This is a genomic window from Paeniglutamicibacter sp. MACA_103 (assembly GCF_045798555.1).
Classification (GTDB): domain Bacteria; phylum Actinomycetota; class Actinomycetes; order Actinomycetales; family Micrococcaceae; genus Paeniglutamicibacter.
In genome coordinates, this window is sequence record NZ_JBIXLN010000013.1 from 55,302 (window position 1) to 106,951 (window position 51,650).

At 67.5% G+C, this 51,650-nt stretch carries 49 protein-coding genes (1 of these 49 only partly in view); 29 read left to right on the forward strand and 20 right to left on the reverse strand.

Annotated elements, in window-relative coordinates; translation table 11 throughout:
• The 4 genes from ACIPVK_RS08295 to ACIPVK_RS08310 all read left to right on the forward strand — a co-directional run.
• A protein-coding gene (locus tag ACIPVK_RS08295; RefSeq protein ID WP_407611492.1) for a TrmH family RNA methyltransferase crosses the window boundary here: on the forward strand, positions 1-603 show its 3' portion. Its footprint begins 306 nt before the window's first position; 603 of the gene's 909 nt are visible here — the last part of the coding sequence; the start codon falls outside the window, past its left edge; it ends in the stop codon at positions 601-603.
• 165 nt (positions 604-768) lie between these two features.
• On the forward strand, positions 769-1,704 hold the full coding sequence (locus tag ACIPVK_RS08300; RefSeq protein ID WP_407611493.1) for a cation diffusion facilitator family transporter: 936 nt from the start codon (positions 769-771) through the stop codon (positions 1,702-1,704).
• Between the two features lie 5 nt (positions 1,705-1,709).
• Entirely contained in the window at positions 1,710-2,144 is a 435-nt protein-coding gene (locus tag ACIPVK_RS08305; protein WP_407611494.1) for a (deoxy)nucleoside triphosphate pyrophosphohydrolase, read from the forward strand.
• The gene (locus ACIPVK_RS08310) at positions 2,141-2,773 is read left to right on the forward strand and encodes a pyroglutamyl-peptidase I (protein WP_407611495.1); all 633 of its coding nucleotides are present in this window, start codon (positions 2,141-2,143) and stop codon (positions 2,771-2,773) included. Before ACIPVK_RS08305 ends, ACIPVK_RS08310 begins: the two co-directional genes overlap by 4 nt.
• Here ACIPVK_RS08310 and ACIPVK_RS08315 read toward each other — a convergent pair.
• Together ACIPVK_RS08315 and ACIPVK_RS08320 are read right to left on the reverse strand one after the other, a co-directional pair.
• A complete protein-coding gene (locus ACIPVK_RS08315; protein WP_407611496.1) occupies positions 2,770-3,426 on the reverse strand; it encodes an SIMPL domain-containing protein in 657 nt (218 codons plus the stop codon). The genes ACIPVK_RS08310 and ACIPVK_RS08315 overlap by 4 nt on opposite strands.
• Complete coding sequence (locus tag ACIPVK_RS08320) at positions 3,423-3,899, reverse strand: hypothetical protein (RefSeq protein WP_407611497.1); 477 nt, start codon at positions 3,897-3,899, stop codon at positions 3,423-3,425. Before ACIPVK_RS08320 ends, ACIPVK_RS08315 begins: the two co-directional genes overlap by 4 nt.
• Before the next feature lie 146 nt (positions 3,900-4,045).
• Here ACIPVK_RS08320 and ACIPVK_RS08325 point away from each other — a divergent pair, with 146 nt between their 5' ends.
• Entirely contained in the window at positions 4,046-4,702 is a 657-nt protein-coding gene (locus tag ACIPVK_RS08325; protein ID WP_407611498.1) for an LppM family (lipo)protein, read from the forward strand.
• Positions 4,703-4,818: 116 nt separating this feature from the next.
• Here ACIPVK_RS08325 and ACIPVK_RS08330 read toward each other — a convergent pair whose 3' ends face one another.
• The gene (locus ACIPVK_RS08330) at positions 4,819-6,723 is read right to left on the reverse strand and encodes a penicillin-binding transpeptidase domain-containing protein (RefSeq protein WP_407611499.1); all 1,905 of its coding nucleotides are present in this window, start codon (positions 6,721-6,723) and stop codon (positions 4,819-4,821) included.
• 155 nt (positions 6,724-6,878) lie between these two features.
• Here ACIPVK_RS08330 and pheS point away from each other — a divergent pair, with 155 nt between their 5' ends.
• Both pheS and pheT read left to right on the forward strand, forming a co-directional pair.
• Entirely contained in the window at positions 6,879-7,967 is a 1,089-nt protein-coding gene (gene pheS / locus ACIPVK_RS08335) for a phenylalanine--tRNA ligase subunit alpha (protein ID WP_407611500.1), read from the forward strand.
• Positions 7,968-7,970: 3 nt separating this feature from the next.
• A complete protein-coding gene (pheT, locus tag ACIPVK_RS08340; RefSeq protein ID WP_407611501.1) occupies positions 7,971-10,511 on the forward strand; it encodes a phenylalanine--tRNA ligase subunit beta in 2,541 nt (846 codons plus the stop codon).
• Between the two features lie 19 nt (positions 10,512-10,530).
• Here the strand turns inward: pheT and ACIPVK_RS08345 are convergent, their stop codons facing one another.
• Complete coding sequence (locus ACIPVK_RS08345; RefSeq protein WP_407611502.1) at positions 10,531-11,730, reverse strand: hypothetical protein; 1,200 nt, start codon at positions 11,728-11,730, stop codon at positions 10,531-10,533.
• Between the two features lie 174 nt (positions 11,731-11,904).
• On the reverse strand, positions 11,905-12,321 hold the full coding sequence (locus ACIPVK_RS08350) for a hypothetical protein (RefSeq protein ID WP_407611503.1): 417 nt from the start codon (positions 12,319-12,321) through the stop codon (positions 11,905-11,907).
• Between the two features lie 83 nt (positions 12,322-12,404).
• Here ACIPVK_RS08350 and ACIPVK_RS08355 point away from each other — a divergent pair, with 83 nt between their 5' ends.
• On the forward strand, positions 12,405-13,037 hold the full coding sequence (locus tag ACIPVK_RS08355; protein ID WP_407611504.1) for a MerR family transcriptional regulator: 633 nt from the start codon (positions 12,405-12,407) through the stop codon (positions 13,035-13,037).
• 52 nt (positions 13,038-13,089) lie between these two features.
• Positions 13,090-13,356 (forward strand): hypothetical protein, encoded by a 267-nt coding sequence (locus ACIPVK_RS08360; RefSeq protein WP_407611505.1) that lies wholly within the window; start codon positions 13,090-13,092, stop codon positions 13,354-13,356.
• Positions 13,357-13,548: 192 nt separating this feature from the next.
• Here ACIPVK_RS08360 and ACIPVK_RS08365 read toward each other — a convergent pair whose 3' ends face one another.
• Positions 13,549-13,950 (reverse strand): VOC family protein, encoded by a 402-nt coding sequence (locus tag ACIPVK_RS08365; protein WP_407611506.1) that lies wholly within the window; start codon positions 13,948-13,950, stop codon positions 13,549-13,551.
• Positions 13,951-14,835: 885 nt separating this feature from the next.
• Between ACIPVK_RS08365 and ACIPVK_RS08370 the strand changes: the two genes are divergently transcribed.
• Entirely contained in the window at positions 14,836-15,891 is a 1,056-nt protein-coding gene (locus tag ACIPVK_RS08370; protein ID WP_407611507.1) for a YncE family protein, read from the forward strand.
• A gap of 197 nt (positions 15,892-16,088) precedes the next feature.
• On the opposite strand, the gene ACIPVK_RS08375 is transcribed toward ACIPVK_RS08370, so the two are convergent.
• From ACIPVK_RS08375 to ACIPVK_RS08385, 3 genes are all read right to left on the reverse strand, one after another.
• Positions 16,089-17,285 (reverse strand): MFS transporter, encoded by a 1,197-nt coding sequence (locus ACIPVK_RS08375; protein WP_407611541.1) that lies wholly within the window; start codon positions 17,283-17,285, stop codon positions 16,089-16,091.
• An 83-nt stretch (positions 17,286-17,368) separates the two neighbouring features.
• Positions 17,369-18,733: a rhodanese-like domain-containing protein gene (locus tag ACIPVK_RS08380; RefSeq protein WP_407611508.1), complete on the reverse strand. Its 1,365-nt coding sequence runs from the start codon at positions 18,731-18,733 to the stop codon at positions 17,369-17,371.
• Positions 18,720-19,475: an ArsR/SmtB family transcription factor gene (locus tag ACIPVK_RS08385; RefSeq protein ID WP_407611509.1), complete on the reverse strand. Its 756-nt coding sequence runs from the start codon at positions 19,473-19,475 to the stop codon at positions 18,720-18,722. Before ACIPVK_RS08385 ends, ACIPVK_RS08380 begins: the two co-directional genes overlap by 14 nt.
• Positions 19,476-19,618: 143 nt before the next feature.
• Between ACIPVK_RS08385 and ACIPVK_RS08390 the strand changes: the two genes are divergently transcribed.
• Together ACIPVK_RS08390 and ACIPVK_RS08395 are read left to right on the forward strand one after the other, a co-directional pair.
• Positions 19,619-20,185, forward strand: a complete 567-nt coding sequence (locus tag ACIPVK_RS08390; RefSeq protein WP_407611510.1) for an OsmC family protein — start codon at positions 19,619-19,621, stop codon at positions 20,183-20,185.
• 15 nt (positions 20,186-20,200) lie between these two features.
• On the forward strand, positions 20,201-20,983 hold the full coding sequence (locus ACIPVK_RS08395) for a methyltransferase domain-containing protein (protein ID WP_407611511.1): 783 nt from the start codon (positions 20,201-20,203) through the stop codon (positions 20,981-20,983).
• A gap of 30 nt (positions 20,984-21,013) precedes the next feature.
• Here ACIPVK_RS08395 and ppk2 read toward each other — a convergent pair whose 3' ends face one another.
• From ppk2 to ACIPVK_RS08415, 4 genes are all read right to left on the reverse strand, one after another.
• Complete coding sequence (gene ppk2 / locus ACIPVK_RS08400; protein ID WP_407611512.1) at positions 21,014-21,940, reverse strand: polyphosphate kinase 2; 927 nt, start codon at positions 21,938-21,940, stop codon at positions 21,014-21,016.
• 87 nt (positions 21,941-22,027) lie between these two features.
• Positions 22,028-23,443, reverse strand: coding sequence for a M1 family metallopeptidase (locus ACIPVK_RS08405; RefSeq protein WP_407611513.1), 1,416 nt, complete (start codon positions 23,441-23,443; stop codon positions 22,028-22,030).
• A complete protein-coding gene (locus tag ACIPVK_RS08410) occupies positions 23,440-27,342 on the reverse strand; it encodes a Pls/PosA family non-ribosomal peptide synthetase (protein ID WP_407611514.1) in 3,903 nt (1,300 codons plus the stop codon). Before ACIPVK_RS08410 ends, ACIPVK_RS08405 begins: the two co-directional genes overlap by 4 nt.
• A gap of 258 nt (positions 27,343-27,600) precedes the next feature.
• Positions 27,601-27,915 (reverse strand): hypothetical protein, encoded by a 315-nt coding sequence (locus tag ACIPVK_RS08415; protein ID WP_407611515.1) that lies wholly within the window; start codon positions 27,913-27,915, stop codon positions 27,601-27,603.
• 122 nt (positions 27,916-28,037) lie between these two features.
• Between ACIPVK_RS08415 and ACIPVK_RS08420 the strand changes: the two genes are divergently transcribed.
• Complete coding sequence (locus ACIPVK_RS08420) at positions 28,038-28,793, forward strand: 4'-phosphopantetheinyl transferase family protein (protein ID WP_407611516.1); 756 nt, start codon at positions 28,038-28,040, stop codon at positions 28,791-28,793.
• A gap of 68 nt (positions 28,794-28,861) precedes the next feature.
• Here ACIPVK_RS08420 and ACIPVK_RS08425 read toward each other — a convergent pair whose 3' ends face one another.
• From ACIPVK_RS08425 to ACIPVK_RS08440, 4 genes are all read right to left on the reverse strand, one after another.
• Positions 28,862-29,749, reverse strand: coding sequence for a carbohydrate ABC transporter permease (locus ACIPVK_RS08425; RefSeq protein WP_407611517.1), 888 nt, complete (start codon positions 29,747-29,749; stop codon positions 28,862-28,864).
• Positions 29,749-30,654: a carbohydrate ABC transporter permease gene (locus ACIPVK_RS08430; RefSeq protein WP_407611518.1), complete on the reverse strand. Its 906-nt coding sequence runs from the start codon at positions 30,652-30,654 to the stop codon at positions 29,749-29,751. The genes ACIPVK_RS08425 and ACIPVK_RS08430 overlap by 1 nt, the downstream gene beginning before the upstream one ends.
• 97 nt (positions 30,655-30,751) lie before the next feature.
• Entirely contained in the window at positions 30,752-32,044 is a 1,293-nt protein-coding gene (locus ACIPVK_RS08435; RefSeq protein WP_407611519.1) for an ABC transporter substrate-binding protein, read from the reverse strand.
• A gap of 98 nt (positions 32,045-32,142) precedes the next feature.
• Positions 32,143-33,372: an ROK family protein gene (locus ACIPVK_RS08440; protein ID WP_407611520.1), complete on the reverse strand. Its 1,230-nt coding sequence runs from the start codon at positions 33,370-33,372 to the stop codon at positions 32,143-32,145.
• A gap of 273 nt (positions 33,373-33,645) precedes the next feature.
• Here ACIPVK_RS08440 and ACIPVK_RS08445 point away from each other — a divergent pair, with 273 nt between their 5' ends.
• A complete protein-coding gene (locus tag ACIPVK_RS08445; RefSeq protein ID WP_407611521.1) occupies positions 33,646-34,119 on the forward strand; it encodes a DUF1990 family protein in 474 nt (157 codons plus the stop codon).
• A 135-nt stretch (positions 34,120-34,254) separates the two neighbouring features.
• On the opposite strand, the gene ACIPVK_RS08450 is transcribed toward ACIPVK_RS08445, so the two are convergent.
• A complete protein-coding gene (locus tag ACIPVK_RS08450; RefSeq protein ID WP_407611522.1) occupies positions 34,255-35,223 on the reverse strand; it encodes a quinone oxidoreductase family protein in 969 nt (322 codons plus the stop codon).
• Positions 35,224-35,377: 154 nt separating this feature from the next.
• Here ACIPVK_RS08450 and argC point away from each other — a divergent pair, with 154 nt between their 5' ends.
• From argC to ACIPVK_RS08495, 9 genes are all read left to right on the forward strand, one after another.
• Complete coding sequence (gene argC, locus ACIPVK_RS08455; RefSeq protein WP_407611523.1) at positions 35,378-36,409, forward strand: N-acetyl-gamma-glutamyl-phosphate reductase; 1,032 nt, start codon at positions 35,378-35,380, stop codon at positions 36,407-36,409.
• A gap of 11 nt (positions 36,410-36,420) precedes the next feature.
• The gene (argJ, locus tag ACIPVK_RS08460) at positions 36,421-37,584 is read left to right on the forward strand and encodes a bifunctional glutamate N-acetyltransferase/amino-acid acetyltransferase ArgJ (protein WP_407611542.1); all 1,164 of its coding nucleotides are present in this window, start codon (positions 36,421-36,423) and stop codon (positions 37,582-37,584) included.
• Between the two features lie 98 nt (positions 37,585-37,682).
• A complete protein-coding gene (gene argB / locus ACIPVK_RS08465; protein WP_407611524.1) occupies positions 37,683-38,603 on the forward strand; it encodes an acetylglutamate kinase in 921 nt (306 codons plus the stop codon).
• Positions 38,600-39,844: an acetylornithine transaminase gene (locus ACIPVK_RS08470; RefSeq protein WP_407611525.1), complete on the forward strand. Its 1,245-nt coding sequence runs from the start codon at positions 38,600-38,602 to the stop codon at positions 39,842-39,844. The genes argB and ACIPVK_RS08470 overlap by 4 nt, the downstream gene beginning before the upstream one ends.
• 10 nt (positions 39,845-39,854) lie before the next feature.
• On the forward strand, positions 39,855-40,823 hold the full coding sequence (gene argF, locus ACIPVK_RS08475; RefSeq protein ID WP_407611526.1) for an ornithine carbamoyltransferase: 969 nt from the start codon (positions 39,855-39,857) through the stop codon (positions 40,821-40,823).
• Complete coding sequence (locus ACIPVK_RS08480) at positions 40,820-41,335, forward strand: arginine repressor (RefSeq protein WP_407611527.1); 516 nt, start codon at positions 40,820-40,822, stop codon at positions 41,333-41,335. The genes argF and ACIPVK_RS08480 overlap by 4 nt, the downstream gene beginning before the upstream one ends.
• A gap of 44 nt (positions 41,336-41,379) precedes the next feature.
• A complete protein-coding gene (locus tag ACIPVK_RS08485; protein ID WP_407611528.1) occupies positions 41,380-41,559 on the forward strand; it encodes a hypothetical protein in 180 nt (59 codons plus the stop codon).
• Positions 41,560-41,629: 70 nt separating this feature from the next.
• Positions 41,630-42,070, forward strand: a complete 441-nt coding sequence (locus ACIPVK_RS08490) for an ATPase (protein WP_407611529.1) — start codon at positions 41,630-41,632, stop codon at positions 42,068-42,070.
• A complete protein-coding gene (locus ACIPVK_RS08495; protein ID WP_407611530.1) occupies positions 42,067-42,387 on the forward strand; it encodes an ArsR/SmtB family transcription factor in 321 nt (106 codons plus the stop codon). The genes ACIPVK_RS08490 and ACIPVK_RS08495 overlap by 4 nt, the downstream gene beginning before the upstream one ends.
• 124 nt (positions 42,388-42,511) lie before the next feature.
• Here ACIPVK_RS08495 and ACIPVK_RS08500 read toward each other — a convergent pair whose 3' ends face one another.
• On the reverse strand, positions 42,512-43,072 hold the full coding sequence (locus ACIPVK_RS08500) for an O-acetyl-ADP-ribose deacetylase (RefSeq protein ID WP_407611531.1): 561 nt from the start codon (positions 43,070-43,072) through the stop codon (positions 42,512-42,514).
• A gap of 277 nt (positions 43,073-43,349) precedes the next feature.
• Positions 43,350-43,760 carry an ankyrin repeat domain-containing protein gene (locus ACIPVK_RS08505; RefSeq protein WP_407611532.1) on the reverse strand — a complete coding sequence of 137 codons (411 nt, stop codon included), beginning with the start codon at positions 43,758-43,760 and terminating at the stop codon, positions 43,350-43,352.
• Between the two features lie 192 nt (positions 43,761-43,952).
• Between ACIPVK_RS08505 and argH the strand changes: the two genes are divergently transcribed.
• The 6 genes from argH (at position 43,953) to tyrS (ending at position 51,173) form a co-directional block, all read left to right on the forward strand.
• Positions 43,953-45,368 carry an argininosuccinate lyase gene (argH, locus tag ACIPVK_RS08510; protein WP_407611533.1) on the forward strand — a complete coding sequence of 472 codons (1,416 nt, stop codon included), beginning with the start codon at positions 43,953-43,955 and terminating at the stop codon, positions 45,366-45,368.
• Between the two features lie 94 nt (positions 45,369-45,462).
• The gene (locus ACIPVK_RS08515; RefSeq protein WP_407611534.1) at positions 45,463-46,200 is read left to right on the forward strand and encodes a maleylpyruvate isomerase family mycothiol-dependent enzyme; all 738 of its coding nucleotides are present in this window, start codon (positions 45,463-45,465) and stop codon (positions 46,198-46,200) included.
• Positions 46,201-46,226: 26 nt separating this feature from the next.
• Positions 46,227-46,880 (forward strand): DNA-3-methyladenine glycosylase, encoded by a 654-nt coding sequence (locus ACIPVK_RS08520; RefSeq protein WP_407611535.1) that lies wholly within the window; start codon positions 46,227-46,229, stop codon positions 46,878-46,880.
• Positions 46,881-46,889: 9 nt separating this feature from the next.
• Positions 46,890-47,426: an adenine phosphoribosyltransferase gene (locus tag ACIPVK_RS08525; RefSeq protein WP_407611536.1), complete on the forward strand. Its 537-nt coding sequence runs from the start codon at positions 46,890-46,892 to the stop codon at positions 47,424-47,426.
• A 112-nt stretch (positions 47,427-47,538) separates the two neighbouring features.
• On the forward strand, positions 47,539-49,827 hold the full coding sequence (locus ACIPVK_RS08530; protein WP_407611537.1) for a HelD family protein: 2,289 nt from the start codon (positions 47,539-47,541) through the stop codon (positions 49,825-49,827).
• Between the two features lie 29 nt (positions 49,828-49,856).
• Positions 49,857-51,173, forward strand: coding sequence for a tyrosine--tRNA ligase (gene tyrS / locus ACIPVK_RS08535; protein ID WP_407611538.1), 1,317 nt, complete (start codon positions 49,857-49,859; stop codon positions 51,171-51,173).
• Positions 51,174-51,650: the final 477 nt, after the last annotated feature.

Below are 51,650 nucleotides of genomic sequence, written 5' to 3' on the forward strand. Positions count from 1 at the left end.
ATGGCCGACACGGTGACCCCGCAGGGGATCGTGGCCGTGTGCGTCATCCCCGAAACCGGCCTGCAGGACGTGGCCGCAACCAAGCCGCGCCTCGTGGTGGTGTTGTGCCGCGTGCAGGACCCGGGTAACGCGGGGACCATTATCAGGGCCGCGGATGCCGCCGGCGCCGACGCAGTGGTGCTCACCGCGGGCAGCGTGGACATCTACAATCCGAAGGCCGTGCGCTCCACCGTGGGCTCCGTCTTCCACCTTCCCATCGTCACCAACGTCGATTTCGGTGAAACCATGGCCACATTCAAGGCCCAGGGCAGCAAGGTCCTGGCCGCGGACGGATACGGCGCAGCCGACCTCGATGTGCTCCAAGACGCCAGCGCCGCGCGCCGCGCCGGAATCCCCGACGAAGCCGCCCAGGGGCAGCCGGCACTGGAGGATCCGACGGTGTGGCTCTTCGGAAACGAGGGCCAGGGCCTGAACGAGGACGAACTGGCCGGTGCCGACCACCGTGTCGCGGTGCCGCTGTACGGAATCGCCGAATCGCTGAACGTGGGCACGGCCGCCACGGTGTGCCTCTACGCCTCGGCACGCGCGCAACGACGCGCCTGAGGCAAGCGCCGCGCAACTGCGCAATGGCGAAAAGTCGGTGGCATAGGATGAGGAAATAGTGCTCAGGCACCATGCCAATACCTCCTGCACGCGAATTCGTCCCTTGCCGGGCCGGCAAGGGACGCGGGAGTCGATTAACCACAAGCGAAAGAAGGTAGGGGCGCCATGGCTGCATCCGGCGGTACGAAGGCGGTGGTCGCAGCGCTTGCGGCCAACCTGACCATTGCGGTATTCAAGTTCGTGGCCTGGGCCGTGACGGCCTCCTCCTCCATGCTTGCCGAGGCCATCCACTCGGTGGCCGACTCCGGAAACCAGGTTCTCCTGCTTGTCGGTGGAAAGAAGGCCGCGAAGGAGGCCGATGCGAAGCACCCCTTCGGCTACGGGCGCGAACGCTACGTCTATTCGTTCATTGTCTCCATCGTGCTCTTCAGCGTCGGCGGGCTTTTCGCCCTCTACGAGGCCTGGCAGAAGTTCCAGCACCCCCACGGCATCGAAGGCAAATGGTGGTGGGTTCCGCTGGCCGTGCTCATCGGCGCGATCATCGCCGAGGGCTTCTCGTTCCGCACCGCCATCATCGAATCGAACCTGGTGCGCGGCACCCAATCGTGGGCCAAGTTCATCCGCACCGCCAAGGCCCCGGAACTGCCGGTCATCCTGCTGGAGGACTTTGGCGCGCTCGTCGGCCTGGTCCTGGCCCTGTGCGGCGTCAGCCTCACCCTGCTGACCGGCAACGGCATCTGGGACGCGGCCGGCACCGCCTGCATCGGCCTGCTGCTGGTGGTCATCGCCATCGTGCTGGCCATGGAAACCAAGTCCCTGCTGCTGGGCGAAGCCGCCGGCGTCGAGCATGTCGAGCTGATCTCGGACGCCATCACCGCCAACGGCGCCAAACTGATCCACCTCAAGACCCTGCACCTGGGACCCGAGGAGCTTCTTGTCGCCGCCAAGGTTTCGGTGCCGGAAAACTCCACGGGGGCGCAGATCGCCACCGCCATCGACGACGCCGAAACACGGATTCGTGCCGCCGTGCCGCTCAAATGCGTGATCTACATCGAACCGGACATCATGGGGGCAACCAAAGCGCTGCCCAACGAAGGATAGGGACGATGGCCTACAAACAGATAGTCGCCGCCGCGATCCTGGACTCGCTCGCATCCCCGCGCCGGCTGCTTGCGGCACGGCGCACCGCCCCGCCGGAACTGGCGGGCCTGTGGGAATTCCCCGGAGGGAAGCTCGAGCCCGGCGAGAGCTGTGAAGAGGGCGTGAGGCGCGAACTGGCCGAGGAGCTCGGCGTCGAGGTGGCCCTGGGCAGCGAGGTCTTCGGGCCCGTGCCCGAAGGCTGGGTGCTCAACGAGCGTGCGGCGATGCGCGTCTGGTTTGCCGAGATCACCGCAGGCACCCCGGACACCCTCGAGGACCACGACCAGCTCGCCTGGGTGGACCTGGAAGACGGGGCACTTCAGGCCCTGGACTGGATCCCGGCCGACCTGCCCATCGTCCGCGCGGTGCTGGCGGAGACGCTGGCCGGTGCCACCCGGTGATCCTGCTGACCGGGTTTGAACCGTTCGGAGGCGCCGATTCCAATCCCTCCCTCGCGGTTGCCCGGCAGGCCGCGCTGCTCCTCGAGGGGCGCGGCATCCGGGCCACGGCCGCGGAACTGCCCTGCGTCTTCGCCACCGCCCCTGCGGTGCTCGAAGGCCTCCTGGCCACCTGGCAGCCACGCGTGGTGATCAGTCTCGGGGTCGCCGCCGGCCGCAGCGCCCTGGGCCTGGAAAAGGTGGCGATCAACCACCTGGACGCCCGCATCGCGGACAACGCCGGGGATCAACCGATCGACCTGCCGGTGATCGCCGGCGGACCGGCCGCGTACTTCTCCGGCCTTCCGCTGAAGTCGGCACTGCAGTCGTTGCGGGACCGTTCGGCCGGACACGGCAACGTCGCGGCCGAGATCTCCTTTTCCGCCGGGACCTTCGTCTGCAACCAGGTGTTCTACGCCCTGATGCACCACACCCACCGGGTGCCGGGGGTCAGCGCCGGGTTCGTCCACGTTCCGTGGATGGACGCCGCCGACCCGGGTATCGCGGACCACGCGCGCGCGGTGGCCGCCGTGGCGGAACTGGCGCTGGACCCGGGCCCCGAACCGCTCCTGGCCGCGGGCACCGAACACTAGGATCCCGCCGCGGGACCCCGCCCGTCGGCCAGCAGTTCCCACTGCACCTCGAGCGTCACCGCAAGCTCCAGCTGGCCGGCAACCACCGGCATCGACTCGGCGGCCAACGAGACGGCCTTGGCGCGTTGGAGCGGCAGCACGGGCGCCTCGGGCACTTCGCGGATCAGCAGCGCCGGCCCGAGGTCCGCGCCGGCAAGCGCGGCCAGGTGCCCGGCCTTGGAACGCGCATCGGCGAAGGCCGATTCCCTGGCCGCCTTCAGCGCGGCACCCGGATCCGACACCTGTGCGTGCAGCGAATGGATCCGCAGCGCGTCCCCGCCGGCGGCAACGGCGGCCGCCAACACCCAGGTGACCGCGTCCACCGCCAGGTCCCGGGCCTCGATGGTGGTTTCGGCGTCGTAGCCGTCGGTGACCGATTCGTCATTGCGCCAGGCGGTCTTGGCCATGAGCCCGATTCCCGTGGTCGCCAGGTTTGCCCCGGGCGCCGCGACCAGCACCGCGTCGATGACCTCCCGTGCACGCACGGCCGCGAGATCGAAGGCCTCCGCCGCCTGGGCGTGGTGGATATGGACGGTCAGGGAGATTGCCATGACGTCGGGGACCGCCGGGGCGGATGCCGTCCCGCGCACCGTAATGGCCGGCGGGCGGTTCATGCCGCGGGCCCCTCGGCCCGGCGAAGTCCCCGGCGCACCCCGGCAGCGAGCACGGGCATCAGCCTGCGGACGGGCCGTTCACGGTATCCGCCGGCCTGCAGGTTTGCTGCACGTTCAAAGAGGTTCCTGGAGGCAGGATCGGAAGTGCGCAGCCAGGAGTAGCCGGCCGCCGCAAAATACAGGGGCAGGAAGGGCAGCCCCAGGCACAGGGCATATTGGGTGCAGTGCGTTTCCTCGTGCGACAGCAGTGCCGGGCGCGGTTCCGGGCCGCTGAGCCACGGGCGAAAAAACACGACGTTGCCCACGGCGAAAGCCCCTGCCTTGGGCAGCGCCGGAGTGTAGTTGCGTGCGTGGATGATGCCGCGTTCGCCGCGCGCGATGCTGCAACCTGCGGCCGTCGCCAGCACCAGGCCGCCGATCGTGCTCAGGTTCAGCCAGTTGGCGACCTCGCGGGTGCGTTCCCAGGTGTCCATGCTTCCACAGTGTAATCCCGAATTCACGGCGTGTGGGGGTGCGGGGCAAGGGGGCAATTCTTGGCCGAAGCAACCGAGCCACTAGAGTTGCTTGTTGAACCGGGAGCACCGTTGCCGATCAAAGCCGCGAACGTGGAGGAGAATTCATGAAGAAGATCGTATCCGTCATTGGTGTCATGGTGGCGCTGGCATTGAGCCTGACCGGTTGCCTGAAGATGGATGTGGATCTGGTCGTCTCGAGCCCGGAGCAGGCAACCATGGAGATGGTCGTGGCGGTCGACAAGAACGTCGTCGGAGACGCCACCGTCGAGGAATTGCTGGGTTACATGGGGATCACCGAGGAGCAGCTCGTCCAGAGGCTCCCGGCGGACATGCTGAAGGCGCCGTACGACGAGGGAAACTTCAAGGGCTACACGTTCACCCTCGAGGACAAGCCGCTGAGCGAGATCAGCGACTTCTCCCAAAAGCTTGGCCCGAAGATCGACCTCGAATACCGCGACGAGATGTACCACTTCTCCGCCCAGGGACTTGCCGGCACCGACACCTCGACGCTGAGCGAGTCCACGATGACCGTCACCTTCCCGGGCAAGGTCACGACCGCCAGCCCCGGGGCGCACATCGACGGCAAGACCGTGACCTTCGACATGCGCGAGTCCAGCGGCGAGATCACCGCGGTGGCCAAGCCGCACGACAACATGCCGATGTACCTTTCCCTCGGCTTCGGGGTGCTGGCCCTGCTCGGTGCCGTCATCGCCGTTGCCACGATGCGCCGCACCGAGGAAACCGAGAACGTGCACGCCTAAGGCCGCAGCGCAGCCGCAGCAGGCGGCTTGCCGCGCGAATGCCAAGAGGGACCGACAAGTCCGGGAATTCCCGGAGTTGTCGGTCCCTCTTGGCATTTCCGCAGGGGAGGGCGCGCCTATTGGGCGTCGGTCAGGAAATCGGCAAGGATCGGGCCGGCCGTCTGCGCACCGCCGCTGCCGTCGAACACGAACACCGCCACGGCGAGGTCGCCCTGGGCGGCGATGGTCCACGCGTGGGCGTTGCGTTCGGCATCGTATTCGGCCGTGCCGCTCTTGCCGATGATCGCGGGGCCCGGGACGTTCTTCAGGTCCTTCAGCGTGCCATGGTCAACGACCTGGGCCATCATGCCCGAGAGCGACTTGGCCTCCGCCGCGGTCAGCGGGTTCTTGGGCTTGGGCGCGGCCTCGGGCTTGGGGTCCGCCACCAGGTGGGGGCTGACGGTGGCACCGTTCTTGACCGAGGCCGCCACCGTGGCCATGCCCAGCGCGGAGGCCTCCACGATGCCCTGGCCGATGCCGTTGGCCGCCAGCTCGGTGCCGGTGGAGTCATCCGGGACCGAACCCAGGAACGAGCCGGCACCCGTCGAGGGGCTCAGGTTCAGCCCCAGGGAGGCCGCGGCGTCCGCGATTGCGGGTGCCTTGACCTTGGAGGCGCCTTCCAGGAAGACCGTGTTGCACGATTGCGCGACCGCCTCGGAGAGCGGGATGCTTCCCAACGCGCTGGAGGGGTAGCCGTCGTAGTTCTTGAACGCCTTGCCGTCCACCGTCATGGTGGCCGGGCAGTCGACGGTCGTCTTGGGGGTGTCCCCGGAACGGAGCATGGCCAGCGCGGTGATGACCTTGAACGTGGAGCCGGGGGCGTACTTGCCCAGCAGCGCGGTGTTCTGCGCGTTGTCCGTGGGCCCGGTGGCTGCGGCGAGGATGGCCCCGTCGGAGGGGCGCACCGCGACCAGGGCACTGTCGCTGGCCGAATCGGCGAGCAGCGACTCGGCCAGCTTTTGCAGGTCGCGGTCCAGCGTGGTCTTCAGGTCCTTGCCGTCCACGGCTTCGCGGGACACCAGGGTCGAGACCTCGGCCCGCTCCTTGTTGTAGATGTTGATGCTGTAGCCCTTGGTGCCGGACAACTCGTCCTGGTAGGCCTTCTGCAGGCCCGACAGGCCGACCTGGTCCCCGGCCGCGATGCTCCCCTTGGACTCGGCTACGATTTCCGCGGTGGCCTCGCCCACCGACCCCAGGATGGGGCGGGCGAAACTCCTGCTGGGGGCCAGCGGCTGGGAGCCGGGCTGGGCCAGGACCCCGGGGATGGCCTCGAGCTGCTCGTCGGTGACGGTGCGGTCGGCGTCGTCGCGCAACGTGATGGCCTGGACGAAGGCGCGGGGGCCGGCGGCGGCAACGCTCTTGGCATACGGCTCTGCATCGATTTCCAGCACCTTGGCCAGCTTGGTGGCCGAGCCCTCCCAGTCCGCCTCGTCGATCGCTTCCTTGTTGATCCCGATGCGCAGCACCGGCCGGTCGGTCACCAGGGTCTGGGCCTTGTTGCCCAGGATCTCCCCGCGCTTGGCCGGGGTGCTGCGCTTGGCCACGTACTGGCCGGCTTCCAGTCCCGGCACGGCAAGGGCGGGGGAGTAGCGCACGGCCCAGGTCTTGGTCTGGTCATCGAGTTCCAGCGTTGCCTGGGTCTGGTAGGTCCAGTCGGTGTCGGTTGAATCGATGTCCCACACCGTGTCGTACACGGCGGTGGCGGTCTTCGGGTTCTCCGATCCCTCGTCCTCGGTGACCGAGGCCAGGGTGACGGTGCGGGGGACCGATTCCAGCGGCTTGAGCGCCTCGGCCAATTCGGCACCCGCCGCGGCCGCATCGGCCCCGACCAGCGGGACGGAGGCAAGGTCCAGGCCCTGCAGCGAACCGGCCAGCAGCTCGGCCGTCGCATTCGGCGAGGGCGGCGCGGAGCAGGCGCCCAGGGAGCCGATCATCAACAAGGCGGCGGCAGGCAGGGCAAAGGTTCGAATAACTCGCGACATGGGACTAACTATTGCCCAACCCGCCCTCGGATGTCCACAATCTTCTGCCTTTGGCGGGCCCCGGGTCGCGATTCGAGGCCCGCCGCACCAAGCACCTAGAATGGAGGGGAGAACCAGAGAGACACAATCAACAGTGAAAAGGGCCGTAGAACCCCATGTCTGAACCCACGAGCCCGGAAGTGGATGTCATCGACAGCCACGCGCCGGTTGTCCCGCATCCCACCGACGAGGCCGGCATCGACATTGCGGTGCAGGCGGCCCTGGCCGCCTTTGCCGCTGCGCAGAACCTGGAAGGGCTGAAGGCAGCACGCCTGGCCCACACCGGGGAGAAGTCCCCGCTGTCGCTGGCCAACCGCGAAATCGGCCGCCTCGACAAGAGCGAGAAGGCCGTCGCCGGCAAGCTCCTGGGCGCCTCCCGGGGACGCGTCAACAAGGCGCTCGCCGAGCGCACCGCCGTGCTGGAGGCCGAGGACGCCGCCCGCATCCTCATCGAGGAAACCGTCGACGTCACCGCGGCCCCGCGCCGCCGCCGGGCAGGTGCACGCCACCCGCTCTCCACGCTGCAGGACCGCGTCTCGGACATCTTCGTGGGCATGGGCTGGGAAATCGCCGAGGGCCCGGAGATCGAATCCGAGTGGTTCAACTTCGACGCGCTGAACTTCGCCCCGGACCACCCGGCGCGCGAAATGCAGGACACCTTCTTCATCGAGCCGGTGGATTCGCACCTCCTGCTGCGCACCCACACCTCCCCGGTGCAGGTGCGTTCGATGCTCGAGCGCGAGCTGCCGATCTACGTGCTGTGCCCGGGCCGTGTCTACCGCACCGATGAGCTGGATGCCACGCACACCCCGGTCTTCCACCAGTTCGAGGGCCTGGCCATCGACAAGAACCTGACCATGGCCGATTTGCGCGGCACCCTGGAGCACTTCGCCCGGCAGATGTTCGGCGACGACGCCTCCATCCGCCTGCGCCCCAACTTCTTCCCGTTCACCGAGCCCAGCGCCGAGCTGGACATCTGGCACCCGGGCGCCAAGGGCGGCCCGCGCTGGATCGAGTGGGGCGGCTGCGGCATGGTCAACCCCAATGTGTTGCGCGCCGCGGGCATCGACCCGGAGGAATACTCCGGGTTCGCCTTCGGCATGGGCGTGGAGCGCACGCTCATGTTCCGCAACGAGGTCCCCGACATGCACGACATGATCGAGGGCGATATCCGCTTCAGCGAGCACTTCGGGATGGAGATCTAAGACATGCGTATTCCACTTTCATGGCTGCGCGAATACGCGCAGGTACCTGCAGATGCCTCGGCCGAGGACGTCATGGCCGAACTGGTCAAGGTCGGCCTCGAGGAAGAGGACGTGCACCGTCCCGCCGACGAGATCTCCGGCCCCATCGTGGTGGGCCAGGTGCTCTCCATCGTCAAGGAGGAGCAGACCAACGGCAAGACCATCAACTGGTGCCAGGTCCGCGTGGTGCCCGAGGGCGCCGAACAGGCCCTGACGAACGAGGGCATCGACCCGAGCGGGGTGCAGGGCATCATCTGCGGCGCCCACAACTTCGTCGAGGGCGACAAGGTCGTGGTGACCCTGCCCGGCGCCGTGCTGCCGGGCGACTTCCGGATCACCCCGCGCAAGACCTACGGCCACGTCTCGGCCGGCATGATCGCCTCCTCCCGCGAGCTGGGCATCGGCGACGACCACGACGGCATCATCGTGCTCTCGCGCCTGGGCCTGGACCCGGAGATCGGCACCGACGCGATGGAACTGCTGGGTCTCTACGACCAGGCCGCGGAAATCAACGTCACCCCGGACCGCTCCTACGCGTTCTCCATCCGCGGCGTGGCCCGCGAATACGCGCACGCCACCAACACCCCCTACACCGACCCGGCCTCCCTGGTCACGGTGGACGCGGCCACCGCGCCGGGCCACCCGGTCAAGCTTGCCGACGCCGCGGGCATCTACGGCGTCCACGGCTGCGACAGGTTCCTCACCCGCAAGGTCACCAACGTGAACCCCGCACTGCCCACTCCGCCGTGGATGGCCAGCCGGCTGAACCTGGCGGGCATGCGCTCGATCTCTCTGGTCGTGGACATCTCCAACTACGTGATGCTGGAACTCGGCCAGCCGCTGCACTTCTACGACGCGGACAAGCTGACCGGTGCCATCACGGTGCGCCGCGCCAACCCGGACGAGACGCTGAAGACCCTCGACGGCAAGGAACGCAAGCTGCACGCCGAGGACCTCTTGATCACCGACGAGTCCGGTGCCATCGGCATTGCCGGGGTCATGGGCGGATCCACCACCGAGGTTTCGGACGCGACCACCACGGTGCTCATCGAGGCCGCGCACTTCGAACCGATCTCCATTGCCCGCTCGCGCCGCCGCCACAAGCTGCCTTCCGAGGCCTCGAAGCGCTTCGAGCGCGGCGTGGACTGGAACGTTGCCGACGTGGCCGCCCAGCGCGCCGTGGACCTGCTGGTCCAGCTGGCCGGCGGCACCGCCACCACCGAGACCACCGACGAGGGCACCAAGCCCGAGGCCGTGATCATCGACCTGCCCGCCGGCTTCGCCTCGGCACTGATCGGCATCGACTACACCGAGGAGCAGATCACCTGGGCCCTGGGCGAGATCGGCGCCGACATCGAAACCGTCGCCGGCGGCTACAGGGTCACCGCGCCGTCCTGGCGCCCCGACCTGGCCACCAAGCAGGACCTGGTCGAGGAAATCGCCCGCCTGGTGGGCTACCACCTGATCCCGGCGACCCTGCCCACGGCCCCTCCGGGCCGCGGCTTCTCCCGCGTGCAGGGCCAGCGCCGCCGTGTCGTCGCCGCCCTGGCGGATGCCGGGCTGACCGAGGTGCTGTCCTACCCGTTCGTCACCAAGGTGCAGAACAACACCTTCGGTGCGCCGGAGGCCGGCGAGGTGAAGGCCGTCAAGCTGAACAACCCGATGTCCAGCGAGTTCGGGTTCATGCGCACCTCGATCCTGCCGGGCCTGCTGGGCATTGCCCGCCGCAACCACGGCCGCGGCTTCCGCGACCTGGCCCTGTACGAGGCCGGACAGGTCTTCCTGCCGGGCGAGACCCTGGGCACCGCCACGATCCCGCCGCTGGGGGCGCGTCCCTCCGAGGAAGAGCTCGAGGCGCTGTACAACGGACTGCCGCACCAGCCGACGCACATTGCAGCGGTGCTGACCGGGCACGATTCGCCGGTTGCCGCCGCGCACACCCCGCGTGTCTACGACTGGGCCGATGCCCTGGACGTCGCCAAGTTGGTCGGCGACGTGCTGGGCGTCGAGGTCGTCGTCTCGCAAGGTTCCCACCAGGCGTTCCACCCGGGCCGCACCGCGGCCCTGGCGCTGCGCGATGGCTCGCACGTCGGCTACGCCGGCGAGCTGCACCCGAAGCTGCTGGCCGAGCTGGACCTGCCGGAGCGCACCGTCGCGATGGAAATCAACGCGGACGAGCTCTTCGAGGCCGCAGCGGACGTGATCGTGGCCAAGGAGATCTCCACCTTCCCGATCTCCACCCAGGACGTGGCCCTCGTGGTCGATGCCCACGTGGTGGCCTCGGACGTGCTCGAGACCCTGCGCGAGGGTGCCGGCGAACTTCTCGAGGACCTCGCGCTCTTCGACGTGTACTCCGGCACCGGCATCGAGGACGGCAAGAAGTCGCTGGCCTTCGGCCTGCGCTTCCGCGCCAACGACCGCACGCTGACCGCCGACGAGGCCTCCGAGGCGCGTGCCGCCGCGGTGGCCCTGGCGGCCGAGCGTTTCGGCGCCGTGCAGCGCTAAGGCCTATAGGCAACGCCGACTACGAAGGCCGGCCGCCTCCCGCGAAACCGCGGGCGGTGGCCGGCCTTCGGCGTTCGTTGTACTCGTCGTGCAAATCCTTGATGGCCTCACGGACAATGGGCTGCGCGACGAGGGTTCCATCGGTATATTCCAAGACTCCGGCTTCCAGGCAAGCGAGCACGGAGGCGGACAACTCGCCATACCGTTCCGCCAGCCGGTCCTGGATGTCGTCACCGAGACTCAGCATGTTGGTTTCCCCGAGGAGCTCTGCCGTGGAGGATGCGGTGGCCGCATCAACGAGCAGGGTTAAGAATCCTTCGGCCCGGCGCAGCCCTGACATGCCGGATTTGGGTGTGGCATGCGCCATGGCCAGGATTCGCAGGTAGGCCGTGAGTAGGCTGCGGATGACATCGTGGTTTCGCGGATGGTCGTCCTCCAGCAATGCCATCCCCGAATGCGTGGGATAGAGCTCGCCGTTGTCCTCCGGCACGTGCTCGGCATATTCGTCCTCGTCCCAAGCGCTTTCGGCTCCTGCGGTTTCGAAGAGATCCGCTTCGTCCATGGCGGTGAAAAGGTCCAGGAAGATCGTGACCGGAAGCGGGTAGAGTCCCGGCGCCAGCAGGATGGGTCCCGCAGGAGCCGTGACCGGAAGTGCCAGCGATTCGGTGGAATTCGGGATGAACTTGCCCTCAATCATCTCGTCCAGGAGGTAGGCGGCCCACTGCACGAGCGCTACGCCGTGGCCGTGCCGGGCGGGGATGTCGATCGGGCATTCGCGGGGAGTGCGTCGATGGGCGGGCCCGGGGATGCGCATCAGCACCATCATGTGCAACAGGTCGAAGTCCTCGCTTCCGCCAGTCCAACGGCCGTTGTCCTGCAGGAAATGCAGGTAGCCATCCAGCCGGTTCAGGGCCTGGCAGGCGGCGTCACACCGCAGCCGGCGGATGGACTTGATTATTATGGCGAATGGTCGCGGGGCCAACGCGTCGGGTGCGTTGAAGGGCGCAAATCCGGCGTAGGACTCCAGCAGGTCAAGCAGCCCGGCCCAGTCGGCGCGCGCCTGGCTCTGCGCGACGGTGCGGGACCTCCAAACGATGTAGGCGGGTTCCAGCCCACGGAGCCGTTCGAGTCCCGAGACGCGCGACGGGTGGTGGCCTTGCCTCCGGGGCTTCGGGGACTTGCGGTGCTTGCGGCGCAATTGCTTGCTCGTCGTGGTCATGGCCGTCCTTGGATGGGTCGATGCGGGAATCCCAGCATGGACAGATCCGCGGGCCTATGGGTCCGAAGTCCGCAGGACTGTGGAAAAGTCGTCGCACCCGCCCAGTCGATTGCCCGGGAACAAACCGTGCGCAATCCCGTGGCAACGGGGGAGCAGCCGGCGTTTCGAGTTTTCTCAGGCGCCCCCGGCCCCGGTGGCGATCGCCCCGATCCCGGCGGCCAGCAGACCCGCGGTGAGCGACGCCGCTCCGAGGCCGATCAGTAGCGAGAGCCGATTGGGTTTCTCCGGGTTTTTCCCGATCACCGAGAGGAAGAAGCCTGCGGGCATGAGGATCGCGGCCACGGGGACTCCCGAGCGGGCAATCCAGCCGACCCAGCCCGGGACATCGAGCTGGTCCGCGAAGGCGAGGATCGCCAGGGACAGAACCAGCAGGACCGCGGCGTGGGCGTGCCCCGCCCGGTACCAGGACTTCTGCAGGTCGTTGGCGGGCACCCCGCCGGCGGCAACGCGGACGAGGAAGGCGCCGCCGGATTCGACGGTGATGAGGGCCAGAAGCAGGATTCCTGCGAGGACCAGTGTGCTCGGTTCCATGGGAGTGGTTCCTTTCGAACCCTATTGGATAGCTGTACTATCCAAGGTAGGTACCTTAACTATCCAATGCAAGGGGTTGCAACATGAAGATGTCGGAACTTCTCCAGCGCTCCGGAGTGCCGCTGGCGACGGTCAAGTACTACCTGCGCGAGGGGCTGCTTCCCCCGGGGGAGTCGATCGGGGCAACCAGGGCCGACTACGGCGAGGAGCATGTTCGCCGGCTGGCGCTGATCCGCGCGTTGACCGAGGTGGTGGGCCTGCCGCTGGCGTCGGTGCGCACCATCCTGGGACTCATCGACGAGCCGGAGGCTGACACGTTTGCCGCGTTGGGCCGGGCCATCGCCGTGCTGCCGCCGGCCGTGGAGGCCGACCCTGACGGCGACTATCCACGGGCCCGGGCGGCACTGGAGGAAATCGGCCAGCTCTACGATCCCGGCTACGCGGCGGTGGCGCAGCTCGAACAGGCATTGGCCGCCGCCGAGGCGGCCGGCCTGCCCATGGGCCGCGAACGGCTGCACGGCTACGCGCGGCACGTCATGGCGATCGCGGAGCTGGACCTGGCCCAGCTGCCCGGCACCGAGACGTCCCGGGCGGTGGAGTATTCGGTTCTCGGCACGGCCCTCTATGAACCGATCCTGGCCGCAATGCGCCGGCTGGCGCACCAAGACCTGGCAAGCCGGTTGCTGGGCGGGGCTGCGGGGGAGCCGGGCCTGTAGGCAACCGCGTCCTGGCACGTTGGAGCGCTTCGGTTCGTGCCAAGATGGAGTCATGAGTGCAGAAATCCCGGTTGCCGTCCGTGCCACCTCCGTGTGGGCCACTAGCCGCTGGCTGCGACGTCCTTATCGCCACTTTCGATTCGATGTGAGATTCGCCGACGGGCGCGAGGAGCCTGTCGAGAGCCTGGATGCGGTGCTCCAGGGTTCAAGGTATCCCGCGGATGCATCGAGCACCCGGAAAGGTGCCGAACAGGCATGCCCGAAGGAGGGTATCGGCGAATGGGTCGATTACCCGTATGGGCAGCCGCTGGGGCGTTGAATGGCTGATGCCGGGCGTCTAGCCTCTCAGGGTCACGGCAGGGGACGACGCAACGCGGGGCCAACAAAGGCTTCGAGCCGCGAATGGCACGGAAGTCGCATCGGGCGTGCCGCTGGGATCAAGGCCGCAGCTGGATCGATGCGGGGCAGGGCCATCCACCGCACCGCGGATGCGCGGCCCTATGAGGGAGGCTCACGCCTCCGGCTCGTAACCGATGAGCCAGTGAAGTCCATGACGATCGACAACCTGGCCATCGGAAGCTCCCCATGGTTTTGGTGATAGAGGGTCCATCACGACGCCGCCAACGGCGAGTTTGTCGAACCACTCATGGAGGATGGCTGGTTCGGCGGTCCCGAGCAACGACAGCATGATTCCTTCGATCCGGACGCTTTTTCCTCCCTCGGGGGCATCCGATCCGGCCACGGCAACTATTCCGTCGAGTTGGCCATGGGCAATGGCTTCCGCGGGGCCGTCATTGCGGCCGAATTCCGCGTAGGTGTACAGGGAGAGCTTCCCACCGAAAACTTCCTCATAGAAACCAAGCGCTTCACGCGCCGTGCCGGGGAAACTGATGTAGATCAGGGGAGCTGTCATGCGGTTCATCATACAAAGTCGGGTGATCCCTGCAAACAACCGCCAAAATCCCTGCGGTTGAACGGGTGGAAATGTTTGATTCGGGCGAGCATCCGGCGCGGGACACCGTGATCGTCATTTTCGCGGGCGTGCCGCACGGCGTATCCGAAATCCTCGGCTCGGCCCTTGCCTGTTTCCGGGAGGATCGCACACCCGCCGAAAACCGCACTGTCCGCTCGGGAGTCGTGTACCTCCGTTACCGTGAGGTGCGACGAGTAGCCGTCGGCCAGCCTTGAGCCCCGAACCATCTGCACGAACGCGTCAAGGAGGGTTCGATGCACCTTTGGTTCAGTTCCCTGCGACGGTCCGTGACCGTTCCCTCTCCCATTCGCCGAAGGCGCAGGCACTTGGCGCCTCAAGCCGTGAAAAGTCGGTAGCCGTGGAAGCCATTGCCCTGGGGCCGCGCACGGCCCCGATTCCGCGAATGCACCCTGTCGCGAACAGGCGATGGGCGGTGGGTCGAGGATATGGACCCTTTCGGCGGGCACCCAGGGCATTGGACGGCGCCCGATGGGTCGGGCACGGCGGGAGGGTCTGCTAGTGAGTGAACTATTCGACCCAATTCCTCGTCTTAGTTGCTGGAGCCGGTCTTTGGCGCCGCGATAGTCACTTCAATCTCCAAACCGAGTCGAGGATGAATCCTGATGAAAATGCGCAAGCGTCCAATCACCGCCGATGTTGGTACTGCGGGGCTGCTGGGAACGATGGTCAGGCTCCTTGGCTGGGCACGGACATGAACGGATGCCCTCCGCAACCGGTGAAAACCATCAGCCGAATCTTCCGACGTGTCTCAGGCATCACGCGGATCCCGATCTCACGAACAGACCCCCAGAGGAGCCACTTTTCATGAACAAGCGAATGGGTACGACCTTGGCGGCACTATCCCTGATTGCGCTGGCCCTTGCCGGCTGCGACTCGGCATCGGTTACCGCCAGCGGCGCCGAATCCCAGACCGCCGGCGTCGCGCCCAGTTCGAAGCCGGCGGCCGTCGAAGAGGATGGAACCGGATTTGACGCCGACATCACCAACAACTCCCTTGCGGTGAGCCCGGATGAGAAGACAGCGGTGGTCTCGGACAGCCGCGAAAAATCACTTCTGGTCTATGACCTGGTCGACGGTGGGCTGCGCAAGAAGATCGACGGCTTTGGCACGCCGCGAAACATCGTGTTTATTAATGACGGCTCGCAATTTGTCGTCTCGGACAGCACCCTCGGCACTCTCCGTTTTTACGGAACGGAGGACTGTGAACTGAAGGATGAAGTCGTGGTCGGACCGGGGGCATTCGGAACGGCGGTGAGTCCGAATGGCAAAACCATGTATGTGAACAACCAGGCGCACAGCTCTGTCACGGTGGTCGATCTTCAGGCGCGGAAACCGACCGACGTCATCACCGGTTTTTCCCGGCCAAGGCAAGGCCTCAAAGTGTCTCAGGACGGGAAGCAAGTATTTGTGACGAACTTCGAGGGCGACAAGGTCACCGTTTTCGACGCCGTCAGCAAGAAAATACTCCGCGAACTGACCGGATTCTCCAAGATCCGGGGAATCTCCGTTGCCGCTGACGGGAACACCATGTATGCCGCCAACAGCGGGCGCAACAGTATCTCCGTGGTCGACTTGCAGAAGCGAAGCATCACGAAGGAAATCGCAGTCGGTCGCGAACCGTATGGTGCCGCCCTGTCGCCGGACGGCAAACTGCTTTTTGCCAGCAACAAGGCCGACAACGCGATTGACGTCATCGACGTCTCCGACAACACCGTCGTGAAGACACTGGATGGATTCAAGGAGCCTCGCCAGGCAATCGTCTTCAGCCGTGACCAAGAACGGGCGTACGTGTTGAATCGGGACCTATCCATTGCCCGGGTGAATGTCGAAGAACTCTCCTTATCAGACACGGTCCGTTAGCAAACCGGCGAAGGCAGGCCGCGAATATCCGAAGAAGGGCTCATCAAACTCTTGCGGGGAACGAAATGCCGCGCGCGGGCATCTCCTCCCGGTGAGACATGGCTCCGACCCCGGACAGTGGCCGAGTCGTGAGCGCTTCACGTCCCATGGCCTCGGCACGGCAGCCAGCCGGGAAACCCGCGCCAGGTGGCTTGGCTTCACCCTGGCAGGTGGTCGGTGCCGCGCATCCGAACCGCAACGAGTAGTCCGGAGCCGGCGGTGAGACCCGCGACGGCGGCCAAGGCCACCGGGATGCCATAGGCGTCGGCGAGCAGGCCCGACAGCAGGGCGCCGACGGCGAATCCGCCGTCGCGCCAGAGTCGATACACCCCGACGGCGCGGGCACGCCATGCCGGGTGGGCGACGTCGCCGACGGCGGCCAGCAAGGTCGGATAAACCATTGCGGTCCCGGCACCAAGCAGGACCGCCGCAAACAGCCAGAGGGTGAAGCCGTGCCCCCACGCGGTCAGGGCCAACGCCACGGCCTGGATGAGCATGCCAACCACGATCAGCATCTTGCGTCCGATCCGGTCCGAGAGGGGCCCGGTCACGAGTTGCCCGGCACCCCAGACCGCGGGGTAGACGGCGGCCAACAAGCCGATGTGGCCAACCGACAGACCGGCCGCGGCAAACAGGATCGGAAACAGCCCCCAAGCCAGGCCGTCGTTGAGGTTGTTGACCATGCCTGCCTGGCAGACCGAAGACAGGGACCTGTCGCGGAAGCTTGTGAGAGTGAGGACCTCGCGGTTGCCCAGCGGCGCGCCCGTCCGGGTGCCGGGATCGACGTGGCCGGCAGCCTCGGCCGCCGCATGCTGCCGGGTCTCCCTGACGGCCCCGGCGCTGAGCCCGAGGCCGAGGGCGATGTAGGCGGCGCCGAGCAGGAAGGGCGCCGGACGCAGACCGTGGGTGGCGGCAAGGTGGCCGGTGGCAAGGGCGGTGGCGGCGAGGCCGAGATAGCCGGCTGCCTCGTTCAGGCCCATGGCCAGTCCGCGCCGGGCCGGGCCGGCCAGGTCCATCTTCATGATCACGGTGGTGGACCAGGTCAACCCCTGGTTGATGCCCAGAATGATGTTCGCGGCCACGACCCATCCCCAGGAGGGCCCCAGGATGAGCAGGAACGGGACGGGCAGGGCGATCAGCCAGCCGGCCACGAGCACGGGTTTGCGCCCGTACCGGTCCGAGAGGGTTCCGGCAACGTAGTTGGCTGCGGCCTTGGCCAGGCCGAAGGCGAGGATGTAGGTCAGTGCGCTGGTGTACAGGTCCAGATGGAAGACCTGCCGGGCGAGCAGCGGAAGGACCGTGCGTTCCTGTCCCAGAGTGCCCCCGACCAGGGCGTTGACGGCGACGAGCAGCATGAACTGCGCGAGGTTCGCCCGCAATCCCAAGCGGAGGCCGGCGGAGGGCGGCCCGCGCCGCGGTTCCGGGGCTGGCCCGTGGTTCACACGCCCGATTCCAGCGCACTGCCCACCGCGCGGGCCCAGTCCCTGGGTCCTCCTTCCAGGACGGTGACCCCTGCCCGGCCGGCCCGGGCCAGGATGCTGGCCGCGCTCATCGCCCGCTCGCCATGTGCGCACATCACCGCCACCGGACCGTCCGGGACTTCGGCAAGGTGGCGGAGCAGTGCACCGAGTTCTACATTGCGGGCACCGCGAACATGCCCCGCCGCGTACTCGCTGCCCTGGCGCACATCCAGGACGGCCCCCACGGAGGCCGTCGCCAGGCGTCCGGCCGGCACAAGCCCCACCGCGAGGCCGGCGGCCCCGTCCCAGGACCCGACGCCGCCACCGAGTTCCCCTGCCAGGGCGTCGAAGCCGACCTTGGCTGCCGCCCACGCGATGTCGCCAGCGTCCTGCTCCGGGTCGCGGACGATCACCACGGGCCGCTCGGGATCGGCCAGCCAGCCCAGCCAGGTGGCGAACGCGGGACGCAGCGCAATCGAGAGGGAACCGGGGAGGTGGCCGGCGGCGAAGTCCGCACCCGCGCGGACGTCAACCACCTGGGCGCCCGCCTCCACCAGGTCCCGGACCCGCTCCGGCGTCAGCGCGGGAAGGTCCGGGGCGGTGCCCAGCACCAAAGGTCCGTGGCGGTTGATCTCGCCCAGGCGCAGGAAGTAGTCGGGGAAGGTTCCCAGGGATCCCAACAGGGCCGTGGCGAACTCGTCCTCGCCGCGAAGCTGCAGTAGCGGGTTCGTGGCCCGTTCCCGTCCGATGGTGGTGACCCGTTCCCCGCCGGCCGCGGCGGAGCAGAACGAGCCTGCCCCGTGGGTGGGCCAGACCGGTGTCTGGTCGGGTAGTTCCATCAGCCGCTGCAGGGAATGGTACTGGGCCTTGGCCAGCGGCACCGTCCGGTCCTGCCCGGTGAGGTCGGTGCGGCCCGCAGTCCCCACCATCAGGGAACCGCCGGTGAAAACGCCCGCGATGCCGCCGTTGCCGATGACCAGGTAGGAGAGGTGCTCGGGTGAATGGCCGGGGGTGGCCAGCGCCCGGAGCGACAGTGCCCCCAACGCCACCGTGTCCCCGTCGGCCAATCCCGTCACGGGGAATCCACGCGGCCCGATCTCGGGGGCCAGAACCTCCGCGCCGTCCGCTTCGGACAGTTCGCGCACGCCGGAGACGAAGTCCGCATGCAGGTGGGTTTCCACGGCGAAGGCGATCTGCAGCCCGAGCTGGCCGGCCCGGGCCCGGACCTCGCGCACATCGCGCTCCGGATCGACCGCCAGGGCGCGGCCGCCGCCCAGATCCAGCAGGTAGGTGGAGTTGCCCAGTCCTTCGTCAATGACGGGGATCAGGTCAAGCGTGGCCATGGCCGGACACTCGTTCGTGGTGGGGTCGGCTCCCGCCGTCCGTTGCCGGGTGCCCTGATATCGCCCCGGGTGATCCTGACGCAGGTGTTTCGATCGGCAGGCCGGCCGCCGCCCACTCTGGATACCCGTCCTCGAGCCTGACCGCGGGGATGCCGTGCCGGCGCAAGGTCCTGACGGCATCGTCGGCGAACACGCAGTACGGCCCGCGGCAGTAGGCGGCGACGGTGTGGCCATCGGGCAGCTCCCGCAGCCGCTGCGCCAGCTCCCGCACCGGGACGGAGACCGCGCCCGCTATGTGGCCGGACCGGAATTCCGGCTCGGGGCGGACGTCAAGCACCACGATGTCGCCTCCGTTCATCCGGTCCCTCAGCTCCGTCCGGGTCAGGATGTTCAGCGCCGACCTGTCCCCGAGGTAGGCGGCGGCCAGCTCGTCGAGCTTCGCCGCATGGTCCGCGGCCACCAAGCGGACCGCCGCCCAGAGCTGGGCCACCGCCGGCCCGCTGAGGCGGTAGTGGATCCGGGTTCCGTCCCTCCGGGAGTGCACCAGTCCCGAGCGCAGGAGTTGCTGGAGGTGATGCGAGGTGTTCGCGACGCTTTGCCCGATCTCGCCGGCGATTTCGTCGACGGCGCGTTCCCCCTGGGCCAAGACGTCGACGATCTCGGCGCGACGGCCGCTGCCGAGCACCTTGGCCACGGAGGCGAAGGCATCGAAGAGTGCGTCCTTGGCTGCCCTGTCACCCATGTGTTTTCCCGCTTTCACAACTAAATTCAAGTAGGTACTTGACAAGATATACCCGGCGGGTGTCATATTCAAGTATCCACTTGAATAGTATCCGGGGGCCGGCAAAACGGCAACGGATCCAACCAGAAAAGAGGCGGGTTGCGATGGGAACATCAGTAACCGTCCGCAACGGAATCGATGTCGACCAGCTGCTGGGAACCATCAAGGCGATTGAATCCGACCCCGGGCTGGGCGGCTTCACCTTCAAGGCGACCAGTACGTGGACCGAAGGCACGCACAGCGTGGGGCGGATCCAGGAATTCACCCACGCCGGAGTCCAAGACACCTCGCGCAGCGAGGGATTCACCTTGGAAGCGGACGAGCCGCCCGTGCTTTTGGGAAACAACGCCGGCCCCAACGCCGTGGAACTGCTCCTGCAGGCCCTGGGTTTCTGCTATGCCACCGGGTATGTCGCGAATGCGGCGGCCCTGGGCCTGGAGATCACCTCGTTGCAGATCGAGGTGGAAGGCGACCTGGACGCCGGGAAATTCCTGGGCCTGGCCGGACCGCGCGCGGGATTCACCGCGATCAGGGCGCACGCCCGGGTCTCAAGCCCCAACGCCACCCGGGAACAGCTGGAGGACTTGTGCCGCCATGTCCAGGACACTTCCCCGGTCCGGGATTCCCTGGCCGCACCGGTCCCGGTCGAGACCACCCTTCAAGTCGTTTGAATCGCAGGCCCAGAAATGAGCGAAACCACGGCACCGGCGTCCCTGGACCAAAGCGAGCTTGAGACCAAGGTCAAGCAGATCTATCGGGCGGTCGCACTGAACCCCTCGGGCCACTACCACTTCCCGATGGGGCGAGGCCTCGCCGAACGGCTGGGTTACCCACCCGCGCTGTTGGACCTGGTCCCCGCCGCGGCCGTCGAGTCCTTCGCCGGTGTCGGATACGGCTTTGACCTGGCAGAACTGGCCCAGGGCGAAGAGGTGCTTGACCTGGGCTCCGGTTCCGGAATGGATGCCTTCGTCGCAGCCGTCAAGGTGGGCGCCGGCGGACGGGTGGTGGGCCTGGACATGACCGAGGAACAGATTCGGAAGGCCGAAGGCCTCCGGAAGGCGGCGGACTTTCCCCAGGTCGCGTTCGTCCACGGCCATATCGAAGAACTTCCCTTTGCCGATGAAAGTTTCGACTGCGTCATCTCCAACGGAGTCATCAACCTCTCCCCGGACAAACCATCGGTCTTCCGGGAGGCGGCACGCGTGTTGCGACCCGGAGGACGCCTGGCCGTCACCGACATCGTCACCAAAGAACAGCTGGCCACGTGGATCACCTGCAATGCCGACCTCTGGGCCGCCTGCATTGGCGGCGCCGCCCAGTCGGACACCTATCAACGGGCGATCACCGACAGTGGGTTCGTCCTGGGGCAAATGAAGAGGAACCCCTACGAATTCATTTCCGACAGGGCCCGGGCCGCGTCGGCCAGATACGGCGTCATGAGCGTTTCGCTCCTGGCCCGGACCCGCTGAAAACCCGAGGATGGCAAGGCACGGCGAAGGCTAGAACTCTTCGCCGTCGCCCACGACCGCGGCGGCGGGTCCGACGATGTGCGGATCGGGGGAGCCCACCAGCTCGTGGTCCTTGCCGTCGTAGTCGAACAGGCTGAGCACGTGGCGCATGGCCTCGAGCCGGGCGCGCTTCTTGTCGTTGGACTTCACCACGGTCCACGGCGCCCAGTCGGTGTCGGTGCTGCGGAACGTCTCCTCCTTGGCTTCGGTGTAGGCGTCCCACTTGTCCAGCGAGGCGAGGTCGGTGGGGGAGAGCTTCCACTGCCGCACCGGGTCGATCTGGCGGATGGTGAAGCGGGTGAGCTGCTCGCGGCGGGAGACCGAGAACCAGAACTTCACCAGGGTGATGCCGTCGTCGACCAGCTGGCGCTCGAAGTTGGGGGCCTGGTGCATGAACCTGTCGAACTGCTCGCGGGTGCAGAAGCGCATGACGCGTTCGACGCCGGAGCGGTTGTACCAGGAGCGGTCGAAGAGGACCATTTCCCCGGCGGCCGGCAGGTGCGCGATGTAGCGCTGGAAGAACCACTGGGTGGATTCGCGCTCGCTGGGCTTCTCCAGCGCCACCACCCGGGCGCCGCGCGGGTTCAGGTGCTCGGTGAAGCGCTTGATGGTCCCGCCCTTGCCGGCGGCGTCGCGGCCCTCGAAGAGCACCACCAGGCGGCGGCCGGTGGCCTTGATCCAGACCTGCAGCTTGAGCAGCTCGATCTGCAGCAGCCGCTTTTCCAAGTCGTATTGCGCACGGTCCAGGCGCGAGGAGTACGGGAAGTCCTCGCGCCAGGTGTCCACGACTTCCCCGGTGGAGGTCAACAGCACCGGGTCGTCATCGTCGTCGTCGCGAACGGAGTAGCCGTGGGCGGCCAAATCAAGCAATTGCATGGCGTTGACAGTATCCGCGCGCAGTGAACGGAAGATGAACATTGGGTGCCCGGAAGGGGGTTTGTGACCACGGTCTACACGGCGCAAAAGCGGGCGCGGGCCGCGGCCGATCCGCGGCCCGCGCGGGCGTCAGACGGCAGCCGGGGCAGGCAGTGCCGGCAGGGCCTTTTCAAAGAGCCAGGGTTCCAGGAACGCCGCGGCGGAAAGGGCGGTGGGCAGGTGCGCGTCGACGTGGTCGCGGAACAGTGGGTAGGTTACTGTCCCGTGGCGCCGGGCCCCGGTCCAGGCCCGCAGCATCGCGAAGAACGCGCGGTCCCCGGCCGCCAGCCGCAGGGCGTGCAGGGTCAGTGCTCCGCGCTTGTAGACCCGGTCATCGAACATGTCCGCCGGTCCGGGGTCCCCGATGACGATGTCCTGCTCCAGGGAATCGAGCATGGCCCAGGCGTCCCTGGCGCGCGCATCGGTGCTCGGGCCGCCGGAGGCCTGGGACCAGATCCATTCGGCATAGCAGGCAAAGCCCTCATGCAGCCAGATGTCCTCCCACGACCCGACGGTCAGCGAGTTGCCGAACCACTGGTGGGAGAGCTCGTGGGCGATCAACCGCTGCTGCTCCCAGCCCGGGGCCAGGTGGTTGTCGCCCAGGATGGAGAGCCCGTGGGCCTCCAGCGGGATCTCCAGGTCGTCCTCGGTGACCACGACGGTGTAGTCCTCGAAGGGATAGGGGCCGAAGGCCTCGATGAATGTTTCCATCATCCGCGGCTGGTCGGCCAGGGCGGAGGCGGCCCGGCGCAGCTGGGAGGTGTTCGCCGCGACCAATTGCGGAACCGGTGCCGGGGCGCCGGCACGGCGTCCGCCCGGCGGGGCGGCGGCAGCCTCGGTGCCGGCCAGCGCGCGCAGCTCGTAGCGGCCGATCTGCAGCGTCGCCAGGTAGGTGGCCATGGGCTCGTTGACCTCGTAGGTCCAGCGTTCGCGGCTGGAGCGCCGCTGGCGGTCCACCAGCCGCCCGTTGCAGACCGGCCGGTACCCGGCATCGGTGTTGATGCCGATGCGGTAGGTCGCCTTTTGGCTGGGGTGGTCGTTGCAGGGGAACCAGGTGGGGGCCCCGTTGGGCTGCCCGGCCACGAGCACGCCGTCGGTGAGTTCCTCCCAGCCGACCTCGCCCCAGGTTCCCTGGCGCACGTTCGGCACACCGCCGTAGCGGACCTCCACGGTGAACGTGTCCCCGGCGTTTACCGGGGTCACCAGATGGAGCTCCAGCTTGCCGGCCTTTTGTGTGGAGCGGGCGACCTTGGAACCGTTGACCTGGCAGCGGGAGGCGCGCAGCCCTGAGAGGTCCAGAATGATGCGCCGCAGCTCGGCGGCGGCCACGGCGGTGATGGTGGCACGTCCGTCGAGCCGGTTGGCCCCCAGCTTGCAGTCAAGGTCCAGGTCGTAGTGCACCACGCGGTAGTCGGCGCTGCCGGAGCGCGGCACGTAGGCATCCGGGATGAAGGATGCCGTGGTGGCAGTGGCAGTGGCGGTGGCGATCGGTGGGGTGTGGCTCATGCGCGCGGCTGGCTCCAGGGTTGGACGGGGTTGCCCATCCAGTAGCTCGACGGGGGAACGGATTCTCCGCGCATCACCAGCGAACCCGGGCCCACGGTGGCGCCTTCCGCCAGCGAGGCGGCCGGCAGGATGACCCCGTGCGGGCCCATCGTCGATCCGGCGGAGAGTTCCACCGTATCAATTGCCATGACGCGGTCGTGGAAGAGGTGGGTCTGGACCACCGTGCCGCGGTTGACCGTCGAGGAGTCCCCGAGGGTGACCAGGTCGGCCTCGGGCAGCCAGTAGCTCTCGCACCACACGCCGTGGCCGATCTTGGCGCCCAGGGCGCGCAGCCACCAGACCAGGGCGGGGGAGCCGGCCGCCGAGTGGGCGAACCACGGGGCGCAGACCATCTCGATGAACGTGTCCACGACCTCGTTGCGCCAGATGAAGGAGCTCCACAGGGCGTGTTCGCCCGGGCGGATGGGGCCGACCAGCAGCCACTTGGCCACCACCGCGGAGGCTGCGGCGACGGCACCGGCGGTGAGCATCACCGCGCCGCTGAGCAGCGCCGCGAGCAGGTAGCCGTATTGCGCGGCCAGGAGGTCCAGCAGCGCCAGCACCAGGGCGGCGACGCCGACGGTGACCACGACGGGCACGATGCGGCAGATTTCCCACAGGGCGCGGGCAACCTTCAGGCGCAGCGGCGGGGCATAGGTGAGCGAGTCGTCCGAGGCCACCGCGGTGCGGCGCAGGCGCACCGGCGGGCTGCCGAGCCAGGAGGTCCCGGCCTTGGCCTTGGCGGGGGTGGCCGAGAGCACCGCGACCAGGCCGTTGCGCGGCACGCGGCGCCCGGCCCCGGCGATGCCGGAGTTGCCCAGGAAGGCACGCTTGCCGATCTTGGCCCGGCCCACCTTCATCCAGCCGCCGCCGAGTTCGTAGGTGGCGACCATGGTGTCGTCGGCCAGGAAGGCCCCGGCGCCGATGGTGGTCATCTTGGGGATCAGCAGCACCGTGGAGGCCTCGACGTTGCGTCCGACCTTGGCGCCGAGCAGGCGCAGCCACACGGGGGTGAAGAGCGAGGCGTAGAGGGGGAAGAGCAGGTCGCGGGCCATGTCCAGCAGGCGTTCGGTGGCCCAGACCTGCCAGCCGATCCGGCTGTCGACCCGGTGCCAGCCTTCGCGCAGGCCAAGGCCCAGCAGGCGGGTGGCCACCAGGACCAGCAGCATGTTGAGCCCGAACCAGACCAGTGCCGCCACCGGGACGGCCAGCGTGAGCCGCAGCAGGGATTCGTGCAGGGATTCCTGGCCGCGCAGCAGCAAGGCCGCCGCGATGATGGCCCCCAGGATGGAAAGCAGGGGAATGGCGCCGAGGGCCGAGGAGGCCACGGCGAACATCGCGTTGCGCACCCGGCGGGTACGCAACGGCTCCTGCGGCCAGGCGGGCTTGGCCTTGCCGCTGCGTTCGGCGGGGGAGCCGGAGTAGGCGGAGAACGCCTTGGTGCGCCCGGCCAGCGCCGAACCGGCGGCCAGCACCACGCCGTCGGCGACCACGGAGCCGGGCATCAGCGTGCTGCGTGCCCCGACGCTTGCCTCGGCGCCGACCTCGATGTGACCCACGTGGACGCGGTCCCCGTCGATCCAGTAGCCGGTGAGGTCGACCTCGGGCTCGATGCTGGCACCGCGGCCGATCGACAGCAGGCCGGTGACGGGCGGGACAGAGTGCAGCTGCACGTCATGTCCCACCTTGGCGCCCAGGGCGCGGGCGTAGAACTGGATCCAGTGGGCGCTGCCCAGCGAGACGGGATCGACCAGGTCGGCGATCTGCTGGGCCATCCACAACCGCAGGTGCACCTTGCCCGAACGCGGGTAGTTCCCGGGCTGCAGCTTGCGCAGCAGCAGGCGCGCCGCGATGACGGACAGCGCCATGCGCCCGGGGGAGGACACGAAGACGAGCCAGAGCGCGGCCACCGCCCACCAGGAGAGCCGCGGCGCGTCGGTGAAGACGCCCAGGGCGCCGAGCACGTTGTTGCCGGCGGCCAGGTACACGAGCCAGCGCATGCCCACCAGGATGAAGGTGGGGATGCCCATCAGCGTCTGGAAGACCTGGGCGCGCCGGGTGGTGCGCTCGACGATTCTGGTCTCGGGTTCGGCGCCGGAGCTGGTGCCCAGGGCCTCGAGCAGGGATCCGATGCGCGGGTGGGAGTAGATCTCGGCCACCGTGACGGTGCGGTAGCGCACGCGCAGGGCGGAGACCAGCTGGGCTGCCGAGAGCGAACCGCCGCCGGAGGCGAAGAAGTCGGCATCCAGCGACCCGACCTCGGTGCCCAGCACCCGGGTCCACTGCTCAACGACCCATTGTGCGTCCTCGCCCAGCTCCGGCAGGACACCGGCATCGGAGGAAGCCTTGGCGCCGGTCAGCGGCCAGGGCAGGGCATTGCGGTCGACCTTGCCGCTGGTCTTGGTGGGAAGGGTGTCGACGACCGCGAGCAGCGGGATCAGCGGGGCCGGAAGCGTGTCGGCAAGCCGGCCGCGCGCAGCAGAGGTGTCGTAGGCGGGATCCGCGGCCAGGTATCCGACGAGGATCTGGTTTCCCGCGGCGGTGGTCTTCACCGCGGCCGCTGCGCCGGAGACCCCGGGCAGCGACTGCAGCGCCGCATCGATCTCGCCCAGCTCGATGCGCCGGCCGCCGAGCTTGACCTGTTCGTCCATGCGGCCCAGGAAGACCAGGCCTTCGGGGTCCGCCTGCACCAGGTCACCCGAGCGGTAGGCGCGCTCCCAACCCAGGGTCTCGAAGGGCGCGTATTTCTCCGCGTCCTTGGCCGGGTCCAGGTAGCGCCCGAGCCCGACGCCGCCGATGATCAGTTCCCCGCTTTGCCCGGGGGACACCGGGAAGCCCGAGGCGTCGACGACCGCCAGGTCCCAGCCGTCCAGCGGCAGGCCGATGCGCACCGGGTCGGTGCCGTCCATCTGCGCGGCACAGGCCACCACGGTGGCCTCGGTGGGGCCATAGGTGTTCCAGACTTCGCGCCCCGGAACCGCCAGGCGGGCGGCAAGCTCCGGCGGGCAGGCCTCGCCGCCGAAGATCAGCAGCCGGACGTTTTCCAGGGCCTCGGCGGGCCAGAGGGCAGCGAGCGTGGGGACGGTGGAGACCACGGTAACCCCGCGAGTCACCAGCCAGGGCCCCAGGTCCATGCCCGAACGCACCAGGGCGCGCGGGGCCGGCACCAGGCAGGCGGCGTGGCGCCAGGCAAGCCACATTTCCTCGCAGGAGGCATCGAAGGCCACGGAGAGCCCCGCCAGCACGCGGTCCTCGGGACCCAGCGGGTCGCTTGCCAAGAAGATCCGGGCCTCGGCGTCGACAAAGGCGGCCGCCGAGCGCTGGGTGATGGCCACGCCCTTGGGGGTGCCGGTGGATCCGGAGGTGAAGATGATCCAGGCGTCGTCGCCCAGCCCGGCGTCGCGGGCCTCGGCCGGGTTCGGCGTCGCGCGCAGCGTGGTGACCTTGCCCTTTTCGCCCATGACGGCCGCGACCTTGGCCTCGGAAAAGACCAGCCGGGCGCGTTCCTCGGGGTCGTCGGCATCGACGGGGACGTAGGCCGCGCCGATCTTCATGGTGGCCAGGATGCCGATGTACAGGTCCCGGGTGCCCGAGGGGATGCGGATGCCGATGTGGTCCCCGGCGCCGAGGCCGGCGGCCCGCAGGCGTGCCGCGGTCTCCTCGATGGCCACAAGCAGGTCCGCGTAGGTAAGCGAGCGCTCGCCGTCATCAAGTGCCGGGGCCTCGGGGTGGGCGGCCGCACTTGCCTCAAGGATGTCCAGGAGGGTGCGGGGCGCCGGTGTCAGGTCGCTGCCCGGGTACTGCGGCAGGTACAAGGGGGCGGTGGTTCCATTCTCGGAAATGCTGGGAGTCGTTTCCACTGCGGCTTTCTTGGCGTGGTGCTCGGCCCCGGCCCCTTACAGGGGACGGGCTCGGACGATGGAGCCCACCCCTGCTCCGGCGGCACCCCGTTCAAGGCGTCCGCCACCGCCCGGTCGGCACGTACGGGGTTACCGTAACGACGAAAGGTTAACGGAAGGTGTCCAAGGGACGGGGGTCACGCGGTTTCCGTCAAAGCCGCGTCACATGGGCATCCATGGCCGTGTGATGCCTCACGAATCCGCATGTCGGGTTCACGGCTAGGGGGAAGCGGCGGGTCCCTCCAGGGCCTCGATGCCGCGGATGGGGGAGGTTGTCCTGAGCGTCGGGACGCCGTCCCCGCGCAGGTCCAGCACGAAGATCCCGTTCAGGCCGATTCCGAATTGCAGGATGCGCAGCACCTCGACGGGTTGCTCGTCCTTCCGCAGGGCCGACGGCCGGTCAGCCAAGGCGGGCTCGGGAACAGATTCCCGGGGCAGACGGGTCAGGGTTGCCCGCGCGGGGGCGATCTCCAGGAGGTAGAGGCTGCCGCTCGCCGTGGTGAACTTGTATGAGGCCGGTTCAATCTCGTTCATGTCGTGTCCGGGGAGTGCGAGGATGCCTGGTTCCTGCCATCATCCCAGATGGGCAATACTCAATGCAGCACTTGCCGGCCACGCATCCAAGTCAAGCAGCCGCCAGGGAGGGAGAATCGCGAATGCACGGACTTTCGGGCACCGGCCTCGAACCGGGGTTCCCGGCGCCCTGGTGGGCGGCCGCCCCGCTGGCCGAGGCCGCGACGCACGCCGATCTCCCCTTGCGGGCCAGCGAACTGAAACGTGCAGGCGGCTACCTTGAGGGGCGCCCGCGCGAGGACTTCGTAGCCGGGCGGATCCTCGTCAGGGTCCTGGCGGCCGGGCTGTTGAACCGTGCGCTGCCCCCGCGCCGCCGGATCCTTCCGGGGGAGCTCGAGCTCACGCAGTATTGTCCGCAGTGCGCGTCGACGGCGCACGGGACCCCGAGTCTGGGGCTGCCGGGGGCCGGGGATTCCTTCACCCTCTCCTATGCACGGACCGCGGGTTGGCTGCTGCTGGGACTGGCACCCGGCACCGACCGGCTGGGTGTGGACCTGGCAGACCTGGATGACAGGGCGTTTGCCCCGGGGGACGGGGGCATGTTGGAGGACTATGCCTACGCGCCGGAGGAACGCGCACAACTCGAATTGCTCCCGGAACCCGAACGCCAGCGGCTGCGGGCCCGGTGGTGGGCCCTGAAGGAGGCCGTCGCCAAGGCCGGCGGGGAGGGACTGGCGGGGGAAGGCGGCATTCCCGCGGTCGCCGGGAAGAATCGGCATCCGCTGCTGGGCAGCCCCGGGATCCGGGTGCTGGACCTGGAGCCCGAAAGCATCGACTCCCTGGGAACCATGCTTCCCGCCCACCTGGTGGGCTCCATCGTGTGGGCCCCGACGGCCTGAGAAAACCCACGGGCGGCGCTCGCCGATACCGGCAAGCGCCGCCCGTGCGACGTGGGTCGGGCCCCGGGTCAGCCCTTGACGGAGCCGCTCATCAGCCCGCCGACAAAGTACTTGCCGAGCAGGATGTAGACGACCAGGGTCGGCACCGAGGCGATCAGCGCCCCGGCCATGGACGCCGCGTAGTCGGTGAGCTGGCCGCCGGCCAGGAAGCTCAGCGCGATGGTGACCGGGCCGTTGCGTCCCGAGGAGAAGAACGCCGCGAACAGGTAGTCGTTCCACGCGGAGGTGAACTGCCAGATCAGCACGACCACGAAGCCCGGGGCGGAGATCGGCAGGATCACCGAGGCGTAGGTGCGGATGATCCCCGCCCCGTCCATGCGGGCAGCCTCGATGAGTTCGCCGGGCACCGATTCGTAGTAGTTGCGGAAGATCAGCGTGCAGATCGGCAGGCCGTAGACGATGTGCAGGACCATCAGCGAGGGGATGCCCTGCGGCACCCCGAGGTCGTTCATCAGCTGGGTCAGCGGGATCATGACCGCCTGGTAGGGGATGAACATGCCGAAGAGGATCAGCGTGAACACCACGTTGGCACCGGGGAAACGCCATTTGGAGAGCACATAGCCGTTGAGGGAGCCCAGGGTGGCGGAAATGATGGCTGCCGGAACCACCAGCGCAAAGGTCCGGCCCAGGGCCGGGGCCAGGGTGGTCCAGGCCTTGGACCAGCCACCTGTTTCCCAGGCGGTGGGCAGGAACCAGGCGCGGGACGGGTCGGCGTCGGCGGTGCCCTTGAAGCTGGTGATGAACAGGACGTAGGCGGGGATCAGCACCACGATCACGAAGAACAGCAGCAGCGCGTACTTCAGGGTGCGGTTGATCCGGCGGCGCCCGGAGTTCGGGGCGATCGCCGCGGGCAGCGGTGCCGGTGCCGCGGAGCGGTCAAGGATCGAGGTGGCCATCAGCGCTTCTCCGCTCGCGAGGTGTACATGAGGTAGGGGATGACTACCAGCGCCACGAGCACCAGCAGGATCGTGCCGATCGCCGCGGCATCGGCATAGTCGCTGCCGATGTACTTGACCCACATCATGGTCGCGGGGACCTGCACGTCGTAGGTGTTGGCGTCGGGGACGATGGCGCGGATCAGGTCGAAGAGCTTCAGGGACATGTGTCCGATGATGATCACGGCCGAAAGCATCACGGGGTTCAGCTGCGGGAAGATCACGTGCCGGTAGAGCTTCCATTCGCTGCAGCCGTCGATCCGTGCGGCCTCGCGCAGTTCCTCGGGGATGCCCCGGAAGCCGGCCAGGAAGAGGGCCATGACGTAGCCGGAGAGCTGCCAGATGGCCGGGACGGCGATGGCGGCAATGCCCCAGGTGGGGTTGGACCACCAGTCGTTCTGCAGGAATCCCAGGCCCACCGAATCGAGCAGCCGGTTCAGGCCCGTGGTGCGTTCCCCTCCGGGCTGGTCGGTCTGGAGGCTGGAGAGCAGCCAGCGCCACACGACACCCGAGGCTATGAACGAAACGGACATGGGCAGGAGGTAGATGGCACGGAAGAAGCCCTCGCCCTTGGCGGGCTTGTCCAGCATCCAGGCCCAGAGGAAGCCGAAGATCAGCGTTCCGGCGAGGAAGACGATGGTGAGGATCAGCAGGTTCCACAGCGAGTGCTGGAAGTTCGGGTCGGCCAGCAGGTTGGTGTAGTTCGAGAAGCCGACGTAGTCGTCGCTGGGCCTGGCGGTGTGCTGGTTGGTGAGACTGACCCGGAAGTTCTCAATGATGAGCCAGTAGACGAACACGCCAATCAGGATGATGGTCGGTGCCAGGAGCAAGAGTCCCGGTCCCCAGTGTTTTACGCGCCTCAGCATGGTTTCCTCTCAGAAGAAAGTGGCGTCTTAAACATTTGGGGGCGGTGTCGCCAACCGTGTTGGCTGTGACCGCCCCCAAATTAGTGGTGGAGTGTGTTTACTTGCCGAACTTTTCCGCGGTGGCCGCAGCGGATTCCTGCAGCGTTGCCACGTTGGTGTCGCCACCGAACTTGCTCACCGCGGTGCTGAGTTCGTTGAGCCAGGCCACGGGCACGGCGGCACCGTGCGCGAGCGAGGAGACGATCTTGTCCTGGGAGAAGTCCTTGATGGCGCTCTTCTGGTACTCGGAGAAGTCATCGGTCTTGGCCGTCGTGTTCGCCGGGATCGATCCCTTGGCCTTGTTGAAGGCGGTCTGGCCGTCGGCCGAGCCGATGGTGGTCAGCCAGGCCTTAGCTCCGGCCGGGTTGGGTGCGCCAATCGGCAGGGTGAAGGAGTCGGCGAGGAAGTTGAAGACGCCCTGGGTGCCCGGCATCGGGAAGTAGGTGTAGTCGGTGCCTGCCACGTCGCCGTCCTGGGCGAACTTGGCCTCTGCCCAGTCGCCCATGAGGTTGTAGGCCGCGGCGCCATCCTGGACCAATTGCGTGGCCGGTGCCCAGTCGCTGAGGGAATCGCGGTCGGAGTTGGTGTAGCTCAGGACCTTCTTGTAGGACTCGATGGCCTTGGTGACATCGGCGCCCTTCCAGTCCGTCGCACCGTCCCAGAGCCCGTTGTAGCCGTCGACCCCGAGGCTGGAGAGCAGGACGTTTTCAAAGAGCTGGACCTGGGTCCAGGATCCGGCGACCGCCAGCGGTGTCTTGCCGCTGTCCTTGACCTTTTCCAGGTCGGCAATCCAGGCGTCGAGGTTTTCGGCGGGCTTGTTCGGGTCCAACCCGGCATCCTTCAACACCTCGACGTTGGCCCAGACGACGTTTGAGCGGTGGATGTTGGATGGTACGGAATAGATTTTTCCGTCAACGGTGAGCCGGTCGATGAGGTCCTTCGGGAACTGGTCGGTGAGCTTGTTATCGGTGTAGAAGCCAGTGAGGTCCTCGAGCTGGTCGGCATCGATGTAGTCCTGCAGCTCTGCGCCGGCGTGGGCCTGGAAGGAATCCGGCGGGGTTCCGGCCTTCAGCTGCGCGGCCAACACGCTCTTGGCTTGCGAGCCGGCACCGCCGGCCACCGCCAGGTTGTCGAATGTCAGGTTCGGGTAGTCCTCGTTGAAGACCTTGACCAGGGCGTCGAGACCGACCTTCTCGGATCCGTCCGCCCACCAGGTGAACACGCCGACGTTGCCGGTGGCGTCGCTGGCGGCGGCGCCCGATTCAGCAGGTGCTTCGCCGCCACCGCCGCATCCGGCGAGGGTGAGTCCCAATGTTGCGGCCGCTGCGATGAGCGTTAGACGACGGCGCATATCTGCCTCCAAGAGTTGTTTGAAAATGTGAGGAATTGTCGAGTGGTGTGTCGGTTCTCACCTAATGGTTACCCGCATCACACTTTGTCGTCAACTACTTAACGCAAACTTTCCTGAATCTTTGGCGAAATAGGCGCACCGAATGACGGGTTCTGGCCGCGGCGCAGGACCAGCGCCGCGGCCCCGAGTGCCTCGGCGCGGTCACCCAGCTGTGCCATGCAGACCGCGGTGTTCTCGCCGATCACCGGGATGGCATGGCGCAGCAAACCCCGACGAATGGGCTCCAGCAGGATCTCACCGAGGGGTGCCAGGGGCCCCCCGATGACGATGACTTCGGGACTGAGCATGTTTGCGACGTTGGCCAGCGCGTGGCCCACTGCCGCCCCCACGTCTCCGATGATCCGCAGCGTCGCGGAATCTCCCGCGCGGGCCCGCTCGATGACGCTCTCGATCGTGATGGGAACTCCCTCCGCACGGCTCAGGAGCTCGATGATGATCCCGGTCGAGGCCACCGTCTCAAGGCATCCGCGATTGCCGCAGCGGCAGATGAGTCCCTGGTCGAAGATCGTTGAATGACCGATTTCACCCGTGACCCCGATGTTTCCGTAATGCAAGGAACCGTTGAGGATGAGCCCGGACCCGATGCCGCTGCCGATCTTGAGAAAACAGAGGTTCGAACAAATTTGGTGTTCGCCCCAGGTTATTTGCGCCAGGGCACCCAGATTTGAGTCATTGTCAATGAATACGGGCAAATCCAGCGCCGCGTGCAGTTGCGACTCGATGTCGATCCCCACCCATTCCGGGAGGATTGCACCACGGATGACGGTCATGGTCCTGTGATCGATGGGTCCCGGGATGCCGATTCCGGCACCCAGCAATTGGCCGTGTTCGATGCCGTGGTCCGCGAGGAGTTTCTTGAGCATGCCGGCGGCGACGGAGATGCTTTCCTCCGCCCGGTGCCCCACCGGCAAGGCGGTGTGTTCCTCGCCCAAAAGGCGGAATCCGGAGCGGGCGAGCACCACTCGAACGTGGCTGCGGCCAAAGTCGATGCCAACGGCCACATCGGCCGCCTCGATGACGCTGACACCCACCGCGCGACGCCCCGAGCTGGTGGTGGGGGTGGCCTCCACGCGGTTCGCCGCCGCCAGGCTCTTGACGATATTTGAGATGGTGGCCGTTGAGAGTCCCGTTGCGCGAGCCAGTGCCGCCTGCGTGAGAGTTCCGTGGCTGCGCAACATCGCCAGGACGCGTTCCTCGTTGAGTTCGCGCAGTGCCGACTGCGAGCCGGGGTTCGTCCCGCCGGGGGAGTTGCGTTGATCTGCACTCATGCCTAGTAGCGTGCGTTACGAACGCGCTTGTGGTCAAGAGTTGAATGCAAGATTAACTAACCATGTTGTTTCTTGAATGCAAAATGGCCGGTTCGCCAGGCCGGGAAAACGCGAGCTGAATACCGCGAGTCGGGCGCTTTGCCGCAAGGCTCGCCTGCCGTGGAGCTCGATCCCGACGTTCCAGACCGTTACCGCCCGGCGCAGGACTGTAGTAGGAATAGACCCAGGCCCGCTTGGGCCGGGACCTGACGGCATCGTGAAGGAGCGTGGCGCGTGACAAATCCGGATCTTGGCCTTTGGCCGCCAAGCAGGGGCAACTATCGTCGCTCGGAAGTCTCGTCGTTCCTGGGCACCGGAGATCTGGTTTGGGATCGCGTCATCGCGGATGTGCTGCGCTGGAAAGTGAAAACGGCGAGCGGCTTCACGGTGAGCTCAACTGCGTCGGTGAGGCAGGGGGACCGCGTGGACGTCACTGCGCGCCTGTTCGGCGTCGCCGTCATGGAGCCGGTGGAAGTTGTTGCCGTCGTGGATGAGCCTGGCCGAGTCGGGTTTGCCTACCGGACCCTGCCGGGTCACCCCGTCAGTGGCGAGGAGGCCTTTGTGGTGAGCCGCCACGGAGACGAAGTGCGCCTCACCGTGCGATCCCTCACGCGGGCGGCGCCACAGCAACCGTGGCGTGCGCTCTTCCCGTTGCTTCTCGTTGTGCAGCGGGCAGTGCGGTGGCGATATCTCCGCGCGCTGCGGTAGATTCTCTCGCCGCGGGCGACCGGGCAGTCCGGCCAGTGGATGCCAAAAGCCAGGCCGGGCGCAGCTCGGGCCGCCTCCAGGAAACTGCGTTCCGTGGAGGCGGCCCGAATCGTGCGGCCGTGGGTTGGTTCGAGGTTACGGGACCAGGATGACCTTGCCGGTGGTGGCGCGGGATTCAAGGGCGCGGTGGGCGGCCCCTGCCTCGGCCAGCGGGAAGCGTGCGCCGATGCGGACGTCGAGCTTGCCGGCGGAAACCAGTTCAAAGAGTTCGCCGGAGCGCCAACGTCGCTCTTGGGCATCCAGGAGGAAGTCGGCGACCTTGGGGCGGGTCACCGTCAGCGAGCCGTGGGCGTTCAGGCGCTGCAGGTCAAAGGGCGGGACCTGGCCCGAGGCCCCGCCAAAGAGCACCAGGGTGCCGCGGATCTTCAGGGCCTCCAGGGAGCCGTCGAAGGTGTCCTTGCCGATGCCGTCGTACACGGCGTCGACTCCCTTCCCGCCGGTGAGCTCGCGAACCCGGGTGGGGACCTCGTCGTAGGACAGGACGTGGTCGGCGCCGGCTGCGCGGGCCAGTTCCGCTTTTTCAGGAGTCGAGGTGGTGGTGATGACGGTGGCCCCGCGCAGCTTCAGCAGCTGGATCAGCAGGAGGCCCACCCCGCCGGCGCCGGCATAGGTGAGTACGGTGTCTCCCGGCTGCACCTTGTAGCTGGAGTTGATCAGGTAATGGGCGGTGATGCCCTGCAGCGGCAACGCGCCGGCGGTTTCCAGCGACACGTTCTCCGGGACCGGAAGGGCCTTGTCGGCATCCAGCAGCGTGTGGGTGGCGTAGGTCTGCGACCCCTCGGTGGTGGCAACGCGGTCGCCGACGGCGAAACCGGTGACGCCCGCGCCGACCGCCTCGACGGTGCCGGAGCACTCGCTGCCCGGGGTGAAGGGGTACTTGACCTTGTAAACGCCCGAGCGCTGGTACGTCTCAATGAAATTCACCCCGACGGCAGCGACCCTGATGAGCAGCTGTCCGGGGCCGGGGGAAGGAATCGGCGAAGCAACATACTCAAATGCTTCGGGTCCGCCGGCCTGGCGGGCGATAATTGCATGGGAACTCACGTGAGGGTCTCCTTGGGTCTGCTCTTGCACTTTGTTTCCACCCTAGCGTTCGGCCCCGTGGGACTCTTGCCCCGGGCGGCCATGTTGCGTTGCGGGCCCCCAAGAAGTGAATATTTATTAGCTATCATGCATAAATGCGTAGTAGGGTTGATTCATGACGATTTCAGTAGCTGTATCCGGAGCCAGTGGGTATGCCGGCGGCGAGGTCTTGCGCTTGCTGTCCAACCACCCGGACGTGACCATCGGTGCCATCACCGCCCACTCCAACGCCGGGCAGCGACTGGGAGAGCTTGCCCCGCACCTGCATTCCCTGGCCGACAGGATCCTGGTGGAAACCACCGTCGAGCAGCTGAGCGGGCACGACGTCGTGTTCCTTGCGCTGCCGCACGGGCACAGCGCCGAGATCGCCTCCCAGCTCCCTGCGGGCACCCTGGTCATTGACGCCGGGGCCGACCACCGCCTCGAATCCCCGGAAGCCTGGGAAAAGTTCTACGGCTCCTCCCACGCCGGAACCTGGCCCTACGGCCTGCCGGAGCTGCCCGGTGCCCGGGACCTGCTCGTCGGCGCAAAGCGCATCGCGGTGCCCGGCTGCTACCCGACCTCGGTCCAGCTGGCCCTCGTCCCCGGCTTCGCCGCCAACCTCCTGGAGCCCGACGACGTGGTCGTGGTCTCGGCCTCGGGAACCTCGGGAGCCGGAAAGAGCGCCAAGGTGAACCTCATCGGCTCCGAGGTCATGGGTTCCATGAACCCCTACGGCGTGGGCGGGTCCCACCGCCACACCCCGGAAATGGAACAAGGCCTGTCCAAGGCCGCCGGCGTTCCGGTCACGGTGTCCTTCACCCCTACCCTCGCACCGATGCCGCGCGGGATCCTGACCACCGCCACCGCCAAGGTCAAGCCGGGCGTGGACGAGGCAACGCTGCGCGCCGCGTGGACCGCGGCCTACAAGGACGAGCCGTTCGTGCACGTGCTGCCCGAGGGCCAGTGGCCGGCCACCTCCTCGGTCATCGGCTCCAACCACGCGCAGATCCAGCTGGCCTTCGACCCGCACGCGGGCCGCGTGATCGTCTCGGCGGTCATCGACAACCTCACCAAGGGCACCGCCGGCGGTGCCGTCCAATCCATGAACATCGCCCTGGGCCTGAAGGAAACCGCCGGCCTGGCACTTGAAGGAGTAGCACCGTGAGCAACGCACCCATGGGAATCACCGCCCCGGCAGGCTTCAGCGCCGCGGGCATCACCGCCGGACTCAAGGCCTCGGGAAACCCGGACCTGGCCCTGGTGCGCAACAACGGACCGCGCTTCGACGCGGCGGCCGTGTTCACCTCCAACCGCGTGGCCGCGGCCCCCGTGCACTGGTCGCGCCAGGTCATCACCGACGGACGCGCCGACGCCGTGGTGCTGAACTCCGGCGGCGCCAACGCCTGCACCGGCCCCGAGGGCTTTGCCAACACCCACGCCACGGCCGAACACGTGGCCAGCGTGCTGGGCGTGGCCAGCGGGGACGTGCTGGTCTGCTCCACCGGGCTGATCGGCGAGCAGCTGCCCATGGACAAGATCCTGCCCGGCGTCGACGCGGCCGCCGCGGCCCTGGGGACGGGCAACGAGTTCGACGGGGGAGCGGCGGCCGCCACGGCCATCATGACCACCGACACCGTGAGCAAGCAGGCCGGGTTCGCCGGTTCCGGGTATTCGATCGGCGCCATGGCCAAGGGCGCGGGCATGCTCGCCCCGGGCCTGGCCACCATGCTCGTGGTCATCACCACCGACGCGGTGCTGGATCCGGCCCAGCTGGATGCCGCGCTGCGCGAGGCCACCCGGGTGAGCTTCGACCGCGCCGACTCCGACGGCTGCATGTCCACCAACGACACCGTGATCCTGATGTCCTCCGGGGCCAGCGGATCCACCCCGGACGTTGCCGAATTCACCGCCGGACTCACCGGGGTCTGCGTCGAGCTGGCCCAGGCGCTGATCTCCGACGCCGAGGGCGCCGCCCACGAGATCACCATCCGCACCTTCAACGCCGCCACCGAGGACGACGCCGTCGAGGTCTCGCGCACCGTGGCGCGTTCCAACCTCTTCAAGACCGCGATCTTCGGCCAGGACCCCAACTGGGGCCGGGTGCTTTCCGCGGTGGGAACCACCCAGGCGGCCTTCGAGCCCGATGAGCTGAACGTCTCCATCAACGGCGTCCAGGTCTGCCGCAAGGGCGGGGTCGGCGAGGACCGCAACCTCGTGGACCTTTCCGGCCGCAACGTGCTGGTGGAAATCGACCTCAACGCCGGCGCGCAGGAAGCCAGCCTGTGGACCAACGACCTGACCCACGACTACGTCCACGAGAATTCGGCCTACAGCAGCTAACTGCGGCAACGTCCCGTGGGGGAGTCACGGGAACAAGAACCCGCCCCCACCGGACACCACCGCCCGGCCCAAACGTTTCAGTGAGGAAACACCCGAGCATGACTGAGAAACAACCCACGCCCATGGACGTGGCACAGAGCAAGGCCGAGGCCCTGATCGAGGCACTGCCCTGGATCCAGCGCTTCGCCGGAACCACCATGGTCATCAAATACGGCGGAAACGCCATGATCAACGAGGAACTGCGCCGCGCCTTCGCCGAAGACATCGTCTTCCTGCGCCACGTGGGCATCAACCCCGTGGTCGTGCACGGGGGAGGCCCGCAGATCAACTCCATGCTCAGCCGCCTGGGCATCGAGTCCGAATTCAAGGGCGGGCTGCGCGTGACCACCCCCGAGACCCTGGACGTGGTCCGCATGGTGCTCACCGGCCAGGTGCAGCGCGAACTGATCGGCCTGATCAACTCCCACGGCCCCTACGCGGTGGGACTCTCCGGCGAGGACGGCGCGCTGCTGCGTGCCGTGCGCACCGGGACCTACATCGCCGGGCAGCACGTGGACCTGGGACTCGTGGGCGAGGTGACGGGCGTGAACCCCGGCCAGATCCTGGACCTGCTGGCCGCCGGAAAGATCCCCGTGGTCTCCACGGTGGCGCCGGAGGTCGACGAGAAGGACAACCCCACCGGCCAGGTGCTCAACGTCAACGCCGACACCGCCGCCGCGGCGCTGGCCAGCGCCCTGGGCGCCTCCAAGCTGGTCATCCTCACCGACGTGGAAGGACTCTACGCGTCCTGGCCCGACAGGTCCTCGCTGATCTCCTCGCTGGACGCCGAGCAGCTGCGCGCCCTGATGCCCAAGCTCGAATCGGGGATGATCCCCAAGATGGCGGCCTGCCTCAAGGCCGTGGACGAGGGCGTGGGCCAGGCCCACATCGTCGACGGCCGCCAACCGCACTCCATGCTGCTGGAGGTCTTCACCTCCGCCGGCGTCGGAACCCAAGTCATTCCCAAGGACAAGGCATGAACGAGATCATTGAACAGGAAACGGGCGCGCTGAACGCCCTGGCCGGCAGCGAACTGCTGGCCCGCTACAACCACTCGTTGCTGGGCGTCTTCGGCACCCCGCAACAGGTGCTGGTGCGCGGGGCGGGCTGCCACGTGTGGGACGCCGACGGCAAGGAATACCTGGACCTGCTCTCCGGGATCGCCGTCAACGCGCTGGGCCACGCCCACCCGCTGCTCACCTCCGTGGTTTCCTCTCAGCTGGCAACCCTGGGACACATCTCCAACTTCTTCACCAGCCCCACCCAGATCGCGCTGGCCGAGAAGCTGCTGGAGATCAGCGCGGCACCGGCTGGCTCCAAGGTCTTCTTCACCAATTCAGGCACCGAGGCCAACGAGGCGGCCTTCAAGCTGGCCCGCCGCAACGCCGGCACCGCCGATGCCCCGCGCACCAAGATCATCGCCCTGGAGCACGCGTTCCACGGCCGCACCATGGGTGCGCTGGCACTGACCTGGAAGCAGGCCTACCGCGAGCCCTTCGAGCCGCTTCCGGGCGGGGTCGAATGGATCCCGGCAGGGGACATCGAGGCCCTGCGTGCAGCGGTCGACGAGTCCACCGCCGCGGTGTTCATCGAACCGATCCAGGGCGAGGCGGGCGTCATCGAATTCGGCCCCGGCTACCTGCAGGCGGCACGCGAGATCACCGCCGCTGCGGGCGCGCTGCTCATCTTCGACGAGGTCCAGACCGGCATCGGCCGCACCGGCGCCTGGTTCGCCTCCGCCGGGGTCGTCCCCGACGCCATGACCCTGGCCAAGGGCCTGGGCGGCGGGTTCCCCATCGGCGCGATGCTCGTCTTCGGCACCGAGGCCACCGCGCTGCTCACCCCCGGCCAGCACGGAACCACCTTCGGCGGAAACCCCGTGGCCACCGCCGCGGCCCTGGCCACCCTGCACGTCATCGAGTCGCAGGGCCTGCTGGCACAGGCGGGACGCGTGGGCGAGGACGTGCGGAGCAAGCTTGCCGCGCTTGACTTCGTCACGGCCGTCCGCGGGAAGGGACTGCTCATCGGGTTCGACCTGGCCGCCGCGGTGGCACCGGCGGTGGTGGGTGCGGCCCTGAAGGCCGGGTTCATCATCAACGCCCCGGGCCCCCACACGCTGCGCCTGGCACCTCCCCTGATCATCACCACCGAACAACTCGACACCTTCGTAGCAGCGCTGCCCGCCATTTATGCCGCGGCCGTTGCCGGCACCCAGGAATAGGACCACCACCATGACCACCAACGTTCGCCACTTCCTGACCGACCTCGACCTCACCCAGGCCGAACAGACCGAGGTCCTCGACCTGGCCGTTGCCATGAAGAAGGACAAGTACGGCTACAAGCCGTACGCCGGACCGCAGACCGTGGCGGTGTTCTTCGACAAGACCTCCACCCGCACCCGGGTGTCCTTCGCCGCGGGCATCGCCGAGCTCGGCGGTTCGCCGCTGATCATCAACTCCGCCGAATCGCAGCTGGGCCACAAGGAATCGATCTCCGATTCCGCCAAGGTCCTCGAGCGCATGGTCTCCACCATCGTGTGGCGCACCTACGCGCAGGCCGGCCTGGAGGAAATGGCCGAGAACTCTTCCGTCCCGGTCATCAACGCCCTCTCCGACGACTACCACCCCTGCCAGCTGCTGGCGGACCTGCTGACCGTGCGCGAGCACAAGGGCACGCTGGCCGGGCTGTCCATGGCCTACCTGGGGGATGCGGCCAACAACATGGCCAACTCCTACCTGTTGGCGGGCGTCACGGCCGGGATGCACGTGCGCATCGCCGGGCCCGAGGGCTACCTGCCGGCCGCGGAGATCATCGCCGCGGCCGAGGCGCGCGCCGCGGAAACCGGCGGCTCGGTCACCGTGACCACGGACGCCGCCGCGGCCCTGGCCGGTGCCGACGTGGTTGCCACGGACACCTGGGTGTCCATGGGCCAGGAAGACGAGAAGGCGCAGCGCATGGAGCTGTTCCGCGAATACGCCGTGGACTCCGCGGCCATGGCCCACGCGGACAAGGACGCCGTCGTCCTGCATTGCCTGCCGGCCTACCGCGGCTACGAAATCGCGGCGGACGTCATCGACGGACCGCAGTCGGTGGTCTTTGACGAGGCCGAGAACCGCGTCCACGCCCAGAAGGCCATCATGGGCTGGCTGATGGCCAAGTCGAACCTGGCCGCGGTGCCGGGAGTGACCCCGAACCGATGAGCACTCCCGCATCGTTCCAGCCCACGACGAAGATCGCGCGCCAGGCGCGGGTGAGCGCCATTCTTTCCACCCGCTCGGTGCGTTCGCAGGCCGAGCTGGTGGCCCTGTTGGCAGATGAAGGCATGGCCGTCACCCAGGCCACGTTGTCGCGCGACCTGGTGGAGCTGGGTGCGGTGCGGGTGCGCGGGGCAGACGGGGGACTCGTCTACGCCGTGCGCCAGGAGGGAGGGGACCGCAGCCCCCAGGTCGGCGTTGGCCAAGAGGTGCATGACGCCAAACTGGCCAAGCAGTGCGCGGAATTGCTGATCACGGCCGAGGCCTCGGGCAACATCGTGGTGCTGCGCACCCCGCCGGGTGCCGCAAACTTCCTGGCCCTGTCCATCGACCATTCCACGATGCCGCAGATCCTGGGGTGCATTGCCGGGGACGACACCGTCATGCTGGTGACCCGCGACGTCGACGGCGGGGCCGATGTCGCCGCACGTTTCCTGGCGCTGGCCGACCCGCAGTAGCGGAATCGTCCGGTCGCACCATCGCAGGACTCCAGGAGGCAAGGATGGATCCTTCCAAGAAGGCGGCAATACTCGGTGCGCTCCTGGCCGCGCTTCTCTTGCTGGCGATCCTGGCCGGCATCATCGTCGGGACCGGCGGCATGCTCACCGGTGGCGGCCTGCGTGGGCCCGGCCCCGCGGACGGTCGGAGCGCCACGGCGCCCCTTGCGGCTACCGCGCGGTAACCCTTGTGGAACGAAAGCCCTTGTGCAACCATTTTGTTGCACAAGGGCTTTGCGTTTTGAGGGGATGCACATGGACGCCAAACGTCAGGATGCCATCGAGGCAACCATAGACATCAATGCCGCCGCCGAATCCGTCTGGGGGCTGGTCAGCGAACCGGGGTGGTTCATCAACGGCGGGGCGGTCACGACGCATCGGATCGAAACCGACGGCGCGTTCTCCACCGTCTACGACGCGATCTACGGAAAATTCGAATTCGAGACCGTGACCCTTGACGCCCCGCGCTACGCCGCGTTCCGTTCCCTGGGCGGCCACGAATGGGACGACCCCGTCCCCAACACGCTCGTTGAATTCTGGATCGAGCCCACGCATTCCGGCGCGGCAAGGCTGCGGGTCATGGAGAGCGGATTCGCCGCTTTCGACGCGGAGGAACATGCCCATGCCATCAGCGCCAACACTCGGGGGTGGGAAGCCGAGATGCTCGCGGCGCAGCGCTACCTCGGCGGAAAATGATTGGGCAGCCGGAAGCGGCCGCGACCCAACTGATTTTTTCCGCCCTCTCTGACGCCACGCGGCGCCGGATGCTCACGCTGCTGGGCGAGCACGCGAGCAGCGCCTCGCGACTGAGTGCGCCGCTGGGCATCAGCCGGCAAGCCACCGCCAAGCACCTCAGGATCCTCGTTGATGCCGGCCTCGCCACCAGCCGCCGCGACGGCAGGGAAATAGTTTTTGAATTGTTCCCGGGCGGGCTGTCGCAGGCGACCGAATACATCGGCGGCTTGAAGGCCGCAGCGGACGAGGGGCAGGGCCGAGGGCCGGGCACGGCCTGAGGCCATGCGTCCCCATTCCTGAGCTGCCGCGACGGCACGGATCCCCAAGATGACGTCGGGGGCTCCCCGCGCAAATTGCGCGGGAAACCCCCGAAGGAAGCCATGCACTGCGTGTGTGCCGGTGCTACGGTCCGTGGACCAGTTCGCTCTCGGCACGCGGGGTGTCAAAGGCCTTGCGGAATGCGGATTCAACATCGTCGTTGTAGGCGACCAGCACCACCCGGTGGATCGATGTGGAATGCAGGTACGTGTCAAACCATTCGTGGATGGCATGGGCCGCAATGGAGGCCACATCCTCCGGGTCCCAGCCATAGGCGCCTGCGCCGATGGCCGGGAACGCCACGCTGGTGGCACCCAGGCGCGAGGCGACGTACAGGGAATTGGTGAAGCAGTTCGAAAGCGTCTTGGGATTGGTCTGTCCCACGTGGCGGTTCGGGCCGGGGGAGTGGATGACCCAGCGGGCGGGCAGTTCGCCGGCACCCGTGGCCAATGCAAGCCCGGAGGCGAGGCCGTCGGGGTGGGTCGTGGCCCTGAGCTTCCGGCATTCGGCCAGCAGTGCCGGGCCCGCGGCCGCATGGATCGCGTCGTCGACGCCGCCGCCACCGAGCAGGGATGGATTTGCAGCATTGACGATCGCATCGACCTTTTGTTCGGTGATGTCTCCACGCACGATGTCGATATGCATTTCTTTGCTCCTGTCAGTGATCCAGAACACCTGATAGGGACCACGATACGCGTCGGCCCCGATCTTGTGGAGGGGCCCACAGCGGATTCTCAGGTGTGACTAGCACAAAGCCGCAATTGCGGCGAAAAACCGGGCCTTGTGGCACTTGTGTGACAGCGGCGGGAGCCGCGGGCGGAAGGGTGTTCCGGGTGCTCCGCGCACTTCCGAAATACGGTACCGCGTGGCGCCGGAGCGGGGGCGGGCAACGGACGTATAGTGCCCGCGCCCGGCCCGCTTCCTAGAGGTACTCCTCGATGACTGCCGTGAACTCGGGCAGGTCGAACATCTGCGCGACGGCCAAGGCGTTTTGGGCGCCGAGGCGGGGGTCCGCGCCGTTGGCCAGCAGCTTCCGGGTCAGCGGCTCGTTCTTGCGGAACACCGCGCAGGTCAGGGCGCCCTGGCCCTTGTCGTTGAGGCGGTTGATGTCGGCGCCGCGCTCCAGCAGGCCGGCAACGGTTTCGTCGTGGCCGTTGTAGGCGGCCAGGATCATCAGGGTGTCGCCCTTGGCGTCCGTCAGGTCCGCCGGGATTCCCTGGTCGAGGATGGCCATCAGCTTTTCGGTGTTTCCCTCGCGGGCCAGGTCGAAGATGGAGTGCAGGAACGCGAGCTCTTCTTCGGACAACGCGTCGGGGGTGTTCGAATCGGTCATACCCAAATCGTACCGGGCCACCGCCCGTCGCCCGCTGGCGACAAGAGGCGTGAATAATTATGTAGACTAATGAATAAGTATTAGACATCGGGTGTTGCGTCCGGGGCCGGGGAACCGCCCTGCACTAGGATGGACACTGGATTTGGACACCTCGCGAACCGGCGCCCGGGACGGGCACACGGAAGGATGAACATGGGATCGGCAACAAACGAAGGTGCACTCTGGGGCGGACGATTTGCCGGAGGCCCGGCGGACGCCCTGGCGGCGCTGAGCAAGTCCACGCATTTCGACTGGCGGCTTGCCCGCTACGACATTGCCGGATCCCGCGCCCACGCCCGCGTGCTGCACACCGCCGGTTTGCTTGACGAGGCCGAACTCGCCGGCATGATCAAGGCGCTGGACACCCTCGAGGCCGATGTCGTCTCCGGCGCCTACGTCGCCTCCGACTCCGACGAGGACGTCCACGGCTCCCTCGAGCGCGGACTGATCGAGCGCGCCGGAACCGCACTGGGCGGCAAGCTGCGCGCCGGCCGTTCGCGCAACGACCAGATCGCGACGCTGGGCCGCATGTTCCTGCGCGACCACGCCCGCATCATCGCCCGCGGCGTCCTCGCCACCATCGACGCACTCATCGAACAGGCCGAGGCGCACCCCAACGCCGCGATGCCCGGGCGCACACACCTGCAGCACGCCCAGCCCATCCTGCTTTCCCACCACCTGCTGGCCCACGCCTGGGCAATGCTGCGCGACGTCCAGCGCCTGGCCGACTGGGACAAGCGTGCCGCGGTTTCCCCCTACGGCTCCGGTGCCCTGGCCGGCTCCTCGCTGGGCCTGGACCCCAACGCCGTGGCCGCCGAGCTCGGCTTCGACTCCGCCGCGTGGAACTCGATCGACGGCACCGCCGCCCGCGACGTGTTCGCCGAATACGCCTGGGTTGCCGCCATGATCGGCGTCGATCTCTCCCGCGTCTCGGAGGAAATCATCCTCTGGGCCACCAAGGAATTCTCCTTCGTCACCCTCGACGACGCCTTCTCCACCGGCTCCTCGATCATGCCGCAGAAGAAGAACCCGGACGTCGCAGAACTGGCCCGCGGCAAGGCCGGGCGCCTGATCGGCAACCTGACCGGCCTGCTGGCCACGCTCAAGGCGCTGCCGCTGGCCTACAACCGCGACCTGCAGGAAGACAAGGAACCGGTCTTCGACGCGACCGACACCCTCGAACTGCTGCTCCCGGCGGTCTCCGGCATGATCGCCACGCTGAAGTTCAACACGCCGCGCATGGCCGAACTCGCGCCGCTGGGCTTCGCCCTGGCCACCGACATCGCCGAGTGGCTGGTCCGCCAGGGCGTGCCCTTCCGCGAGGCCCACGAGCTCTCCGGCGCCGCGGTGAAGCTGGCCGAGTCCAAGGGCGTCGAGCTGTGGGACCTGAGCGATGAGGAATACGCTTCGATCTCCGAGCACCTGACCCCGGCGGTCCGCACCGTGCTGTCCACCGAGGGCTCGCTGAACTCGCGCAGCGCCCAGGGCGGCACCGCACCCTCGGCCGTCGCCGTGCAGCTGGCGGCGCTGAAGGACGCACTGGTTCCGGTGCGCGAATACGCCGCATAGCGCGCACCGATCCACGATCCCGCAGGCGGGGCCCACCAACCTGGTGGGTCCCGCCTGCGTGATTTCCGCGGGCATCTGCGGATAGGCTGTGGGCATGACCGAGCTCACACAACAGGACCTGTCGGCCAGGATCCTCACTTCCCTGTCGGCCCTTCGCACCTTGGTTTCAACCGTGGACGACGCCGCCGCTGCCGAACCCAGTGCCCTGCCCGGCTGGAAGCGGGCCCACGTGCTGGCCCACCTCGACGGATTCGCCCGGGCGGCAACGCGCCAGCTGGACACCGCCGGCGCCGACGAGCCGTTCCCGATGTACGACGGAGGCCAAGAGGGGCGGGACGAGGCGATCGCCATGACGGCGCTGATGCGTGCCGGGGCCCTGGTGGCGCGGACCGACGAGTCCCTGGCCGCCCTGGAAGCCAGCATCCGCGGCACCAGCGCGGGGGAGTGGGTCCTGGCCACGGGGTTCCGCGGCGGCGGCAGCGTCCATGACCTCTTCTACGCCATCTGGCGCGAACTGGTCATCCATTCCTCCGACTTGTTGCTGGGGCACTCGGTCGCCGACTGGGAACCGGCGTTCTGCGCTCACCTCTTCGAGGAGCTCGCGGTGCGGGTGCCCGAATCCAGGCGCTACGTCCTGCAGCCGCACGGCGCCCAGCGCATCTCCCTGGGCGAGGGCGAGGACGTCACGGTGCTCAGCGGCACCGACTTCGACCTGGCCGCCTGGCTGGCCGGGCGCAAGCCGCTGGGACCCGTTCAGGCCACGGCCGGCGCGGACGGCGCCGACCTTCCGGAACTGGGCCCCTGGCCCTCCGGGCAGAAGGCGCGAAACTAGCACCGGGCCCGGAAGGAAACGGCGGAATGGGGAAGCCGGGTCGCGAGGGGTTGCTGCGGCTGCCGTCGCCGCAATTGGCACCGCACCTGCTCGGCTCCCACGTCTCCTCCTTCATCGACGGGCAGCTGGTGGTGGTTCGCGTGACCGAGGTCGAGGCCTACGACGGCGCCCTGGACCCGGGATCCCACGCCTACCGCGGCAAGACCGCGCGCAACGCCGCGCTCTTCGGCCCGCCGGGCACCGCCTACATTTACTTCACCTACGGGATGCACCACTGCGCCAACGTGGTGTGCGGGCCCGAGGGGACCGCCTCCGCCGTGCTGCTGCGCGCCGGCGAAGTCATCCACGGGCGCGAAACGGTGCTGGCCCGGAGGGGGAACCCGAAGGGTCCGGAGGCGAAGCTGCTCAGCGGCCCGGCGCGTCTGGCCCAGGGGCTGGGACTGACGCTGGAACAGAACGGCTGGCGCTTTGGCAACGGCGCCGCACATCCGCCGGATCCCGGGCTGGGCCTGGAAAACCTGTCCGTTTCCCCGTCCGGCCACCTGGCGGGACCGCGCACCGGGGTGGCCGGAGCCGGCGGCGCGGAGGAATACCCGTACCGCTTCTGGCTCCCGGGGGAGGCCAGCGTCTCGCCGTACCGGAAGGCGGCGCCGCGCAAGGCACGCGGCGAATGGGACTAGACTTGTCGGGTGAATCCAGAGCCTGAAACCATAAGCGACCTCCTTGACCGACTGTGCGAAATCGTTCCCGATTACCCCAGCGCAGGGATCTCGTTCAAGGACCTGACCCCGGTCTTCGCCGACGCGGCGGGACTGCGCCGCATGGTCGACGAGATCGTCGCCCCCTTCGCCGGTCAATTCGACGTCATCGCCGGGCTCGAGGCACGCGGCTTCGTGCTGGCGGCGGCCGCGGCCTACGCCACGGGAACCGGCATGATCACCGTGCGCAAGGCCGGGAAGCTGCCCCGGCCCGTCCACCGCGACGAATACACCCTGGAGTACGGGAGCGGGACCCTGGAACTGCACCGCGACGACGTCGCCCCGGGCACCCGGGTGCTGATCCTGGACGACGTGCTGGCCACCGGAGGCACCGTCGGCTCCGCCGCACGGCTGCTGGACATGGTCGGCGCGAAGGTCGTCGGGGTCGGGGTGGTCCTTGAACTGCAGGACCTGGGCGGACGCGAAAGGCTCTCCGGCCTGCAGGTCCATTCCCTCCAGCTCGTCTAGCCACGACCCGCCTTGCCGCCGGGGTGTTCGCCCAAGGCGTGGCGGTCAACTGCCCGGTGCGACAGAGAGTAAACTGGTCTGTCCACGTTTTGAACAACCATCGGAGTGCTGAATGTCAGAGTCCACGACCGTTCAACCGGAGCTCGAAGCCGAACGCAACTACGTTTCGATGCTTTACACCCGGCTGGATGAACTGCGCGCCGAAAAGCTCGAGCAGCTCACCCGGACCCGCCGCGGCGGGGCGCAGGGATCTATCCAGAACGTGTCCGAACGCGACTCCTTCGCCGCACTGTACGAAGACCGCCTGGCACAGCTGAACGCGGTGGAAGACCGGCTGGTCTTCGGCCGGCTGGACCTCGACGAAAACATGAACCGGGCCGGCGAGGAAGAAGGCGCGCCGCGCTACATCGGGCGCATCGGCATGACCGACGAGGACCTGACGCGCCTGATGGTGGACTGGCGGGCACCCGAGGCCGCGGCCTTCTACCAGGCCACGGCGTTGCGCCGGCAGGGGGTGCGGCGCCGCCGGCACCTGATGCTGCGCGGGCGCACCGTGCTGGGCATCGACGACGAGGTCCTGGACACCGAGCTCTTCAGGGAAAACGACGACCTCCAGGGCGAGGGCGCGCTGATGGCCGCCCTGACCCAGAAGCGCACCGGTCGCATGGGCGACATCGTGGGCACCATCCAGGCCGAGCAGGACCGGATCATCCGCTCCCCGCTGGCCGGGGTGCTGGTGGTCCAGGGCGGGCCGGGCACCGGCAAGACCGCCGTGGCGCTGCACCGCGCCGCCTTCCTGCTCTACGAACACCGCGAACGCCTCAAGAGCGCCGGCGTGCTGCTGGTCGGCCCGTCCTCCTCCTTCATGCGCTACATCGAGCGCGTCCTGCCCTCCCTGGGCGAGACCGGCGTGGTCATGTCCTCGGTCGGCGAGCTGTACCCCGGCGTGCGCGCCGTTCCCGAGCACAGCAGGGAAGCCGCGCGCATCAAGGGCAAGGCCTTCATGGCCAAGGTCGTGGCCAAGGCCGTTTCCAACCGCCAGCGGCTGCTGGCCGAGGACCGCCGCGTCGTGGTCGAGGGGACCCGGCTGGTGCTGACCCGCGGGCAGGTGCGCCACGCCCGCGAAAAGGCGCGCGCCTCGCGCAAGCCGCACAACGAGGCCCGCGAGGTGTTCACCAAGACCCTGGTCCGCGAGCTGGCCGAACAGCTGCAGCAGGTCCTCGAGGACTCCTCGGGCAACGGCAACGCCGTGGACCGCAGCTACCTGGTCCAGGAAGTGCGCGAATCCCGCGATGTGCGCATCGCGCTGAACCTCTGCTGGATGCCGTTGACCCCGCAGTCACTGCTGGAGGAGCTCTTCGCCAAGGAAGACCTGCTCGCCGCCGCCGCGCCGCAGTTGAACGCCCGCGAGCTCAAGGCGCTGCACCGCGAGCCCGGGGCGCCCTGGACCGAGGCCGACGTGCCGCTGCTGGACGAGGCCGCGGAGCTGCTCGGCGACTTCAAGGCCGTGGGCAACAAGGACGCCGGCGTCGAGGCGCAGCTCAAGCGCGACCTCGAAAACGCCGAAGCGACCCTGCGCAACGTCAACGAGATGCTCTTCAACGCCGGCATCGACGGGCTGGTCGAGGCCCAGGACCTGGCAGACATGAACCAGGAGACCGAGGCCCGCCAGACCGCCGCCGAGCGCGCCGTTGCCGACCGCAACTGGGCCTACGGGCACGTGGTGGTCGACGAGGCGCAGGAGCTATCCCCGATGCAGTGGCGGCTGCTGATGCGCCGCTGCCCGCTGAAGTCCTTCACCGTGGTCGGGGACATCGCCCAGACCTCGTCGGCCTCGGGCGCCAACAGCTGGGCACAGGCCATGAAGCCGTTCGTTGCCCAGCGCTTCACCCTCGAGGAACTGACCGTCAACTACCGCACCCCCATGCAGATCGCCGCCGCCGCGACACGGGTTGCCCATGCCGCGGGACTCAAGATCTCCACGCCCAAGGCGGTGCGCGAGGGCCAATGGCCGCCGCTGGTGGACCGCCTGGACGCGGGCCAGTTGTTGCCGAAGCTGCGCGAGGTCCTGCCCGAAGAGGTGGCGATCGCCGATGGCGGACTGCTTGCCGTCATCGTGCCCGAGTCCCGGCTTGCCGAGGTCCGCTCCGCGGTGGTCAAGCAATTCGGCCGCCGCGTGGGCAGCGGCTCGGGCGGACTGAGCCAGGACATCGTTGTGCTTGGCGCACGCGAGGCCAAGGGCCTGGAATTCGATGTGGTGCTGGTCCTTGAACCGCAGGAATTGATCGACGAAGTAGAGGGCACCGTCGGTGACCTGTATGTTGCGATGACCCGCACCACGCAGCGCCTGCGGATCCTGGCCGAGGGCGCGATCCCGGCGGGCATTGACACGGAAGCGTAATTCCGCGCGGAGACTGCTAATTTAGTAGGGTGTCTGAAATTGAGCAGAATCCCGCACTGTCGGGACAAAGTAATGATCCGTCGTTTGCCAACGTCTGGCAGGAACTGAAGTGGCGTGGCCTGGTCCACGTGTCCACCGATGAGGCCGAGCTGGAAAAGGTGCTCTCCGAGGAGTCCATTACCTATTACTGCGGTTTCGACCCCACCGCACCTTCGCTGCACCTGGGCAACCTGGTGCAGCTGCTGAACATGCGCCGCCTGCAGCTGGCCGGCCACAAGCCCCTGGGCCTGGTCGGCGGCTCCACCGGCCTGATCGGTGATCCGCGCCAGACGGCCGAGCGAGTCTTGAACACCAAGGAAACGGTTGCCGAGTGGGTCGGCAAGCTGCAGGAGCAGGTTGCCCGCTTCCTGTCCTTCGAGGGCGAGAACGCCGCCCGCATGGTCAACAACCTCGACTGGACCGCCAACCTGAGCGCCATCGATTTCCTGCGCGAGGTCGGCAAGTACTTCCGCGTGGGCACCATGATCAAGAAGGAAACCGTTGCCGCCCGCCTGAACTCGGACGAAGGCATCAGCTACACCGAGTTCAGCTACCAGGTCCTTCAGGGTTACGACTACCTGAAGCTGCACCAGCTTTACGGATGCTCCCTGCAGACCGGCGGTTCGGACCAGTGGGGAAACCTCACCAGCGGCACCGACTTGATTCGCAAGGTCGAGGGCAAGAGCGCCTACGCCTACGGCACCCCGCTGATCACCAACTCCGACGGCACCAAGTTCGGCAAGTCCGAAGGCAACGCCATTTGGCTGGATGCGGAGATGTGCAGCCCGTACACCTTCTACCAGTTCTGGCTGAACACGGCGGATGCCGACGCGATCTCCCGCTTGAAGGTCTTCACGTTCCTGACTCGTGCCGAGATCGAAGCCCTCGAACAGGAAGTCGCCGAGCGTCCGTTCGCCCGCAAGGCCCAGAAGGAACTGGCCTACTTGGTGACGTCGTTGGTTCACGGCGTGGACGCCACGGAAAAGGTCATTGCCGCTTCGGCCGCTCTCTTCGGCCAAGGCGAACTCGGCGACATGGACGAGGCAACTCTTCGTGCGGCAACCCAGGAGCTCAAGAGCACCACGGTCACCGGCGAAGAGCTGGACATCATTTCGGTATTGATTGCATCCGGTCTTTCCGAATCGAAGTCGGCTGCCCGCCGCACGGTCAGTGAAGGCGGCGCGTACATCAACAACGTGAAGTACTCGGACCACGAAGCGGTGGTAAACCGAGAGGATCTTTTGCATGGTCGGTACCTTTTGGTTCGCCGCGGAAAAAAGAACCTGGCAGTTGTTGAAGTCGCCTAAATAGGGAAACGAAGTCATGGGTTGCCGGTAAGGCAATTCGACCGGGGCGGGGGAGTGCTGTGAATCACGGCAACGACCTCGCCCCGGTTTTTTGCTTTACGCCCCCAAATTGCCGATAAACCCGGTTGATTTGGGGGATTCCCGCGGGATCGAGGACAGGAACCGTCGATTTGCCGTGCACGGGAAACCTGTGTATTGTTTTCTAAGTCGCCGCGGCCAAGGCAAGCGAAAAGCTTCTAGCCGCGAATGATAAAAGCTTTCTTCTAACAACGATTTACTCGTTGAAAGAAGATTACAGTTTCAGCAAAACGGATCAGCGAAAAGCCGATTTGACAGAGCGAGAAACATGTAATAACTTAGTAAAGTTGCTCCAGAGCGAAGCGCCGGCAGGAAACGTCAGTCCGGGTCGTGGTGGTTGGAAGCGTCTGTTGTTTGAGAACTCAATAGTGTGCCAAGTTTGTTGATACCAATTTATTT

Coding starts and splice junctions, on each gene's coding strand:
- ACIPVK_RS08300 (WP_407611493.1), top strand. CDS start 769: ATGGCTGCATCCGGCGGTACGAAGGCGGTGGTCGCAGCGCTTGCGGCC.
- ACIPVK_RS08305 (WP_407611494.1), top strand. CDS start 1,710: ATGGCCTACAAACAGATAGTCGCCGCCGCGATCCTGGACTCGCTCGCA.
- ACIPVK_RS08315 (WP_407611496.1), bottom strand. CDS start 3,426: ATGAACCGCCCGCCGGCCATTACGGTGCGCGGGACGGCATCCGCCCCG.
- ACIPVK_RS08320 (WP_407611497.1), bottom strand. CDS start 3,899: ATGGACACCTGGGAACGCACCCGCGAGGTCGCCAACTGGCTGAACCTG.
- ACIPVK_RS08325 (WP_407611498.1), top strand. CDS start 4,046: ATGAAGAAGATCGTATCCGTCATTGGTGTCATGGTGGCGCTGGCATTG.
- ACIPVK_RS08330 (WP_407611499.1), bottom strand. CDS start 6,723: ATGTCGCGAGTTATTCGAACCTTTGCCCTGCCTGCCGCCGCCTTGTTG.
- pheS (WP_407611500.1), top strand. CDS start 6,879: ATGTCTGAACCCACGAGCCCGGAAGTGGATGTCATCGACAGCCACGCG.
- pheT (WP_407611501.1), top strand. CDS start 7,971: ATGCGTATTCCACTTTCATGGCTGCGCGAATACGCGCAGGTACCTGCA.
- ACIPVK_RS08345 (WP_407611502.1), bottom strand. CDS start 11,730: ATGACCACGACGAGCAAGCAATTGCGCCGCAAGCACCGCAAGTCCCCG.
- ACIPVK_RS08350 (WP_407611503.1), bottom strand. CDS start 12,321: ATGGAACCGAGCACACTGGTCCTCGCAGGAATCCTGCTTCTGGCCCTC.
- ACIPVK_RS08355 (WP_407611504.1), top strand. CDS start 12,405: ATGAAGATGTCGGAACTTCTCCAGCGCTCCGGAGTGCCGCTGGCGACG.
- ACIPVK_RS08360 (WP_407611505.1), top strand. CDS start 13,090: ATGAGTGCAGAAATCCCGGTTGCCGTCCGTGCCACCTCCGTGTGGGCC.
- ACIPVK_RS08365 (WP_407611506.1), bottom strand. CDS start 13,950: ATGACAGCTCCCCTGATCTACATCAGTTTCCCCGGCACGGCGCGTGAA.
- ACIPVK_RS08370 (WP_407611507.1), top strand. CDS start 14,836: ATGAACAAGCGAATGGGTACGACCTTGGCGGCACTATCCCTGATTGCG.
- ACIPVK_RS08375 (WP_407611541.1), bottom strand. CDS start 17,285: ATGCTGCTCGTCGCCGTCAACGCCCTGGTCGGGGGCACTCTGGGACAG.
- ACIPVK_RS08380 (WP_407611508.1), bottom strand. CDS start 18,733: ATGGCCACGCTTGACCTGATCCCCGTCATTGACGAAGGACTGGGCAAC.
- ACIPVK_RS08385 (WP_407611509.1), bottom strand. CDS start 19,475: ATGGGTGACAGGGCAGCCAAGGACGCACTCTTCGATGCCTTCGCCTCC.
- ACIPVK_RS08390 (WP_407611510.1), top strand. CDS start 19,619: ATGGGAACATCAGTAACCGTCCGCAACGGAATCGATGTCGACCAGCTG.
- ACIPVK_RS08395 (WP_407611511.1), top strand. CDS start 20,201: ATGAGCGAAACCACGGCACCGGCGTCCCTGGACCAAAGCGAGCTTGAG.
- ppk2 (WP_407611512.1), bottom strand. CDS start 21,940: ATGTTCATCTTCCGTTCACTGCGCGCGGATACTGTCAACGCCATGCAA.
- ACIPVK_RS08405 (WP_407611513.1), bottom strand. CDS start 23,443: ATGAGCCACACCCCACCGATCGCCACCGCCACTGCCACTGCCACCACG.
- ACIPVK_RS08415 (WP_407611515.1), bottom strand. CDS start 27,915: ATGAACGAGATTGAACCGGCCTCATACAAGTTCACCACGGCGAGCGGC.
- ACIPVK_RS08420 (WP_407611516.1), top strand. CDS start 28,038: ATGCACGGACTTTCGGGCACCGGCCTCGAACCGGGGTTCCCGGCGCCC.
- ACIPVK_RS08425 (WP_407611517.1), bottom strand. CDS start 29,749: ATGGCCACCTCGATCCTTGACCGCTCCGCGGCACCGGCACCGCTGCCC.
- ACIPVK_RS08430 (WP_407611518.1), bottom strand. CDS start 30,654: ATGCTGAGGCGCGTAAAACACTGGGGACCGGGACTCTTGCTCCTGGCA.
- ACIPVK_RS08435 (WP_407611519.1), bottom strand. CDS start 32,044: ATGCGCCGTCGTCTAACGCTCATCGCAGCGGCCGCAACATTGGGACTC.
- ACIPVK_RS08440 (WP_407611520.1), bottom strand. CDS start 33,372: ATGAGTGCAGATCAACGCAACTCCCCCGGCGGGACGAACCCCGGCTCG.
- argC (WP_407611523.1), top strand. CDS start 35,378: ATGACGATTTCAGTAGCTGTATCCGGAGCCAGTGGGTATGCCGGCGGC.
- argJ (WP_407611542.1), top strand. CDS start 36,421: ATGGGAATCACCGCCCCGGCAGGCTTCAGCGCCGCGGGCATCACCGCC.
- argB (WP_407611524.1), top strand. CDS start 37,683: ATGACTGAGAAACAACCCACGCCCATGGACGTGGCACAGAGCAAGGCC.
- ACIPVK_RS08470 (WP_407611525.1), top strand. CDS start 38,600: ATGAACGAGATCATTGAACAGGAAACGGGCGCGCTGAACGCCCTGGCC.
- argF (WP_407611526.1), top strand. CDS start 39,855: ATGACCACCAACGTTCGCCACTTCCTGACCGACCTCGACCTCACCCAG.
- ACIPVK_RS08480 (WP_407611527.1), top strand. CDS start 40,820: ATGAGCACTCCCGCATCGTTCCAGCCCACGACGAAGATCGCGCGCCAG.
- ACIPVK_RS08485 (WP_407611528.1), top strand. CDS start 41,380: ATGGATCCTTCCAAGAAGGCGGCAATACTCGGTGCGCTCCTGGCCGCG.
- ACIPVK_RS08490 (WP_407611529.1), top strand. CDS start 41,630: ATGGACGCCAAACGTCAGGATGCCATCGAGGCAACCATAGACATCAAT.
- ACIPVK_RS08495 (WP_407611530.1), top strand. CDS start 42,067: ATGATTGGGCAGCCGGAAGCGGCCGCGACCCAACTGATTTTTTCCGCC.
- ACIPVK_RS08500 (WP_407611531.1), bottom strand. CDS start 43,072: ATGCATATCGACATCGTGCGTGGAGACATCACCGAACAAAAGGTCGAT.
- ACIPVK_RS08505 (WP_407611532.1), bottom strand. CDS start 43,760: ATGACCGATTCGAACACCCCCGACGCGTTGTCCGAAGAAGAGCTCGCG.
- argH (WP_407611533.1), top strand. CDS start 43,953: ATGGGATCGGCAACAAACGAAGGTGCACTCTGGGGCGGACGATTTGCC.
- ACIPVK_RS08515 (WP_407611534.1), top strand. CDS start 45,463: ATGACCGAGCTCACACAACAGGACCTGTCGGCCAGGATCCTCACTTCC.
- ACIPVK_RS08520 (WP_407611535.1), top strand. CDS start 46,227: ATGGGGAAGCCGGGTCGCGAGGGGTTGCTGCGGCTGCCGTCGCCGCAA.
- ACIPVK_RS08530 (WP_407611537.1), top strand. CDS start 47,539: ATGTCAGAGTCCACGACCGTTCAACCGGAGCTCGAAGCCGAACGCAAC.